This is a genomic window from Paraburkholderia sp. Clong3, assembly GCF_050436485.1.
GTDB classification, from domain to species: Bacteria; Pseudomonadota; Gammaproteobacteria; order Burkholderiales; family Burkholderiaceae; genus Paraburkholderia; species Paraburkholderia tuberum.
Window position 1 is genome coordinate 1 of the sequence record NZ_JBNDMH010000001.1, and the last position, 57,671, is coordinate 57,671.

The 57,671-nt window shown below is 62.1% G+C and carries 45 protein-coding genes and 10 pseudogenes (1 of these 55 running past the window's edge); 29 read left to right on the plus strand and 26 right to left on the minus strand.

What is annotated here, in order from left to right; translation table 11 throughout:
• Positions 1 to 352: pseudogene (locus OKW30_RS00005) on the plus strand (AAA family ATPase); the annotation flags it as partial.
• Between the two features lie 60 nt (positions 353 to 412).
• Here OKW30_RS00005 and OKW30_RS00010 read toward each other — a convergent pair.
• Positions 413 to 2,140 (minus strand): tannase/feruloyl esterase family alpha/beta hydrolase, encoded by a 1,728-nt coding sequence (locus OKW30_RS00010; RefSeq protein WP_429345664.1) that lies wholly within the window; start codon positions 2,138 to 2,140, stop codon positions 413 to 415.
• A gap of 12 nt (positions 2,141 to 2,152) precedes the next feature.
• Entirely contained in the window at positions 2,153 to 3,295 is a 1,143-nt protein-coding gene (locus OKW30_RS00015) for a porin (protein ID WP_184058736.1), read from the minus strand.
• 369 nt (positions 3,296 to 3,664) lie between these two features.
• Between OKW30_RS00015 and OKW30_RS00020 the strand changes: the two are divergent.
• From OKW30_RS00020 to nirD, 9 genes and pseudogenes are all read left to right on the plus strand, one after another.
• A pseudogene (locus OKW30_RS00020) lies at positions 3,665 to 4,085 on the plus strand (AraC family transcriptional regulator); the annotation flags it as partial.
• A gap of 898 nt (positions 4,086 to 4,983) precedes the next feature.
• Positions 4,984 to 5,487 carry an SUF system Fe-S cluster assembly regulator gene (locus OKW30_RS00025; RefSeq protein WP_187615791.1) on the plus strand — a complete coding sequence of 168 codons (504 nt, stop codon included), beginning with the start codon at positions 4,984 to 4,986 and terminating at the stop codon, positions 5,485 to 5,487.
• A complete protein-coding gene (gene sufB / locus OKW30_RS00030) occupies positions 5,484 to 6,932 on the plus strand; it encodes a Fe-S cluster assembly protein SufB (protein WP_429345665.1) in 1,449 nt (482 codons plus the stop codon). Before OKW30_RS00025 ends, sufB begins: the two co-directional genes overlap by 4 nt.
• A gap of 29 nt (positions 6,933 to 6,961) precedes the next feature.
• On the plus strand, positions 6,962 to 7,753 hold the full coding sequence (sufC, locus tag OKW30_RS00035; protein ID WP_184058733.1) for a Fe-S cluster assembly ATPase SufC: 792 nt from the start codon (positions 6,962 to 6,964) through the stop codon (positions 7,751 to 7,753).
• Positions 7,750 to 9,072 carry a Fe-S cluster assembly protein SufD gene (gene sufD, locus OKW30_RS00040; protein WP_429345666.1) on the plus strand — a complete coding sequence of 441 codons (1,323 nt, stop codon included), beginning with the start codon at positions 7,750 to 7,752 and terminating at the stop codon, positions 9,070 to 9,072. Before sufC ends, sufD begins: the two co-directional genes overlap by 4 nt.
• On the plus strand, positions 9,069 to 10,322 hold the full coding sequence (locus OKW30_RS00045) for a cysteine desulfurase (RefSeq protein ID WP_311540527.1): 1,254 nt from the start codon (positions 9,069 to 9,071) through the stop codon (positions 10,320 to 10,322). Before sufD ends, OKW30_RS00045 begins: the two co-directional genes overlap by 4 nt.
• Positions 10,319 to 10,774, plus strand: a complete 456-nt coding sequence (sufU, locus tag OKW30_RS00050; protein ID WP_184073242.1) for a Fe-S cluster assembly sulfur transfer protein SufU — start codon at positions 10,319 to 10,321, stop codon at positions 10,772 to 10,774. The genes OKW30_RS00045 and sufU overlap by 4 nt, the downstream gene beginning before the upstream one ends.
• A gap of 8 nt (positions 10,775 to 10,782) precedes the next feature.
• Complete coding sequence (locus tag OKW30_RS00055) at positions 10,783 to 11,151, plus strand: SUF system Fe-S cluster assembly protein (protein ID WP_090811480.1); 369 nt, start codon at positions 10,783 to 10,785, stop codon at positions 11,149 to 11,151.
• A 1-nt stretch (position 11,152) separates the two neighbouring features.
• Entirely contained in the window at positions 11,153 to 11,473 is a 321-nt protein-coding gene (gene nirD / locus OKW30_RS00060) for a nitrite reductase small subunit NirD (RefSeq protein ID WP_090811477.1), read from the plus strand.
• 60 nt (positions 11,474 to 11,533) lie between these two features.
• Here nirD and OKW30_RS00065 read toward each other — a convergent pair.
• The 7 genes and pseudogenes from OKW30_RS00065 to OKW30_RS00095 form a co-directional block, all read right to left on the minus strand.
• A pseudogene (locus OKW30_RS00065) lies at positions 11,534 to 11,747 on the minus strand (DDE-type integrase/transposase/recombinase); the annotation flags it as partial.
• 115 nt (positions 11,748 to 11,862) lie between these two features.
• The gene (locus OKW30_RS00070) at positions 11,863 to 12,204 is read right to left on the minus strand and encodes a hypothetical protein (RefSeq protein WP_429345667.1); all 342 of its coding nucleotides are present in this window, start codon (positions 12,202 to 12,204) and stop codon (positions 11,863 to 11,865) included.
• Between the two features lie 3 nt (positions 12,205 to 12,207).
• Positions 12,208 to 13,005, minus strand: coding sequence for an alpha/beta hydrolase (locus OKW30_RS00075; RefSeq protein WP_429346082.1), 798 nt, complete (start codon positions 13,003 to 13,005; stop codon positions 12,208 to 12,210).
• A gap of 728 nt (positions 13,006 to 13,733) precedes the next feature.
• A complete protein-coding gene (locus OKW30_RS00080; RefSeq protein ID WP_429345668.1) occupies positions 13,734 to 14,903 on the minus strand; it encodes an IS91 family transposase in 1,170 nt (389 codons plus the stop codon).
• 23 nt (positions 14,904 to 14,926) lie between these two features.
• Positions 14,927 to 15,802: a tyrosine-type recombinase/integrase gene (locus OKW30_RS00085; RefSeq protein WP_184062687.1), complete on the minus strand. Its 876-nt coding sequence runs from the start codon at positions 15,800 to 15,802 to the stop codon at positions 14,927 to 14,929.
• 507 nt (positions 15,803 to 16,309) lie between these two features.
• Positions 16,310 to 16,618 (minus strand): hypothetical protein, encoded by a 309-nt coding sequence (locus OKW30_RS00090; RefSeq protein ID WP_184073248.1) that lies wholly within the window; start codon positions 16,616 to 16,618, stop codon positions 16,310 to 16,312.
• Between the two features lie 196 nt (positions 16,619 to 16,814).
• Positions 16,815 to 17,033, minus strand: coding sequence for a hypothetical protein (locus OKW30_RS00095; RefSeq protein ID WP_090811471.1), 219 nt, complete (start codon positions 17,031 to 17,033; stop codon positions 16,815 to 16,817).
• Between the two features lie 407 nt (positions 17,034 to 17,440).
• Here OKW30_RS00095 and OKW30_RS00100 point away from each other — a divergent pair, with 407 nt between their 5' ends.
• Entirely contained in the window at positions 17,441 to 18,382 is a 942-nt protein-coding gene (locus tag OKW30_RS00100; protein WP_429345669.1) for a GNAT family N-acetyltransferase, read from the plus strand.
• A 413-nt stretch (positions 18,383 to 18,795) separates the two neighbouring features.
• Here OKW30_RS00100 and OKW30_RS00105 read toward each other — a convergent pair whose 3' ends face one another.
• The 5 genes and pseudogenes from OKW30_RS00105 to OKW30_RS00125 form a co-directional block, all read right to left on the minus strand.
• Positions 18,796 to 19,341, minus strand: a complete 546-nt coding sequence (locus OKW30_RS00105) for an SRPBCC family protein (RefSeq protein WP_184073252.1) — start codon at positions 19,339 to 19,341, stop codon at positions 18,796 to 18,798.
• A gap of 811 nt (positions 19,342 to 20,152) precedes the next feature.
• Complete coding sequence (locus OKW30_RS00110; protein WP_184072224.1) at positions 20,153 to 20,686, minus strand: DUF5943 domain-containing protein; 534 nt, start codon at positions 20,684 to 20,686, stop codon at positions 20,153 to 20,155.
• Positions 20,687 to 20,779: 93 nt separating this feature from the next.
• A complete protein-coding gene (locus tag OKW30_RS00115; protein WP_090807390.1) occupies positions 20,780 to 21,751 on the minus strand; it encodes a dipeptidase in 972 nt (323 codons plus the stop codon).
• A 70-nt stretch (positions 21,752 to 21,821) separates the two neighbouring features.
• Positions 21,822 to 21,989, minus strand: a pseudogene (gene glyA, locus OKW30_RS00120) (serine hydroxymethyltransferase); the annotation flags it as partial.
• Between the two features lie 30 nt (positions 21,990 to 22,019).
• Positions 22,020 to 23,375: an MFS transporter gene (locus OKW30_RS00125; protein WP_429345670.1), complete on the minus strand. Its 1,356-nt coding sequence runs from the start codon at positions 23,373 to 23,375 to the stop codon at positions 22,020 to 22,022.
• Positions 23,376 to 23,803: 428 nt separating this feature from the next.
• On the opposite strand from OKW30_RS00125, the gene OKW30_RS00130 reads away from it, so the two are divergent.
• Positions 23,804 to 23,995, plus strand: a complete 192-nt coding sequence (locus OKW30_RS00130) for a DAK2 domain-containing protein (RefSeq protein ID WP_429346083.1) — start codon at positions 23,804 to 23,806, stop codon at positions 23,993 to 23,995.
• Positions 23,996 to 24,012: 17 nt separating this feature from the next.
• Here the strand turns inward: OKW30_RS00130 and OKW30_RS00135 are convergent.
• Both OKW30_RS00135 and OKW30_RS00140 read right to left on the minus strand, forming a co-directional pair.
• Positions 24,013 to 24,559, minus strand: a pseudogene (locus OKW30_RS00135) (aldehyde dehydrogenase family protein); the annotation flags it as partial.
• A gap of 53 nt (positions 24,560 to 24,612) precedes the next feature.
• A complete protein-coding gene (locus OKW30_RS00140) occupies positions 24,613 to 25,554 on the minus strand; it encodes a LysR family transcriptional regulator (protein ID WP_184072228.1) in 942 nt (313 codons plus the stop codon).
• A 291-nt stretch (positions 25,555 to 25,845) separates the two neighbouring features.
• Here OKW30_RS00140 and OKW30_RS00145 point away from each other — a divergent pair, with 291 nt between their 5' ends.
• The 10 genes and pseudogenes from OKW30_RS00145 (at position 25,846) to OKW30_RS00190 (ending at position 38,518) form a co-directional block, all read left to right on the plus strand.
• Positions 25,846 to 27,339, plus strand: coding sequence for a UbiD family decarboxylase (locus tag OKW30_RS00145; RefSeq protein WP_184072229.1), 1,494 nt, complete (start codon positions 25,846 to 25,848; stop codon positions 27,337 to 27,339).
• A complete protein-coding gene (locus OKW30_RS00150) occupies positions 27,332 to 27,955 on the plus strand; it encodes a UbiX family flavin prenyltransferase (protein ID WP_090807398.1) in 624 nt (207 codons plus the stop codon). The genes OKW30_RS00145 and OKW30_RS00150 overlap by 8 nt, the downstream gene beginning before the upstream one ends.
• Positions 27,952 to 30,981 carry a xanthine dehydrogenase family protein molybdopterin-binding subunit gene (locus OKW30_RS00155; RefSeq protein WP_429345671.1) on the plus strand — a complete coding sequence of 1,010 codons (3,030 nt, stop codon included), beginning with the start codon at positions 27,952 to 27,954 and terminating at the stop codon, positions 30,979 to 30,981. The genes OKW30_RS00150 and OKW30_RS00155 overlap by 4 nt, the downstream gene beginning before the upstream one ends.
• Positions 30,978 to 31,799 carry an FAD binding domain-containing protein gene (locus tag OKW30_RS00160; protein ID WP_184072231.1) on the plus strand — a complete coding sequence of 274 codons (822 nt, stop codon included), beginning with the start codon at positions 30,978 to 30,980 and terminating at the stop codon, positions 31,797 to 31,799. The genes OKW30_RS00155 and OKW30_RS00160 overlap by 4 nt, the downstream gene beginning before the upstream one ends.
• Positions 31,772 to 32,338, plus strand: a complete 567-nt coding sequence (locus OKW30_RS00165) for a (2Fe-2S)-binding protein (RefSeq protein WP_184072232.1) — start codon at positions 31,772 to 31,774, stop codon at positions 32,336 to 32,338. The genes OKW30_RS00160 and OKW30_RS00165 overlap by 28 nt, the downstream gene beginning before the upstream one ends.
• Positions 32,331 to 33,887, plus strand: coding sequence for an AMP-binding protein (locus OKW30_RS00170; RefSeq protein ID WP_184072233.1), 1,557 nt, complete (start codon positions 32,331 to 32,333; stop codon positions 33,885 to 33,887). The genes OKW30_RS00165 and OKW30_RS00170 overlap by 8 nt, the downstream gene beginning before the upstream one ends.
• Positions 33,888 to 33,893: 6 nt before the next feature.
• A complete protein-coding gene (locus tag OKW30_RS00175; RefSeq protein WP_429345672.1) occupies positions 33,894 to 34,700 on the plus strand; it encodes an enoyl-CoA hydratase/isomerase family protein in 807 nt (268 codons plus the stop codon).
• 33 nt (positions 34,701 to 34,733) lie between these two features.
• A pseudogene (locus OKW30_RS00180) lies at positions 34,734 to 36,483 on the plus strand (GMC family oxidoreductase).
• A gap of 97 nt (positions 36,484 to 36,580) precedes the next feature.
• Positions 36,581 to 37,961: pseudogene (locus OKW30_RS00185) on the plus strand (MFS transporter).
• Positions 37,962 to 38,275: 314 nt separating this feature from the next.
• A complete protein-coding gene (locus tag OKW30_RS00190) occupies positions 38,276 to 38,518 on the plus strand; it encodes a hypothetical protein (RefSeq protein ID WP_244145037.1) in 243 nt (80 codons plus the stop codon).
• A gap of 7 nt (positions 38,519 to 38,525) precedes the next feature.
• Here OKW30_RS00190 and OKW30_RS00195 read toward each other — a convergent pair whose 3' ends face one another.
• On the minus strand, positions 38,526 to 39,434 hold the full coding sequence (locus OKW30_RS00195) for a LysR family transcriptional regulator (RefSeq protein ID WP_090807413.1): 909 nt from the start codon (positions 39,432 to 39,434) through the stop codon (positions 38,526 to 38,528).
• 331 nt (positions 39,435 to 39,765) lie between these two features.
• Here OKW30_RS00195 and OKW30_RS00200 point away from each other — a divergent pair, with 331 nt between their 5' ends.
• A complete protein-coding gene (locus OKW30_RS00200) occupies positions 39,766 to 40,092 on the plus strand; it encodes a hypothetical protein (RefSeq protein ID WP_187631267.1) in 327 nt (108 codons plus the stop codon).
• Positions 40,093 to 40,438: 346 nt separating this feature from the next.
• Here the strand turns inward: OKW30_RS00200 and OKW30_RS00205 are convergent, their stop codons facing one another.
• Positions 40,439 to 40,723: a DUF4142 domain-containing protein gene (locus OKW30_RS00205; RefSeq protein ID WP_260336617.1), complete on the minus strand. Its 285-nt coding sequence runs from the start codon at positions 40,721 to 40,723 to the stop codon at positions 40,439 to 40,441.
• 85 nt (positions 40,724 to 40,808) lie between these two features.
• Here OKW30_RS00205 and OKW30_RS00210 point away from each other — a divergent pair, with 85 nt between their 5' ends.
• Entirely contained in the window at positions 40,809 to 43,835 is a 3,027-nt protein-coding gene (locus tag OKW30_RS00210) for an ankyrin repeat domain-containing protein (RefSeq protein ID WP_429345673.1), read from the plus strand.
• A 185-nt stretch (positions 43,836 to 44,020) separates the two neighbouring features.
• Here OKW30_RS00210 and OKW30_RS00215 read toward each other — a convergent pair whose 3' ends face one another.
• Entirely contained in the window at positions 44,021 to 45,496 is a 1,476-nt protein-coding gene (locus tag OKW30_RS00215) for an ATP-binding protein (protein ID WP_429345674.1), read from the minus strand.
• A gap of 542 nt (positions 45,497 to 46,038) precedes the next feature.
• Here OKW30_RS00215 and OKW30_RS00220 point away from each other — a divergent pair.
• From OKW30_RS00220 to OKW30_RS00235, 4 genes and pseudogenes are all read left to right on the plus strand, one after another.
• A pseudogene (locus OKW30_RS00220) lies at positions 46,039 to 46,455 on the plus strand (LysR substrate-binding domain-containing protein); the annotation flags it as partial.
• Between the two features lie 306 nt (positions 46,456 to 46,761).
• A complete protein-coding gene (locus OKW30_RS00225) occupies positions 46,762 to 46,998 on the plus strand; it encodes a hypothetical protein (protein WP_184072245.1) in 237 nt (78 codons plus the stop codon).
• Positions 46,999 to 47,308: 310 nt separating this feature from the next.
• Positions 47,309 to 48,112 (plus strand): transglutaminase-like domain-containing protein, encoded by an 804-nt coding sequence (locus OKW30_RS00230; RefSeq protein ID WP_184072247.1) that lies wholly within the window; start codon positions 47,309 to 47,311, stop codon positions 48,110 to 48,112.
• A gap of 201 nt (positions 48,113 to 48,313) precedes the next feature.
• A complete protein-coding gene (locus tag OKW30_RS00235; RefSeq protein WP_429345675.1) occupies positions 48,314 to 48,541 on the plus strand; it encodes a hypothetical protein in 228 nt (75 codons plus the stop codon).
• 216 nt (positions 48,542 to 48,757) lie between these two features.
• Here the strand turns inward: OKW30_RS00235 and OKW30_RS00240 are convergent, their stop codons facing one another.
• The 4 genes and pseudogenes from OKW30_RS00240 to OKW30_RS00255 form a co-directional block, all read right to left on the minus strand.
• On the minus strand, positions 48,758 to 50,284 hold the full coding sequence (locus OKW30_RS00240) for a glycoside hydrolase family 15 protein (protein ID WP_429346084.1): 1,527 nt from the start codon (positions 50,282 to 50,284) through the stop codon (positions 48,758 to 48,760).
• A gap of 78 nt (positions 50,285 to 50,362) precedes the next feature.
• Positions 50,363 to 50,995: pseudogene (locus OKW30_RS00245) on the minus strand (glycoside hydrolase family 15 protein); the annotation flags it as partial.
• A 53-nt stretch (positions 50,996 to 51,048) separates the two neighbouring features.
• A pseudogene (locus OKW30_RS00250) lies at positions 51,049 to 52,625 on the minus strand (IS3 family transposase).
• Between the two features lie 48 nt (positions 52,626 to 52,673).
• Complete coding sequence (locus tag OKW30_RS00255) at positions 52,674 to 52,892, minus strand: hypothetical protein (RefSeq protein WP_429345676.1); 219 nt, start codon at positions 52,890 to 52,892, stop codon at positions 52,674 to 52,676.
• Between the two features lie 411 nt (positions 52,893 to 53,303).
• Between OKW30_RS00255 and OKW30_RS00260 the strand changes: the two genes are divergently transcribed.
• The gene (locus OKW30_RS00260) at positions 53,304 to 54,569 is read left to right on the plus strand and encodes an IS256 family transposase (protein WP_429345677.1); all 1,266 of its coding nucleotides are present in this window, start codon (positions 53,304 to 53,306) and stop codon (positions 54,567 to 54,569) included.
• A 776-nt stretch (positions 54,570 to 55,345) separates the two neighbouring features.
• Here OKW30_RS00260 and OKW30_RS00265 read toward each other — a convergent pair.
• The 3 genes in view from OKW30_RS00265 to istA are tightly spaced (each overlapping or abutting the next) and all read right to left on the minus strand, a layout consistent with a single transcriptional unit that may run on beyond the window.
• Positions 55,346 to 55,567: a hypothetical protein gene (locus tag OKW30_RS00265; protein ID WP_429345678.1), complete on the minus strand. Its 222-nt coding sequence runs from the start codon at positions 55,565 to 55,567 to the stop codon at positions 55,346 to 55,348.
• The gene (gene istB / locus OKW30_RS00270) at positions 55,564 to 56,328 is read right to left on the minus strand and encodes an IS21-like element helper ATPase IstB (protein ID WP_429345679.1); all 765 of its coding nucleotides are present in this window, start codon (positions 56,326 to 56,328) and stop codon (positions 55,564 to 55,566) included. The genes OKW30_RS00265 and istB overlap by 4 nt, the downstream gene beginning before the upstream one ends.
• On the minus strand, positions 56,315 to 57,671 hold the 3' portion of the coding sequence (gene istA, locus OKW30_RS00275) for an IS21 family transposase (RefSeq protein WP_429345680.1). The gene runs 146 nt beyond the window's last position; only the last 1,357 of its 1,503 coding nucleotides appear in the window; its start codon lies off the right edge, out of view; it ends in the stop codon at positions 56,315 to 56,317. The genes istB and istA overlap by 14 nt, the downstream gene beginning before the upstream one ends.

Genomic DNA, 57,671 nt, shown 5'->3' on the forward strand with positions numbered 1-57,671 from the left:
AGCGTGTCGACGACATCGCGCTGCTCGCGGATTCGATCCTGCAGCGCATTGCGTCGGCGCGCGCCGGATCGTCGCATAAAGCGTCGATTTCCACGGATGCGATGGCGCAGTTGCGCGCCTATGCGTGGCCCGGCAATATCCGCGAATTGCGCAACGTACTCGAGCGCGCCAACCTGCTCGCCGACGGTGGCGTGATCCGCGCCGAACACTTGCCGCAGGCGGTCCGCGACAGGGCTTCCGGCCGTGGTCAGGATTCGCTGGCGGTGGGCGTGAGCTCGCCGCGCAGCTGGGATTGAGCGAGCGCACGCTTTATCGGCGGCTCAAAGCGATCGCGGGCGGTGAGGGGGCCTAACGTTTCCTCGGCGTAGTGGGGGAGCGTTCACATCTTCGCCCCCCTTGCACGGTCAGTGGCTTAGCTGCAAGTGAAACTGCTTGCCGAGTTCACGTCTCCGCTGGTATAGCGGGCCACCTTCGGATACGCGCAGAGCGGACGCGTGCGCCCGGCACCCCAGCTAGTCGGCACCTCGCTATTCGGTATCGCGTTGGTCGTGTCGCGAGCCGTTGCGATGACCCGGTTCGGCGCTTGCCCTTGCTCGACCCATGCCACCATAGGCGTCAGCATGTCGAACTGATCGGCCGTCGGACCGCCGCTGCAGTGGTTCATCCCTGCTACCGTGAAGAGCCGGGCGAAATTGCTCGCGTCACCGCCACTAGCCGTGGACAAGCGCTGATACCAGTCGGTCGTATCGTTCGACGAGAACACTGGATCGCTCGTCCCGTGATAGACGATCAACTTCGCGCCCCGGCTCCTCAGACCGCTCAAATCAGTCTCGTTCGGCGGGGTCATGAATGACCACGAAGTTTCGGCATAGACACCGCTCGTTGCGAAGATCTTCGGCGCGTCACTGTCCATGTTGAAGTTCAGAGCGTAGGCGCCGATGGAGCTGAGCAGCGAAGCGCTCTGCGGCGGCGACGTAAATACGAAGGCCGCCGCGGCCGGGTCAAGGCTGATCGAATTGCCTTGCTTCCACGCGGCCCAGCCTGATCCGTTGACACCGACGTCATACGGAAAGCTCGCATAGAGCGCAGTGCCAGCGCTATTTTTCGCCCCAGAAAAAATATTTCCAACGGCTTGCTTTTGAGCCACCGTAAGACAGGTGCCGTCGCGCCCATTGCTCGAACATGTCGGTACGTCCGTGGCCAGGTCGAAGTTCGCCTGGCACGCTTTGATGTCTTGCACCATCCCGTCCGCTACACCATCCAGCGAATCGCACTTCGCGATGATCTTCGACGCGATGAGCTGCCTTTCAGCAGTCGTCAAGCCGGTGGTGATATCGGCAATTCCGGCCGACGTTTTGGCGGTCGCGACGGTAGCTAGCTGTTGTGCGCTCCACATCTGCCCGATCGCCGCCTTTGGCAAATGAAAGCCGGGGTCGCCGGCAATGATGCCGTCGTAATCCGCGAAAGACCTGGCTGCCGCCACCATCGCATGACGGCCGCCGTTCGAGCAACCTTCGAAGTAGCTGCGGTCGGGGCCCTTGCCATAGGCCAACTTGATCACCTGCCTGGCCATTGGCGTGAGCGTAGCAACGGCGTTATAGCCATAATCGAGGCGCGCCTGGGGATCGAGACCAAACAGCGGGTTTTGCGACCCGGAATGACCTGCATCCGAACTGATCACGGCGAAGCCCATGTTTAGCGCGTTGTTCAGCGGACCCCCGCCACTGAGCACCCCCGTCGCCGATGTCACATTACCGTCGAGACCACCGTTGGCCTGATAGAAAAAGCGACCATTCCACGCGAGGGGTAGCCGCATTTCAAAACCAATCGCATAAGTTTGGCCGTCAACGGCGCTCGTGCGTTGATTCATTTTCCCTTCGATCACGCAATGTTCGGGCACGGACTTTCCCGCCACCGTGAGCGTTCCGGCCGGCACGTCGGTAACGGACGTGAACGTCGTGGCCGCAAACGTCAACCTGGCGGCGAGCGCGCTGCAGTTTCCTGACAGCGTCGCGGGTTGTGCTGCGGAAAGCCGAGGCAATTGTGTCGCATTGGTGGAGAGCGAGTCGGAACCGCCGCCGCAGGCCGCCAGCATCGCGGACACTGCCGCTACGCACATAGCAATTGAAGTTCGTTTCATTCTCGCCCCCTATCAGAACATGTGTTTAATGCCGACCATCACGCCCGTTTGACCCATGCCCGCGCCTGGTGTGGTCCCACCGCCGCCACCGCTGACCGAATAGCGCGCCTTCGCGCTGTTCGCGAGATACGCAGCCTGCGCATAGACCGACGAACGCTTGCTCAGAAGATAGGTGGTGCGTAACGTTCCCATCGTGGCGCGGGTATCGTGGTCGCTATTGATGATCCGAAACACTTCGCCATCGAGGAGGAACGCAGGCGTGACCATGTACGAAGCGCCGAGGAAGAACAGATCCGAACGGATATTCGGTACTGTCGGCGACTGGGTCACTACGCGGCGTCCAATCCAACCTGCGCCGATCTTCGCGCCTGCGTACTGCGCATAGGCGCTCAGTTGGGTACGGGCGTCCTTGTCCGCGGCGTTGATGAGAGGTGTCGGCGCAATTCCGTCGAAGAAGTTGGCGGCTGCGGTCGCGCCGCCGCGTTGCTCCTCGTACGACGCAGCCGCGCCGAAATATTGAGAGTCGTACTTGAGCATTGCGGACCAGTCGCGGCATTCCGTGGCGTGGCCTGGAACCGAGCCGGTACAGGTTCCTTGTCCCGGCGAGTTGCCGGTACCCGCCGCGTCCCGTCCGAATGAATAGCCCGCGCCCAGCGTAAAGCCCTTGTACGAGCCAAGATAGGTGATGGAGTTGTCGGCGCGTGCGTTGGGCACATAGGCATCCAGGGAGCCCATGCCGTAAATGTCCGGACCGATGATGTCGGCGCCCTGAACCGCAAGATAGGTCATCGTGTACTGACGGCCGAACGCGAGCGTTCCATACGGGCTTTTCATGCCAACGAATGCCTGGCGTCCAAACAGCCTCCCGCCCTGTCCAGAACTGCCGTCGCGCACGTTAAAGCCGCTTTCGAGCGTGAAGACAGCGCTGTAGCCGCCGCCTAGATCTTCGTTGCCGCGCAGCCCCCAGCGTGATGGGAACTCTCCGGTAACGGATGGCATGCGAAAGACGCTGTCGCCCTTCGCGTTCGCGTGCGAGACATACTCGATCCCCGTGTCCACGATGCCATACAACGTGACGCTCGATTGCGCAAAGGCTCCAGTGCTCAGCGCGCATAGCGCACCGAACATGAGAACGTGAGTCGACTTCAATTGCATGGTGATGTCTCCAGACCAGTTGTATGTTTTTTTGTTGAACTGCGGTTGAGGGATCTTCGGTTTCAGGCGATTGCAGCGATGAGCATGACGGGGATGCTGGCGCCGATCACCGTTGATGCAATATCAGGCTGACTGATATAAAGAACAAAATAAAGCGCGTCCTGGAAGACGCGCCTGTCCGTCGCGATAGTTCCGTATTTGATATCAGGTATCCTGACAACGCAAGCATGAAATGTTCGGTAGATACCCTATGCAGCGGGATGGATGCGAGGCGAGCATTGATCGGTGACGGCCGCCCTTCCGACGAGCAGCGCAAACTGTACGAGTTCGCCTACGCGCAGGTCCACTTCAATATGGACGCTCGCCGGCTCGCTGGTGTCGCCCGCGCTGGCGCTGCGCATGCGGTGGGGCGAAGCTTGCCCGCAGGCCATCCTGCGTATCGAGCGCGATGTGCTCGAGCGTCATGCACAGCGTCATTTCGGCGACGCGGCGCGTGGGCAATCGAATTCGAGCCAGGATTCGCACTGACGTCGGCACAGGGGTGTGCCTGATGCAGTTGCTGCCGATGCTCGCGGAAATCATGAGTACGGAGGCGCATCCGCTGCGCAATCCACTCGCATTTGAGCAGTTCGAGTCGACACTACTGAACGTGCTTATCTACGGTCAGCCGAACAGCGTACGAAGCGGCATGACGCGCGAGCGCAGATCGCTTGCGCCGCTTTATGTACGACGGGTGGAGGAATACATCCGTGCGCATTTGCAGGAGCCGCTAACGATCGAGCGGCTCTCGCTGACGGAGTGTGGGCTGACGATGCATCCTGAAAAGTCAAAGATCGTGTATTGCAAGGACAGAAGTCGCACCCAAACCTACCCGAATGTGACCTTCTCGAGTTGACCCGCTTTCGTGGACACCTATCCTTTGGAACAGGAGGTGTCTATCATGGGTAAACGCCTACTTTGTAAAATACTTTTTCTGAAAATGAAATAATCAGAATTTGTCGGCGCAAAATTGTTAATTGCCTGTACACCTTGAAGATCAATCTCATGCAGGCACGGACGAAAGGGGCCGTCATCGTTAGCGCACGTAAACGTCCGTATCTTGACGGGGGATTATTCATCCGACAGCGACAACTGGCAACGGTGACCGTGGATTCCGGGCTTCCATGTATGCGCTGAACACGTAGGCCGAGGGCAATGGGCGCGTTCGACATTCAGTCCGCGCACCTGCTCAACACTCCACACAACCACAATCACCAGAAAGATCGGGCAGTAGCCCCACTGGGTCCGGATGCCACAACAGCCCAAAGTACTATGCGGCGGGCCTCTCCCGAGATAGGCGATGCACATCGCGCATCCTTCACGCGGATTCCGGCTTTTAAATCAGTTTTCGATATTCTGGATATCAAACAATTGATGTCTCGTCGGGCGAGTGGGTATTCGCAGTCGATGGAGCGTGGCTCACCAGAGCGGTCCGTCACGAAGACCAATACACTGACAAGGTTATATATACAGGTCTAGAATGGAATCGGCGTTGGGCCGTTCGCGAAATACTTCTCCCGAAACGGAAAGCGATTCGCGACGTCGCCAGGAATCCCCACACAGGACAGTGTCGCTCACTCCAAACGTGCGGTTTTCGTTTCGATGTAATCTGGACCAATAGGGTCCTGATTAAAACGGGAGATGTTCCGATGTTGCGCATGAGCAAACTTGCCGATTACGGCACGGTGATCATGACTGCGATGGCGCGCGATCCCGATGCCGTCCACAGCGCAAGCAGCATTGCTGCGGCGACCGGCGTCGCGGGGCCAACGGTGTCAAAGGTGCTGAAAGTCCTGACGCGCGGTGGTGTCGTGGAGTCGCTGCGCGGCACAAACGGCGGCTACCTGCTGCCGCGGCCGCCCGCGCGGATCACGCTGGCGGAGGTGATCGCCGTCGTCGACGGCCCGATCGGGATGACCGAATGCAGCACTACGCCAGGCCTGTGTATCCAGGAGGCGGCGTGCGCGGTGCGCGCCAACTGGCAGAAGGTCAATCGCCTGATTTACGAAGCGTTGCAGCAGGTCACGCTGGCGGACATGGCGGGCCCCACCTTGCGCGCAGTCGATATCAGCGCGATCCGCGCGCGTAGTATCTCCACCCACCGCGCGGGCGCGACGCCTGCGCGCAAGTCGATTGACCGAGGCCACACATGAGCGCATCCGCAACCGGTTTCGATGAACTGATCAGACGCGAATACCAGCACGGTTTCGTGACTGATCTGCAGGCCGATGCGCTTCCGCGCGGGCTGAGCGAGGATGTGGTCCGGCTCATTTCGGTGAAGAAAGACGAGCCGGCGTTCATGCTCGAATGGCGACTCGCGGCCTATCGCCACTGGCTCACGATGACCGAGCCGCATTGGGCGACGGTCGAACACCCGGCGATCGATTACCAGAACATAATCTATTATTCCGCGCCGATGACGCAGAAGAATCGTCCGAAGAGTCTCGATGAAGTCGATCCGGAACTGCTGCGTACCTACGAAAAGCTGGGTGTGCCGCTGAGGGAGCGCGAACTGCTGGCGGGCGTAGCGGTGGATGCGGTATTCGACAGCGTGTCGGTAGCGACTACGTTCCGCGAAAAGCTGGCGGAACTCGGCATTGTGTTCTGTTCGTTCTCGGATGCCGTACAGCATCATCCTGAACTGGTGCGAAAGTATCTCGGCTCGGTCGTGCCGCACACCGACAATTTCTTCGCTGCGCTCAATTCCGCCGTGTTCAGCGATGGGTCGTTCTGCTACATCCCGCCGGACGTGCGCTGCCCGATGGAACTATCGACCTACTTTCGTATCAACGCCCAGAACACCGGGCAGTTCGAGCGCACGCTGATCGTCGCGGACAAAGGCGCGTACGTGAGCTATCTGGAAGGCTGCACCGCGCCGATGCGCGACGAAAACCAACTGCATGCCGCTGTGGTCGAACTGGTCGCGCTGGAAGGTGCACAGATCCGCTATTCGACCGTGCAGAACTGGTATCCGGGCGATGCGTCGGGCAAGGGCGGCATCTACAACTTCGTGACCAAACGTGGCGACTGCCGCGAGGCCAATTCGAAGATTTCATGGACTCAGGTGGAAACCGGTTCGGCGATTACGTGGAAGTATCCGAGCGTGATCCTGCAGGGCGATAACTCGGTCGGTGAATTCTATTCGGTGGCACTGACCAACCACTATCAACAGGCCGATACCGGGACGAAGATGGTTCACGTCGGCCGCAATACGCGCAGCACGATTCTGTCGAAAGGCATTTCGGCGGGCCGCGGAAAGAACGCGTATCGCGGCCTCGTGAAGGTCGGCCGTGCGGCGGAAGGCGCGCGCAACTACACGCAGTGCGATTCGCTTTTGCTCGGAAACCGTTGCAGCGCTCACACATTCCCCTACATCGAGGTCAAGAACCCGACCGCGAAGGTCGAACACGAAGCATCGACATCGCGCATCGGCGAAGACCAGTTGTTCTATTGCCGGCAGCGTGGGTTGTCGCCGGAAGATGCGGTGTCGATGATCGTGAACGGCTTCTGCAAGGAGGTCTTCAAGGAACTGCCGATGGAGTTTGCAGTCGAGGCACAAAAGCTGCTCGGCGTCAGCCTGGAAGGCGCCGTGGGATAACCCACAGCGATTCGCGAGGGATTCGGATCATGCTTGAAATCAGCAATCTGCAGGTCGAAGTCGACGGCAAGAAAATTCTGCGTGGCATCGATCTGGATGTACGGGCCGGCGAGGTGCACGCGATCATGGGTCCGAACGGCTCGGGCAAGAGCACGCTTGCCCAGGTGCTGGCCGGGCGCGAGGACTTTGCTGTCACGGGCGGCGAGGTCTCGTATCTCGGCCGCGACCTGCTGGCGCTCGCACCCGAGGAGCGCGCACACCAAGGACTGTTTCTCGCGTTCCAGTATCCCGTCGAGATACCCGGCGTGAGCAACGTTTATCTGCTGAAGGCGGCGCTGAATGCGCAGCGGCGGTATCGTGGCGAGCCGGAGTTCGATGCGATGGAGTTTCTGCAACGGGTCAAGGAGAGGATGACGCTGATGCGGATGGACGAGAGTCTGCTGTATCGCGCCGTGAACGAAGGGTTTTCCGGCGGAGAGAAGAAACGCAACGAGATTCTGCAGATGGTCGTGCTGGAGCCCCGGCTCGCCATTCTCGACGAAACGGATTCCGGACTCGACATCGACGCATTGCAGATTGTCGCGCAGGGCGTCAACAGCATGCGCAGTCCAGAACGGGCGATCGTGCTCGTGACGCACTATCAGCGGCTATTGGACTACGTCGTGCCGGATCGCGTGCATGTGCTGGCGAATGGCCGGATCGTGAAGTCGGGGTCCCGTGAACTGGCGCTGGAGCTGGAGCGTAAAGGCTATGGTTGGATCGACGATGAAGCGGTGCAACCAGAAAATACAGCAAGCCAGGAAAGTGCGGGGCATCCATGAAAAACGAATCTCTCGACTATTTCCATCAGTTTGGGCAACTCGCGAAGACGTTGCCCGGCGCTGAGTTTCCATGGCTGCGTGCCGCGCGCCGAAGCGCGTTCGACCAGTTCGACGCGCTGGGTTTGCCGACCACGCGGCACGAGGACTGGAAATACACGAACGTGTCGGCGATTGGCAAGCGTCCCTGGCATTTCAAGGCACAACGCACGGACGATAGCGACGTGCGGCGCGTCATCGATGAACTCAAGCTGGACCCTGCCGCGCATCGACTGGTCTTTGTCAACGGTCGGCACGTGCCGGGGCCGTCGAAACTGAATGGTTTGCCACACGGGGTATTTGTGGGCTCGCTCACCCGGGCGTTGAGAGAAATGCCACAACAACTGGAATCGGCATTCGCCTCGCAGGCGTATTCAGATGGCTTTGCCGCGCTAAATACGGCGTTTATGACGGATGGGTTTGCCATCGTGCTGCCGCCTGGCGAGGTCATCGATCAACCGCTGCAGATCCTGTTCCTGACCGACGAAGCGGGTCTTGCGGTGCAGCCGTTCAACGTCGTGCTTGCAGGAGCACGCTCGGGCTGCACGATCGTCGAGCATTTTGTAGGGCTGAGCGGCGACGCGTACTGGACCAATGCGGTTACCCGCATCGTCGCAGACGAGCAGGCGGACGTGCAGCACTACCGGTTGCAGCAAGAGGGCCCGAAGGCTTTTCATATCGCGTCGGTCGCCGCTGCGCAGCAACGGGGCAGCTGTTTTACCTCACATGCGTTCGCGTTCGGCGCCGCGCTGTCGCGCACTGGTATCGGCACAAGCCTGAACGCCGCGAACGCGCAAGCGACGTTGAACGGTCTCTATTTCGTCGGGGGCCGGCAGCACGTCGATCACCACACGCGCATCGATCACACAGAGCCGCATGGCACGAGTCGCGAACATTACCGCGGGGTGCTCGACGGCGCAGCGCGCGGCGTGTTCAACGGGCGCGTCATCGTGCATCGCGATGCACAGCAAACGGACACGCATCAGGCGAATCACAACCTGCTGCTGTCACGCGATGCGGAAATCGACACGAAGCCGCAACTCGAGATCTACGCCGACGACGTGAAATGCACACACGGCGCGACGGTCGGTCAACTGGACGACAACCAGCTGTTCTATTTACGTGCACGAGGTGTCGAAGAGCGCATGGCACGGGCGCTACTGACATACGCATTTGCGCGCGACATAGTCGAAGGTGTGCGCATCGATTCGCTGCGTGGCCGGCTCGAAAACCTGCTGTTCGCGCGCACCCCGGAAGGCGAGCGCATCAGGGAGCTGCTATGAAGCCGATCGAACAGATGCAGACGCCCGATCCGCGCAATGTCGAGCACTGGCGAGCCGATTTTCCGATTCTGGGCGAGCGCGTGCATGGCCGGCCATTGGTCTATCTCGACAATGGCGCCACGACGCAAAAGCCTGCCTCGGTCATCTACGCGGAAAACGCTTACTACCGGCATAGCAACGCGAATGTGCACCGCGGCGTGCATCTGCTGTCGCAGCGCGCGACCGATTCATTCGAGGCCGCACGCGCGAAGATTGCACGCTTCATCAATGCGCAGCGTCCGGAGGAGATCGTGTTCGTGCGTGGCACGACCGAAGCGATCAATCTCGTCGCCCAGAGTTATGCTCGGCCGCAGATCAAGCCCGGCGACGAAATCCTGATTAGCGCGATGGAGCACCATTCGAACATTGTGCCGTGGCAGCTCGTCTGCGAGCAGACGGGCGCGGCGCTGAAAGTCGTGCCGATCGACGATATGGGCGCGCTCGATGCCGACGCGTACGAGCGTTTGTTGAGTGAACGTACGCGGCTGGTCGCGATGACTCATCTGGCCAACGCGCTCGGCAGCATCAATCCGGTGGAGCGCATCGTTGCAGCGGCACACGCGCGGGGCGTGCCGGTGCTGCTGGATGGTGCACAGGCAATCACGCATCTGCCGGTCGACGTCCGCGCGATAGATTGCGATTTCTACGCGTTGTCCGGGCATAAGGTGTACGGGCCGACTGGCATTGGCGTGCTATACGCCAAGGCCGCACTGCTTGAAGCGATGCCGCCATGGCAGGGCGGCGGCGACATGATCCGATCGGTAACGTTCGAGAAAACGGAATACAACGCGATTCCGTGGAAGTTCGAAGCGGGTACGCCGAACATTGCCGGCGCGATTGCGCTGGGCGCGGCGCTCGACTATGTCGACAGCATCGGCATGGAAGTCATCGCCGCGCACGAGAACGAACTGCTCGCCTATGCGACGGGCGCCCTGCGGGTGATACCGGGCTTGCGTTTTATCGGTAGCGCACGCGACAAGGCAGGCATTCTGTCGTTCGTGCTCGACGGCGTGCATGCCCATGATGTCGGCACGATTCTCGATCATCACGGCATCGCGGTGCGTGCGGGCCATCATTGCGCGATGCCGGTGATGCAGCGCTTCGGCGTACCGGCGACCGTACGCGCGTCGCTCGCCCTCTACAACACGCACCAGGATATCGACGCGCTGATCGAAGGTCTCGGAAAGGTCAGGGAGATATTCGGAAAATGAGCGATCTGCGCGATCTGTATCAGGAAGTCATCTTCGACCACTACCGGCGGCCGCGTAACTGTCATGGACTGTCCGGCGCCAATCACACGGCTGAGGGCTTTAACCCGCTGTGCGGCGACCGGATTACGCTTTATCTGCGAATCGAGGACGGCATCGTCAAAGAAGCGAGTTTCGAAGGCGCGGGCTGTGCAATTGCGACGGCATCAGCGTCGCTGATGACCGAGGCGCTGAAAGGCAAAACGGAAGCAGAGGCCGAAGCGCTGTTCGGGCGCTTTCACGACATGGTGACAACACCCGCTGCAGGGCAGGCGACAGCCGCGCCGGAGATGGGCAAGCTGGCGGTGCTGTCCGGTGTACGTGAATTTCCCGAGCGTGTGAAGTGCGCGACGCTGGCCTGGCATACGCTCCACGCCGCGCTGCACGACGCGCATCGCCCCGTTTCGACAGAGTGAGGCAGACGATGAGCACATTCGACTGGCTGAAGCGCGCCGAGGCCGCACAACCCGGGAGTGGCACGACAACAGAAGGTCTTGAAGAACGCGTGATCGATGCACTGCGCACCGTGTTCGACCCGGAGATTCCGGTCAACATCTACGATTTGGGGCTTGTTTATGGTCTTGACGTGGATGAAGCCGAAGGCCGCGTTGGGATCCGCATGACGCTGACCGCGCCCGGCTGTCCGGTCGCGCAGACCTTCCCGGCGACGGTGGAGGATGCGGTGTTCTCGGCGAGCGGAGTGAACGACGTGCACGTTGAACTGGTGTGGGATCCGCCGTGGTCGAGAGACCGGATGTCGGATGCGGCGCGCCTGCAATTGGGGATGCTTTGACATGTCCGACTGGGTCGATGTCGCTGCGATCGGGGATTTTCCGGCCGGGTCTGTTCGCAGCGTCGAGGTCGATGGCGCGCAGGTTGCTGTGTTCAACGTCGACGGCACCTGTTATGCAATCGAGGATGTCTGCCCGCACGACGGCGGCATCCTGACTGGCGGTGTGGTGGAAGGCGACGTGGTCGTCTGTCCGCGCCACGGTGCACGATTTTGCATCAGGACCGGAAAGGTGCTGGCGCCGCCGGCATATGAGGACGTGGTGGCGTTTCCGGTGCGGATCGAGGCGGGCGTCGTTCAGGTGCGTGACGAGCGGTGGGATTGAGGTGCGCTGTCGACCGGCTCTCGTTCTCAGTAAGCGGCTCAGCTGGGCGGTTCGTCCGTTCGCGCGCGTGTGAGGCGGCATAGCCATCCAGCGAGATGGTCTTCGGCGGCTTGCCCTGATGTTTGAGAGCTTTCCTGAAAAAGGCTTTGGCCGCCTTCACGTCGCGCTTTGCACGTAGCATGAAGTCAACTGTCTGGCCGGCCCGATCCACCGCCCGGCAGAGCTACACCCACCTGCCGCGGATCTTCAGCTACGTTTCATCGACACGCCACGACGGCTCTCTATTCGTTCAGCAGGACACTCTAACCGATTCGCTTGCGCCGTTTGCACCAGATCCATCTGGCGACTTCCTGGGGCTATGGCTCCGCAGAATCGTCGTGCTGTGATGGTCACCGCTCTGTCATTATCCTGAGGATTTTCTGCACGATGCGCTCATGCTGCTCCAGCGCCTCATCGAGCGTACGTGCTCCGTAGCTCCTGTTGTCTTGCGCCTGCATTCCGGCGACGCGCGTCACGAACAGCAAGGCCTCCCCGGTTTTCGGTTTGGACACACCACGGAAGCGGGTCGTGACCGTTACACCGTAGTCGTCCAGCAGTGTGCGGCGGAAGACCAGTTCGTTTTCCGTCATCCAGCGCGACCACGCGCCGTGGTCGAACACCTCGACAGGCCTGTTCTTCGCATCGAGAACATAGATGCGCTCCGAGCTAAACGAGACCGGTGGCGTCTTCATATTTCAATGCGAAGGCGTGAGAAGGAAGTCGGTCGCCTCCCGCCACCAGGTTTCGTCGACGTGGCCAATCCAGTCGTTATGGTCAGCCGCCTTCACCACCATCAGTTGTCTCGGTTCGGCCAGCGAGTTGTAGAGCGCTTCGCCGAAGCGCGGGGGGACTATGCTGTCGCGTTCAGCAACCACGACGAGAACCGGGCGGCCGAACGACGCCAGATGGGTCACGCTGTCGTATTGGTCGCGCAGCAGCCACTTCACGGGCAGCCACGGATAGTGGTAAGCGGCGACGTGCTCGAGCCGATCCCATGGCGTGATCAGCATTAAACCGGCGATCTTGTCGCGTTCACGCGAGCCGGCCGCGGCCACCACGCCGCCCCCGAGCGATTCGCCGATGAGCAGCAGCGGCGCTCCATAGAGGCGATGTGCGAGCGCGATGGTTTGTTGAGAATCGTCGACCAGACTCGCTTCGCCTAATGCACCGGTGCGCGGCCCGTAGCCTGGATATTCGGCGAGAATCACGCGCAGCCCGAGCCGGGTGAGCGCTGCGGCATAGAATGAGCGGTGTCCGGCATGCCCCGCGTTGCCATGAAAGACGATGACCGTGGCGCGCGCGGAGCCGGCCGGCTCCGCCACGAGGCCCCTGAACGCCTCAGGTGTCGGCCAGGCGCGCAGTCCATCGGAGGTGACCTCCTCGATTGCGGCCTTCTGAGGGAAGTAGAGAAAACGATCCTGCAAGATGGCGACTCCGGCTAACACGGTCAGGTACGCGACGGCGAGGCCGACCATCATTCGGGTGAATTTCATCGTCTTGCGCTCGACCCACCGAACTTTTCGATAGCACACACCCAGTTTAGCGCGCGGTCGCCACCGCTCATATTCAGGCGTGTCGTCAGGATGGGGGCGTCTAAGTTATGGTACGGAGAGTATCTCCCTGCCTTGTACCCTCGATATTTTCCGAGCGATGCGACGAGGCGCGGGGTTGGTCCGTATGAAGCAGCCCAGAACAGACTGAAATCGAGCGCGACCGACGCTAGCCGTGCGAAACAATGCTGCGTCCCGGCTCGTGCGCCCCGCTTTTTGGCGCACCTCTCATCGGGTGAATCCGGCCCCTTATACTCAAAGCCGTCATCCGCATGGCTGGTTCTCCAGAAGACCTGCCTGATAACCGTCGCGTACACTTCTTGAGGTTTGTTCGATGCCTGCCCATGTCCGTGGACTCGGGGTGCGCGCCGGCGCGTGCGGGCAGGCGTTGAATAAACCTGAAGGGAGGAAACCGCGGAGTGCTCTGATGCAATGGAGTCTTCGGGGCTATGGCGATTGATTGCCCGGGATGGCGAGCGGTGTTGCGGGATGCGTGGTCAGGCGGGAGGCCGGTTGAGGGCTGAGGTTGTGCCGAAGCGGTGCAGTGGCGCCATCGTGATGGCGGAACGGACGTGCAAGGGCCTGTGCGAAGCGACAGACGCAAAGGTCTGCTCGTGGGCCGCGTTGCCGCAAAGCCGAGGGTCGGGTTGTTCGTCCTGGAACAGTGGCGCTCATATCTCGCCCCGGCGCGTGGGTGGTGCGCGGATCGGTGCAATGCGCGCAAGGATATCGATGACGATCATCGGCGCGCCGCAGTGCCGGCAGATGAAGGCGGGGCGCGTTTCGATGACGGTTTCGTGAGCTGATGTGTTGACGTCGGTCGCGACGTGCAGCAGTTCGCGGACCTTCGCGAGACTGGCGCGGCGCACCGGGTTGGCGAGCAGTCCGTAGTGACGGATACGATGGAAGCCACCGGGCAGCACATGGAGCAGGAAGCGGCGCATGAACTCGCCGGCTTCGAGGGTCATGGTCTTGTAGCGGGTGTGCCCCTTCGCACGGTAGTCCTTCCAGCGGAAGGTCACGCCGCGTTCATCGAATGCAAGCAGGCGCTGGCTGGAGATCGCGACGCGGTGCGTATAGCGCGACAGGTACGCGAGCACTGCTTCGGGTCCTGCAAAGGGACGCTTTGCGTAGACGACCCATTCGCAGGCACGCAGCGGCGCAAGCCACACGTCAAAGACAGCTGGGTCGGCAAGTTCAGCGTACTGGCCGAAGAACTGCAGGTGGCCGTGCCGGTGCGCGTCCGTGAGCGCTTCGAGCAAGCGCCTGCGGAACAGGCGCGATAGCACACGTACCGGCAGGAAGAAGCCGGGCCGGCATCCGATCCACCGCTGACCATCGGGCGACAGCCCACCACCGGGGACGATACCGTGTACGTGCGGATGATGCGTGAGTGCCGAGCCCCAGGTGTGCAGCACGAGCGTCGCGCCGATCTGGGCGCCGAGGTGCTTCGGATCAGCGGCAATGGTGCGTAGCGTTTCGGCGGCGATATCGAACAGCAGCCCGTAGATGACGGCCTTGTTGTACCAGGCGATGGCACTGATGGGCGCGGGCAGCGTGAAGACGACATGGTAGTACCCGACCGGAAGCAGATCGGCCTGGCGTGCCTGGAGCCAGCGATGCGCAGCACTGCCCTGGCACTTGGGGCAATGACGGTTGCGGCAGGAGTTGTAGGCAACCTCGATGCGGTCGCAGCCGGCGCAGCGCAGCACATGCCCCCCGAGTGCCGCACTGCGGCACTGTTCGATGGCCGACATGACCTTCAGCTGCCCCAGGCTCAGCGCTACCGTGCGCCGCCACGCCGGCCCGCAGGCGCGGAAGATATCCGCGACCTCCAGCACGGGGTGCTCCGCGTGCGGCCGGGCTAGCCGGCGGGCAGGCGGTCCAGCGGACTGACCACCTTGCGCAGGAGGTCAGTGGCAACCTGGGTATAGAGCGTGGTGGTCTCGATCTGCCTGTGTCCAAGGAGCACCTGGATCACGCGGATATCCTCCTTCTGTTCCAGCAGGTGCGTGGCAAAGGAATGCCTCAGCGTGTGCATGGATACGCGCTTGTCGATGTTTGCGGTCTCGGCGGCCGCATGGATGGCGCGGGTCAGTTGCCGCGTGCTGAGCGGGTCGATCGGATCGAGGCCCGGAAAGAGCCACCCGCCATCGAGCATGCAGCCCTGGGCACGGGCAACGCGCCACCAGACGCGCAGACGTTCGAGCAGGACCGGCGAGAGCATCGCGTAGCGGTCACGGCGGCCCTTGCCCTGCTCGATGCGCAGGGTCATGCGCTGGCTGTCGATGTCGCTGACCCTGAGGGCGACCACTTCGCTCGCACGCAGCCCGGCGCCATAGGCGACCGACAGCGCGGTCTGATGCTTGAGGTTTCCGGCTGCCGCGATGAGCCGGCGCACCTCCTCGGGGCTGAGCACAACCGGGAGCGTGCGAGGCACGCGTACCGGCTGCATCCGCGCCATCAGCTCAGGCCGGCCGAGCGTGACTTCGAAGAAGAACTTCAGACCGCTGATCGCGGCGTTCAGCGACACCGGCGACGCGCCGTGATCGACCAGATGCAGCTGGTAGTCCCGGAGGTCCTCGACAGTGGCGGTATCGGGTAAACGCCCGAGGTATCGGGCGAACTGACGTACGGCACGTAGGTAGGCGGCCTGGGTCTTGGGTGCGAACTTGCGCATGCGCAAGTCCTCAAGCATACGGCGGCGCAGCGGGCTGATGCCCGGATCGGAGGAGGTCATGATGGGGCTCCTGCTGGAGGACGAGGCGGATTGCCTCAACCACCAACATAAGCGCCGGCGCCACTGGCCTCCCATTCGCCGCCAGAGACGGGCCGCAGCCCCCTACCGCGCGAGCGGTTTAGTCCATTCGGCCATAGCGGTCGGTTGCCGATCGGGCAGCGTGCGGCGGCAGCAGGTCGCTTTGCTGACCTTCGCAACCCGGTGCCGGTGAATGTCAGCTAAGTCATGGATGGATGAGTCTTGCCGACCCAGAGCCGACTTCCGGCATGTCGAAGCATCAATGGCTCTTTGAAGAGTGAAGCGGACTTTCGTCGCGGAAAGGCTACCGGTGGGTCATCGGCCTGAGCCGACGTTCGCCGATCAAATTGGTGCGGCTGTCGCGTATCGCTTTGCTGACTTTTACAAACTGGCGTCGGCGAATGTCAGCTGTCTCTGTCCATCAACGAGTCTTACCGACCCGTCCAGACCTTTCACAGTCCGATCGCCGACGGCCTCAAAGGTATGCCGTCAAAGGTGCGGCAAATCGTCAATGCATTTTTCGACATGATCGCCAGGGGCATCCGTGTCGATCCCGGCGTGTCCGTCGGTGTGAGAGACAGACACAATTTTTGGCCCGAGATACCGTGTGCCACCAAGCGTAAAAAGGGACCAAACAACATCGCCCCGACGGATCGCGGCGACGACTTCGGCCACCTCCACAATCGCAGGGGGGGACAGCCATTCACGCGTCGACGGATCGACGGGAGCCCAACGCACATGGGTAAACCTGTCGTTCGTCGGGTTGATGCGAACAGCGTCGATAGCAAAAGTTGTCACATCTACCTCCATCGTCCTGACAAAGGGATGTGTGCATTATGCGCCGCTTCTTTTGCCGGGGTTCAGCAGGACCAGTCGTGAGGGCCGTTGTCAGCCCTTGCTGCACGTATCGCTCTCGCCTGACGCGTGCCCCCGAACTGGATGTCTGGTGGGTGCGGCGAATACTCCGGGACAGCCTGGACCTGGATAGTGAAGCCTAAGCGGAGTTCTCGTCGCACCACTGAATCGCCCAACGCTGCGCCGCCTCAATAGCATCCGCGTCGGAGGGGTAATCGCCGAGGTCGCCCGAATACTTTACCTCGACGGCATCGCCACTCGCCGAGGCGCGCCGGTAGATCTTTGCGCGAGCGTAATAGCGGCCGCCTTCATCAAGAGGTGACGCGTCGATGTGGAATTGTTGGTAGTCGAAATGCATGGCTGTCTCCAAACGATTGCCCTAATCGTCGTCGCGTTGGACGAGGTGGACCTCGTTGCCACCGCCAAGGTCGCTCTGTCACTCTGCCAAGATGAATTGGGGCTGCGACTCTTCGGCCCAAAACGCTTTAAGAACGATATGTACATCGTAGGCAGTAACAGCAAAGCTCGCTGACCAGCGAGAGCAGGACAGCAACGAGAATTCGCATGGGAACGCTCCATCCGAATACGGGTGCGCATCGATTGCCAACGTTCCGGACGTCGATGTCGACCGACCGCTCTTGGGCCAACCTCGGCCTGACGGGGCCGCCCGTAAACCTCAACAGACCTCCGCCCCGCCTATTCGCGAGGACCCGACCGTATGCTACGATCGTTGCAGGTTATGGCCGAGGACGGGGGATTGCCAACATGCTCAACGTTCGTCCACTTGAAGAGCGCGACCTGCCGGAGGGGCAGCGCATCGTGCGGCGCGCCTTCGGTACCTTCTTCGGCGTCGCCGATCCCGATAGTTTCTGGACCGATTTCGACTACGTCTATGGCCGCTTCGGATGCGAGCATACTGCCGCCTTCGCTGCCGACCACGACGGCACGCTCGCCGGCGTCAACTTCGCCACCAACTGGGGCAGTGTCGGCTTTTTCGGCCCACTCTCGGTTCGCCCTGATCTGTGGGACAAGGGCATCGCCCAGCCGCTGGTCGCAGCGGTCTCGGAACAATTCGCGGACTGGGGCACGCGCCATGCCGGCCTGTGCACGTTCGCCCAAAGCACGAAACACATTTGGCTCTATCAGAAGTTCGGCTTCTATCCGCGCTTTCTCACCGCGATCATGGCGGCGCCGGCGGCGGCGTCCGGCCCGCTGCCGCAGGACGCGCGCTATACGGCGCTCGCGGCCGGCGAGCGGCGGGCGGCGGAAGAAGCGAGCCGCGCGCTCAGCGACGAGATCCTCGACGGCCTCGATCTCTCCGCTGAGATCCGCACCGTCGCCGCGCGCGGCCTCGGCGACGCCCTGCTGTTATGGGAGCGTTCGGGCCAGCTGGGCGGCTTCGCGGTTTGCCATTGGGGACCGGCGAGCGAGGCCGGTGCCGATTGTCTCTTCATCAAATTCGGCGCGGTGCGCCCCGGCCCGGGTGCCTCCGATCGGTTCGGCGTGCTGCTCGACGCCGCCGGCGCGCTCGCCATCGCATTGGGGATGGCGAGGGTCCTGGTTGGGGTCAATACCGGGCGCGAGCAAGCCTATCGCCAGATGATGGCACGCGGTTTCCGCAGCCAAATGCAGGTGGTGACCATGCATCGGCCTAACGAGCCTGCCTACAGCCGCCCTAACGACTTCGTCCTCGACGATTGGCGCTAGGAAGTTCTGCTCACCGCCTGCCCCCACCGATCTCGGCGACATGTGGCCGTCAATGCTTCCCACTATGGAAGACGAGGCGGATTTCCCCGCCCGTCGACATGAAGACAGAGTCGGTTTCCTCTCCATTGCGCCACCGTCTATCGGAGCCCCTGCCGCGCGAGCGGTCTAGGCCCGCGATCCGAAGCGGACTTTCCAATGAATAGCGGATTCAACCGGTGTGAACGGACACTCAAATGTCCAAATCGTGGCAATGGCGAACGACCTCATGGCCGCGCGCTGACTCTGACCCGGTTCCGCATATGGCACCCTCTTGCGCTTCGATTGCCCTCACGAATGGCCGCTAGCAGACTTGTACCCAAGGATTCAGTCTGGTCGTGAAAACGCCAAGTCACAACGCCAGCCGAGCGACGTTGCTAATGCTGCGGTGACGCTTCCACAAGGCTCTTAAGTCGCAAGACTGCCGTATCCGATTCAGATTGAATCCGCGCGCGCAGCACGGACCAGTTCAATATCGCGAACCACAACGACGGCGCGCGATAGGTGAATTCACGTTCGAAACGGGTTCCGCTCACAGTCGATGTCAGCGAATAAGTGACGGTGCCGGCCGATCTGCCGTCAATCTTTCCTGCTATCACCCACTTGCTCGGACGCACACGTGCCGCGACTGTCCACACAACTCGGCCACGCCTGCCCGCCACCCTGAATTCCTCCGTTACCTGCTCGCCCACATCGAGCGAATGTTCCACCGAACCGCTGACCGCGAGCGACGACGGATGCCAGATTGGCCAGTGAGCCGGCGTCGTGACATAGTCGAACACGACCGTGGGAGGGCGTTGTATCGACGCAACCGAAATGATGCGCGTGTCGAGCCCAATTCGCTGCGGCAACGGGATAAAGAGCACCGCGATGGCGACGAGCACCGCCAATATTGCGGTGACGAACCGCGTACGGATTTTCATAGCGCCTTGTACTCTCCGCTGTCACAGGCGAAGCTATTTTACGGCGGAGTGGAAAGGACGGCGATCGGCGGCACCCGACCCACAACAGCCGGTCGTCTGGGCACGGCCTCAATGGCCGCTTCCAGGTGCAACGGCCATTCGCTCGGTCAGATTGGCCAGCACGTTGTCGGCCTAAGCGGTCAGTCCCCAGGGTGCTCAGTAGCGACGACCTGAGCGTCCGCTTTCGCAGTATCCGGATCATAATCCGCCTCCGAATGGACAACCTCGGTTCGAATCCGACATGGCCCACCAAGTCTCGCTTGGGTTCGCCGGATATCTGCTTTGAATTCGGACCGCTCCATAGGGGGGCGAATTGCGGGGGCCGGATTTCGTTCCGTGACCCTGTCGGCCCTACTTGCACAGCGGATTTTATATGTCACGCTATGACAATTTTGCGGGGGAGTCGCTAATGGTACGTAACCCCGGCGCTTATGATAGGAAATCGCGCCTACCGGGACCCCCCTAATAGACTTAATAGAGCCGTAAGACTTCCTTGATCTGACGCATGGATAACCTGTTGTTCGGCATTCGCACTCCCGACGCAAAAACGTCGAGGGTGCCATGGGTTACCCGCGTGGTTACCTCACATTCCAGCGCTCGACTTCACGTGAAATTCATGCTCGGGCAGTCGTGGAATCCGCGCTCGACCTGCCGTCGAATACGCACTTGTACGTCGCGTCAGGGACACGATGTCCGTTCTCGCGTACTGCAATGGCCTACGCTTTGGCGCCGTCTCTCAGCATCTCAGGTCAGCTTATTGCGAGAAAACGGTTTATTGCGCGACTGGCGACACTTCGAACACGCAGTGGTCGTGGCCTTCCGCTGCGCATTGCACTTCCTTCGACTGCGAGCGCGGAGCGCCCTCGCCAGCTTCAGTAGTGTCGTTCACCCAGTCCATAGCGCCGGCGAACCAGCCCGAGAACATGTAGCAAAGCTTGCCGTGCTTGCCCGGTTGCGCCAGCACGAAGGATGAGTGACGGAGTTCGACGCGCGCACGCGCGCTCACCGGATCGACTTCGACGATCGTGAAGATGCCCCATCCTCGTTGCGAAAGACGCTTCACGTAATGCTCGAATACGGCTATGCCACTGATGCCGTGCTGCTTTGCTTCCTTGTCGCACCAGTGATAGGCCGACTTGTAACCCGCCTTGTAGAGGATCTCCGCGTAGGCATCACGCCCGAGCGCCTCTTCGACAGCCTTGTGATTGTTCGTGAAGAAATGGCGCGGGACGTACAGCATCGGCAGTGCGTCAGAGGTCCAGACGCCAGTGTTCGGATCGACGTCGATCGGCAGTTGCGGTTGCATCGCGAGGGTGCTCCGAGGGGTGAGTTTCGGTTCGCGCGGGCGCTCGTCACGGCGCCCGTCGCGTTTCGATGAATGAGGATCGGGCTTCGGTGCTTATGCGCCCCAGACATCGCGGAACACGCGCACCCAGTTTTCGCCCATGATCTTGCGGATGCGCGTCTCGCTCCAGCCTGCGCGCTGCATGGCCGCGGTGAGGTTCGGGAACTCGCCGATCGTGCGGATGCCTTCCGGGTTCACGACCTTGCCGAAGTTCGTCAGACGGCGATAGCGGCCCTTGTCGTGCGTGAGCCAGTCGAAGAAGTCGACGCTGTAGCCCTGCGTGAAATCGGTGCCGATGCCCACCGTATCTTCGCCGGCCAGGTTGACGACATAGTCGATGGCTTCGATGTAGTCCTCGACCGTCGCATCGATTCCGCGCTTGAGGAACGGCGCGAACATCGTCACGCCGATGAAGCCGCCGGCCTCGGCGATTTCCTTCAGTTGTTCATCGGACTTGTTGCGCGGGTGCTCCTTGAGACCCGACGGCAGGCAATGCGAATAGCAGACCGGCTTCTTCGAGAACGCAATGGCCTCCGACGACGTATTGCCACCAACGTGCGACAGATCGACCATGATCCCGACGCGGTTCATTTCGGTAATCACTTCGCGGCCGAAATCCGACAGCCCACCGTCGCGCTCATAGCAACCGGTGCCGACCAGGTTCTGCGTGTTGTAGCAAAGCTGCACGACGCGCACGCCCATGTCGGCGAAGGCTTCGATATAGCCGAGGTTGTCCTCGAACGCGTGCGCGTTCTGGAAGCCCAGGATCACCCCAGTGCGGTTTTCCTTCTTCGCACGCGCGATGTCTTCGGTGGTGCGCACGAGCGTCAGCAACTCACTGTTTGCGCGGATCTGCTGCTTCATCAACGAGATGTTGTCGACGGTCTTCGTAAAGCTCTCCCACACCGACACCGTACAGTTGGCCGCGGTGATGCCGCCCTTCCTCATGTCCTCGAACACCGAGCGGTCGAATTTCGAAATGTTCAGGCCGTCGATGATGATGCTGTTCTCATGCAGATTGCTCATTCGATGCTCCGTATAGGCTTCTGGCGTGTGGGGTCGCTATGGCTGTGCGCAAGCTTGGCGATTCGGCGAATCAGTAAATCGGAAAGCGTTCGCACAGCGCGAAAATCTCACGGCGTACGCGCTGTTCAGTGGCCGCATCCCCATCCGGATGGTGGCCCAGCGCATCGAACACTTCGAGGATCAGGCGGCCAACCTCGCGGAATTCGCCGACGCCAAAGCCGCGCGTCGTGCCGGCCGGCAGTCTCGGGAAAGCTTCGAACGATCCGGGCTACCTGAGCGGTCGCTGCGCTCCGAGCATCTCGCCTATAGCTGGGTCGTTGTCAGTGCCCACATCTTGCAAGGACATTCGTGAAGTTTCTGGAAGCATCATCCCGCCGATCAGGCCCATGAAAGATACGGCGATCAGATACAAAGCGGGCGACAGATTGTTTCCGGTCGTGCCGATCAACCAGGTAGCGACCAACGGCGCGGTGCCCCCGAAGATCGTGTAGGCGAGGTTATAGGTAATGGCCGACCCGGTATAGCGCATCCTGGTTGGGAACACTTCCGACAACAACGCAGCCGTAACCACGCCCGACAACACCGCGCCTGTCGCGAGCATTGCCACGCCGATCAGTGCTGACAGAAATTGTCCCGAGCCCGCGAGCGAGAACGAGGGATAGACGACTACAATCAACAGCGCGCACGTGGTGAATAATGTCATGCGGCGCCCGGCGAAATCAGAATACAGGCCGGCCAGCGGACAAATGGCCGCAGCAAACAAAAGTGCCACAACGGTGATCAGCAGCGAAGTTGCGCGACTCATGTGTCCTACGACCTGCAGATATGTCGCGAAATAGGTAGTAAAGGTGTAGAAGGACAATGCTGTCACTGAAATAAATGCACCGAGCTTCAGAATGCCGCCCGCCTGCGTACGGAACGTTTCGCGCAACGGCGCATGCGCCACCCGGTGCTCGCCTTCAAGAGCGCGGAAGGCGGGTGTTTCATTGAGACTGATGCGCAGGTACAGCCCGATGAGCCCGATGGGTGCGGACGCGAGGAACGGCACGCGCCATCCCCACGCGCTCATTGCATCAGCCGAAAGCGTTGCATCAAGCGCATAAGCGACGACGGCCGCGATCGCAAATGAAGAAAAAGTCGACACGGGAATAAAGCTGCCGTACCAGCCGCGTTTGTTTTGCGGCGCGTGCTCCATTACGTAGGCACAGGCGCCAGCATACTCACCACCGGCCGAAAAGCCCTGCACGCAGCGAATCACGGTTAGCAACAACGGCGCGAGAGCACCGATGGCGGCGTAGTTCGGCAGCAGGCCGATCAGTGTGGTCGCCCCGGCCATCATCAAGATGGTCAGCGCCAGCGTGCGTTTGCGCCCAATCCTATCTCCAATTAAGCCGAACACTATGCCACCGACCGGACGAAATGCGAAAGCCACTGCAAACACCGCGAAAGTCTTCAGGAGGCCCGCGGATGGATCGCTGCTCGGAAAAAACTCGCTCGTGAGGATAGTTGCGAGGAAACCATACGCTGCGAAATCGAACCATTCAACAAAGTTACCAATCGAGGCAGCCATGATGACTTTGCGCAGTGTTCTAATATCGACTTCAGGGGACGGTGCCTTAGACATTCGATACTCCCGTAGTTGCTGTGAGCGTGCCGTGAAAGCATCACCCACATGCGTAATCGATCGCGCTTCAAAAAGTGAGGATCGGTAGTGAGTAGAAGGGACCAAAAGTCGGCGTCATAGAACATTCCCGCCATTACGTTGTAACGAGAGCGCCAGGTTTTCAGCGCGCTGATTCGACTTCCGGTATTTTGAGCGAGGCGGAGGGTCGGCCGGGATTCGCAAAAAATCCGCCGTATCCCGCATCTCCAATCTCGACCTAAGCCACTGATTTTAATGCGAAATCGATCGTCGGATCGAGCGGAGGCACGGGTCGCCGGAGATCGGGCAGATAGTCACCGAGCGCGTCGTCCAGGCTGAAGAAGCGCTGATTGCGTAGGCGGGCGATGACCCATCTCTGCGCCAGAAGGAGCGACCACTCCTTTCGGCTTATCGCGGGGTTTTTTACTCCGGGCTGGAATGCGGCCTCGACGGCTAAGGGCGCGGACGAAACCGCGAGCATGGCGCGACGCGCCGGACGCGCGAGCTATCTCGGCGCGCGTGCGGTGGGTTGGCCCGATGGCGGCGCGGTGGCGGTCGCGATCTGGCTTGCCGCGTTGATGCCGCATAGCGGCGGACGCTAGCACGCGCCTTTGGCGCATCAACGAAGCGGAGCCACGTCTTCCACGATGCCCGCCGGCATGCAGATGTGCTTGATCTCGGTGAAGTCGGCGAGCGCGTCGTAACCGTGCAGACGCCCGAGCCCGCTTTGCCGGTAGCCGCCCGTTTCCGCTTCCGCGAACAGCTTGTTGTGATCGTTGATCCACACTGTCCCGTTGCGCAGCGCCCGCGCGGTGCGCAACGCGCGCGCGCCGTCGTGCGTCCACACGCTGGCCGACAGGCCGAAGACCGTATCGTTGGCCTTCTCAAGTGCTTCCTGCTCGCTTTCAAAAACTTCGAGCGTGACGAACAGCCCGAAAGTCTCGTCCTGACAGAAGAACGCCTTCGGATCGCCACGCTCGACGAGCGTCGGCGACAGAAACGCATGGCCGGAGCCCGCGCCGAGCAGCACGACGTGGGCGCAGACGTGCATCCTGCGCCCACGCCGTGCGATCGAACACATGGCGCGCGGCGGCGATGGCGGCATCGGCTTCATCCGCGCCGCCGTCGGCGAACTGGCCGATGGCCTCGCCCGTGGCGGGATCGATGCTGTCGAGCGTAGGCGTGCCGGTCCATTCGCCGGCAATCCAGCGTGATGCGTTCATGCGGAGCGTTCCTTCAAAGAAGGGGATGGTTCGTTACACGAAATATTCGAGGCTTGATGCAGCTCGTTGCCGATGATCGCGATCAGCGCTTCGGCCGCCGCGCTCAACGGCCTTCGCGGATGGCTCACGCAGATGACATGCCGCACGATGCGCGGCGCGAGAATCGGGCACGCGCGCAAGGTGCCATGCCGCGCCGCGCGCTCGACCACGATGCGCGGCAGGATCGTCGCAAAGCGCGTGTTTTCGACGAGCTTGAGGATGGTCGAGAGCACGTCGATTTCGAAGCGCGGCGCGAGCAGCACGTCTTCATGCTGCGCGGCGCTGTCGAGCACGCCGCGCAGGCCGTGGCGCTTGGTCGGCAGCACGAGTTCCAGTTCGGGCAGCTGCGCGAGTTCAATGGCGTGCGGCAGATCGGGGCCGTGCGCGGCGCTGGTTGCGAGCACCATCTCTTCGTCGAGCAGCGCGCGGGAGTCGAGCGACAGACGCGCGCGCGGCTTGTTGATGATCGCGGCATCCAGCTGACCGCCCGCCACCCAGTCGATGAAAGTCGCGCTGTAGCCGTCGGCGACCGTGACTTCGACATCCGGATATTGCGCGTGAAAGCGCGAGAGCGAATCCGCGAGCACGCTCTCTGTGACGGACGCAATCAGCCCGATGCCGACGTGTCCCGTCACGACTTCATCGCGCTGAACGATCTGCTGCCGCGCGTGTGCGAGGTCGCGCATGATCGGCAGAAACAGGCGATACATCAGCCGCCCCGCCGCGGTCGGCGCCATGCCGTGCGCGCCGCGCTCGAAGAGTTGCTGATGCAGTTCGTCCTCGAGCTTCGCGATCTGCATGCTGAGCGCGGGCTGCACGATATTCAGGCGCTTGGCCGCCCGCGTAACCGAGCCGTCCTCGAACAGCGCGATGAAGTACTGAATTTGCTTGAGGTCCATCTCATCCCTTCGTGCATCAGCGATGCTAATAGCCGCCACCTGCATTATCACGTCGAACGGTGCTTGCCTGCCGCTCGCCGTTGCCGCCCACGCCCGCCAGTGCGGGTTGCGGGACGGGTCTATTGATACGTAACTGTAAGAAGGCTGTCATCGGGGCTAACACTGATATAAGAGGCAATGATTCAGCGCATCAGAAAACACTATTAGAAGTTATGGTGCGATATCGCTACGCTTGACCCCATCGCTCGCTGCGGCATCACTTTGCCGGGCACAGCACAGATGGAGACGCTGATGAACATACGCGATGCCGAAAAGAACGGCATTTCCTCATTCTCGTGGGCCCCGGAAGGCTCGGAGGCGGGCTCGCTCTCGCTGCGCGACTGGCTCGCGCATCTCGCGAAGACGGGACGCCTCGCGACCATCGACAAGCCGGTTGCGCTCGAACACGAACTCGCCGCTGTCGCCAAACGCCTCGACGGCACGCAAGCGGCGTTTTTCACGCGCCCCGGCGGCCATGCGGTTCCGGTCGTGAGCGGATTCATGTCGAAGCGGGCGTGGATTGCCGAAGCAATGGGCGTCGATGAAGCCGGTTTGCTCGCACGTTTTTCCGCCGCTGCCGCCGAGCCGCTCGCGTCGAAAGTCATTGCGCGTGAGGACGCGCCGTGCCAGCAAGTGGTGCATACGAGCGGAATCGATCTGCACGCGCTTCTGCCTATTCCCACGCATAGCGAGCATGACAACGGCCCGTACATCACCGCGGGTCTCGTGATTGCGCGCAATCCGCGCACCGGCGTGCAGAACGTGTCGATCAACCGCATTCAGGTGCATGGCCGCGATCGCATGGCGATTCTGCTGCTGCCGCGCCATCTCTACGCGTTCCAGCGCGCCGCCGAGGAAGCGGGCGATGCGCTCGACGTGGCCGTCGCCATTGGCGTCGATCCGCTGACGATGCTCGCTTCGCAAGCGATCACGCCCATCGATAACGACGAACTCGAAATCGCTGGCGCGCTGCACGGCGCGCCGCTGCCGGTCGCGCAATGCGTGACGAGCGGTGTGCAGGTGCCCGCGTTCGCGGAGATCGTCATAGAAGGACGCATTCTGCCGAACGTGCGCGAGCCGGAAGGCCCATTCGGCGAGTTCCCAAAGTACTACAGCGCGAAGGAAGCGCGCGAAGTCATTGAAGTGACGGCGGTGACGCATCGGCGCGACCCGATTTTTCATACGATCGTGCCGGCCGAAATGGAGCATCTGCTGCTCGGCGCGATTCCGCGCGAAGCGACGCTCCTCGCGCACCTTCAGCGCAGCCATCCGGCGGTGAAGGACGTGCATCTGTCGGTAGGCGGTGTGTGCCGCTATCACCTGTGGGTGCAGTTCGACAAGAAACGCGAAGGCGAAGCGAAGAACGTGCTTCTCTGCGCGTTCGGCGCGCATTACGACATCAAGCTGGTCGTCGTCGTGGATACGGACGTGAACGTGCACGATCCCGCAGAAATCGAATGGGCGATTGCGACGCGCTTTCAGGCCGACCGCGATCTCGTCGTCATCGCGGGCGCGCAAGGCTCGCCGCTCGATCCCTCGACGACGGTCGGCCAGCCCGACGACGCCCCCGCGCATCTGCAAGGCATCAGCGCGAAGATGGGACTCGACGCGACGCGCCCGGTCGTCTATCCGGCGCATGTCTTCACACGCGTGCGCATCCCGGGTCAGGACACCGCGGATCTGACCGCGCTCGTCGCCGCCGACAACAGCGCGCTCGACGCCTACCTCGCGCGCGATCATGGCTGAGCGGAAGAAGCGCATCGTCGTGGGCATCTCGGGCGCGAGCGGCGCGGTCATCGGCGTGCGGCTGCTCGCTGCGCTGCGGCGCCTCGGCACGCACGAGACGCATCTGATCGTGTCGGCGTCGGGTGCAGTGACGGCGGCGCAGGAACTCGGCCTCACGCGCGGCGACGTCGACCAACTCGCGGACGTCGTGCATAACGTGCGCGATATCGGCGCGGCCGTGGCGAGCGGTTCGTTCCTCAGCGAAGGCATGGTGATTGCACCGTGTTCGATGAAAACGCTCGCGGGTGTCGCGAACGGCTTCGCGGACAATCTGCTGACCCGCGCCGCCGACGTGATGCTCAAGGAGCGCCGCCGCCTCGTGCTGGTCGCGCGCGAGACGCCGCTCAATCTCGCGCATCTGCGCAACATGACGCTCGCGACCGAAATGGGCGCCATCGTAATGCCGCCGGTGCCGGCGTTCTATGCGCATCCGAAGACCATCGACGATGTCGTCGATCACACGGTCGGGCGCATTCTGGATCTGCTCGGCATCGAGCACGGCGAGATTGCGCGCCGCTGGAGCGGTCTCGCCGATGAATTCGGCAGCCGCGGCGAAGATGACGGAGTGACGCCATGAATCAGCGCGAAACCGGATTTGCCGATATCAACGCGCGCGTGGCCGACAGCGATGCCGCGAAGCCGCAGCGCCACGTCGGCCAGCCGATGCAGCGCTTCGAAGACCCCGCGATTCTCACGGGTCGCGGCCGCTACGGCGACGATATCGCCGTGAAGCCCGGCACGCTGCACGCAGCGATTCTGCGCTCGCCGCACGCGCATGCGGAACTCGTTTCCATCAATACCGAAGCCGCATCGAAGCTGCACGGCGTGCGCGCCGTGCTCACGCGCGACGATCTGCGTCCGTGGTCGCGACCCTTCGTCGTCGGCGTGAAGTCGCCGATGGAGCAGTGGGCGCTCGCGATGGACCGCGTGCGCTACGTCGGCGAGCCGGTGGCGGTGGTGATGGCGGAATCCCGCGCGCTAGCGGAAGACGCGCTCGACCTCATCAAGGTCGACTACGCGATGCTCGATCCGGTCACGTCCATCGAACAATCGGTGCGGGGCGATGCGCCGGTGCTGCACGAGCGGGTCGGCAGCAACGTGATCAGCGACCGGCGTTTCCGCTATGGCGAACCGGAAGCCGCGTTCGAAAACGCGCCGCATCGCGTGAAGCTCGTCGCGCACTATCCGCGCAACACGTGCGCGCCGATCGAATGCGGCGTGGTCATCGCCGAGTATCTGTCGGGCGGCGAAGGCTATGACGTCACATCCAATTTCATGGGACCGTTTTCGCTGCACGCCGTCATGGCGATGGCGCTCAACGTTCCCGCGAACCGTCTGCGTCATAAGGCCCCGCGCGATTCCGGCGGCAGCTTCGGCGTCAAGCAGGCGGTGTTTCCGTATGTCGTGCTGATGTGCCTTGCCTCGCGCAAGGCCGGCGCGCCGGTGAAATGGGTCGAGGACCGGCTCGAACACCTGAGCGCGGCGACTTCCGCGACCGCGCGCCTTTCGACCATCGAAGCGGCCGTTGAAAGCGATGGCCGCATCGTCGCGCTTTCCTACGATCAACTGGAAGATATCGGCGGCTACGTGCGCGCGCCCGAACCCGCGACCTTCTACCGGATGCACGGCTGCCTGACGGGCGCATATGCCATTCCGAATCTCGTCGTGCGCAACCGCGTCGTGCTCACGAACAAGACGCCGACCGGCCTCGTGCGCGGCTTCGGCGGACCGCAGGTCTACTTCGCGCTGGAGCGGCTCATTCAGCGTATCGCCGTCGAACTGAGGCTCGATGTGCTCGATGTGTACCGCCGCAACTTCGTTCCCGCCGATGCCTTTCCGTATCGCGCGACGGCGGGCGCGCTGCTCGACTCCGGCAACTATCAGGAAGCGCTGCGCCGCTCGATGACCGAAGGCGGCTACGACGAACTCGTCGCGCGACGCGACGCGGCGCGCAAAGTTGGGCGTCTTTATGGCATCGGCTTCGCGGCGATCGTGGAGCCGTCGGTATCGAACATGGGATACATCACGACTGTGATGCCGCCCGACGCCCGCAAGAAAGCCGGGCCGAAGAACGGCGCGATCGCCAGCGCGACGGTGAGCGTCGATCTGCTCGGCGGCGTGGTCGTCACCATCGCGTCGACGCCAGCGGGCCAGGGCCACATGACGGTGTGCGCGCAAGTCGTCGCGGATGTGCTCGGGCTCGACCCGAAGGACATCGTCGTGAACGTCGAATTCGATACGCACAAGGACGCGTGGTCCGTCGCGGCGGGCAATTATTCGAGCCGATTCGCGGGCGCGGTGGCCGGCACGGTGCATCTGGCCGCGACCCGCGTGCGCGAAAAGCTCGCGCGCATTCTTGCAAAGCAGTTCGGCTGCGCGCCCGGCGACGTGCGCTTCGAAGGCGCGCGCGTCTTTCCGAACGGTGCCGAAGAGCGCGCGTTGCCGTTCGCGCGCGCCGCAAGCAATGCGCCGCACTGGGCGCCCGCGCTGTTACCGGAAGGCGAGGAGCCGGGTCTGCGCGAGAGCGTCTTCTGGTCGCCGCCGCACATGGACGCGCCCGACGAGCAGGATCGCATCAACACGTCGGCGGCGTATGGCTTCGCGTTCGACATGTGCGGCGTGGAAGTAGACAGCGTGACGGGGCGCGTGCGCATCGACCGTTATGTGACGACGCACGACGCCGGCACGCTACTCAATCCCGCACTCGCCGATGGCCAGATTCGCGGCGCGTTCGTGCAAGGCGTCGGCGCGGCGCTGATGGAAGAGTTCCGCTACGGCGCGGACGGCAGTTTCCAGTCCGGCACGCTCGCCGACTATCTGATGCCGACGACCTGCGAAGTGCCCGACCCGGTGATCGTACATCTGGAGACGCCGTCGCCCTTCACGCCGCTCGGCGCGAAGGGGCTCGGCGAAGGCAACAACATGAGCACGCCGCCGTGCATCGCGAATGCGGTGGCCGATGCCCTCGGCGTCGACGATATCCGCCTGCCGCTCACGCCGCCCAAAGTGATGGCGCTGATCGGCATCGACGATCCCGAACCGTCGCGGCCCGAACTGCGCGAAGCACCGGCTGCGAAGCCCGCGACGCCGGGCGGCAAGGCGTTGACGGCGCGCGGCACGGTCGATTTGCCCGCGACGCCCGAAGCCGTGTTCGGCGTGCTGCTCGACCCGAAGGCGCTCGCGAAGGTTATTCCCGGCTGCCATGCGCTCGACGAGACCGCGCCGAATCAATATCGCGCGGACGTGACGGTGGGCGTCGGCATGATCAAGGCGCGCTTCGAGGCGCGCATCGGCTTGTCGGAGATCGACGCGCCGCACCGGCTGCGGCTCGCGGGCGCGGGCATCTCGCCGCTCGGCAGCGCGCGCGGCAACGGTCTCGTCGAACTGACGCCGCAGGGAACCGGCACGCGCCTCACTTATGACTATGAAGCGCAGGTGTCGGGCAAGGTGGCGGCGGTCGGCGGACGCATGCTCGAAGGCGCGGCGAAGGTCGTGCTCAAGCAATTGTTCGAATCGCTCGGACGGCAGGCGGCGGGCCAGCCCGTCGAGCAGCGCAAGTCGTGGATTGCGCGGATTTTGGCCCGCTTCAGGAGGCACGTATGAAGCCCGCGCCGTTCGATTATCTGCGCGCCATGACGACGCAAGACGCGCTCGACGCCCTCGCGCAAACCGGCGACGACGCGCGCGTGCTGGCGGGCGGTCAATCGCTGATGGCCGTGCTCAACATGCGGCTCGCGCAGCCGCGCGTGCTGGTCGATATCTCGCGCACCGCCGAACTCGACGCCGTGCGCGTGGATGACAAAGCAGGCCATCTCGTCGTGAGCGCGGCGGCGACGCAAGGCAGCGTCGAATGGCGTCCCACGCTGCGCGACGAAGTGCCGATGCTCGCGATGGCGTTCCCGCATATCTCGCATTTTCAGATTCGCAATCGCGGGACGGTGTGCGGCTCCGTCGCGCATGCGGACCCGAGCGCAGAACTGCCGCTCGTGCTGGCCGCGCTCGGCGGCGACGTGATGCTGCGCTCGAAAAAGAAGCGCCGCACGCTCGCCGCGCAGGACTTTTTTCAGGGAATGCTGATGACCGCGCGCGAGCCAAACGAACTCGTGGAAGCCGTGCGCTTTCCGCTCAGGAAGCCCGGCGAACGCTATGCGTTCAGCGAGTTCTCGGCGCGGCACGGCGATTTCGCGATCGTCGCGTGCGCGGCGGTGGTGACGGACGATTCGATCCGTATCGCGGTCGGCGGCGTCGCGGACCGGCCGGTGGCGGAAAGCTGGCCGCGTCTGACAGGCGACGACCTGCGCGGCGCATTGAACGACCTGAGCTGGAAACTGAACGCGCAGGACGACGCGCACATCAGCGCGAAATATCGACGCAATCTCGTCCGGCAACTGGGATGGCGCGTGATCGAGGAGGCTACGTGAGCAGCAACACATCGGACAACATCATGCGGCAAGGGGAGCAGCGGCGCATCACGCTGACGCTCAATGGCCGCGAACGCAGCGGCCATTGCGAGCCGCGCGAACTGCTGTCGGATTTCATCCGCCACCAACTGGGCGCGACCGGCACGCATGTCGGCTGCGAGCATGGCGTGTGCGGCGCATGCACGGTGCACGTGGATGGCGTCGCGGCGCGCTCGTGCCTGATGCTCGCGGTGCAGGCCGATGCGCGGCGCATCGACACAGTCGAAGGTCTTGCGCCCGACCAGACGCTCGGCGATTTGCAGCAGGCGTTCCAGCGCCATCACGCGCTGCAATGTGGCTTCTGCACGGCGGGCATTCTGATGTCATGTGCGGACTATCTGCAGCGCGTGCCGAATCCGACCGAGGATCAGGTGCGCGACATGCTCTCGGGCCATATCTGCCGCTGTACCGGCTATACGCCGATCGTCGCGGCCGTGCTCGATGTGGCAGCGCGTCGTCAGGTCGAGGCGCGCGGCAAGAAGGAGGCCGAACATGCTTGATCTCGGCCGCACGTTTCTGCAAAGCGTCGAGCGCAGCCCGAACGCGCTCGCGCTCGTCGATGGCGACATGCAACTGACCTATGCGCAGTGGCATCGCAAGATTCTGAATGTCGCCGATGCCCTGCGCGAACTCGGGCTGCAACGCGGCGACCGGTTGCTCGTCGTGCTGCAAAACCGCTGGGAAATGGCGACGCTGCACTGGGCGGGGCAATTCTCGGGCATCGTGATCGTGCCGCTCAACTGGCGCGCGAAGCCGGAGGAAGTCGAGTACTGCGTGACGGATGCCGGCGTGAAGGCGATCGTCTACGAACCCGTTTGCGCCGATGCCGTCGTGGAAAGCGCCGCCGCGCAGCACGTGCCGCGCATCGGTCTGGACGACGCCCCCGGCCGCACGATTGCCTTCGACGCGCTGCTCGCGGAACGCACGCGCACCGGCGAGACGACGCACGCCACCGCCGACGATATCTCGCTGATCCTCTACACGTCCGGCACGACCGGCAAGCCGAAGGGTGTCCCGCGCCGTCATCGGCATGAACGCGCGGGCGCGCTCGCGCACGTCGCGCAGAACCTGTACCGGCGCGGCGAACGCACGCTCGGCGTGATGCCGCTTTATCACACGATGGGCGTGCGCTCGCTGCTTTCGATGGCGCTCGTCGATGGCGTCTTCGTCTGCGTGCGTCGCTGGAACGCGAAGCTCGCGCTCGAATCCATCGCGAAGTACGCGCTCACGTGCCTCTATCTCGTGCCGACGCTTTATCACGATCTGCTCGCGGACAGCGCGTTCGCCAGCACCGATACGTCGTCGGTCAGAAAGCTAGGCTTCGCGGGTGCGCCGATGAACGATGGTTTGCTCAAGCGCCTGTCGGCTGCGTTCGAGCCGGAGATCTTCGTCAATCACTACGGTTCGTCCGAGGTCTACACGGTCAGCATCGATCAGGACGCGACGCGCAAGCCGGGCAGCGCCGGGCGCGCGGGCGTGAACACGCGGCTGCGCGTCGTGAAGCTCGACGCCGTGTCGCCCGATGAGATCGCACAGGCCGGCGAGGAAGGCCAGATCATCGCGGACCTGCTCGGCGACGAAGCATTCGAAGGCTACTGGAACCGCCCGGACGCGAACGCGAAGTCGCTGCGCGAGGGCTGGTATTTCACCGGCGACACCGGCTATTTCGACCGCGACGGCGATTTGTACGTGACCGGCCGCGTCGATGACATGATCATCAGCGGCGGCGAAAACATCTCGCCGGTGGATATCGAATCGGTGCTCTCGCTGCATCCGGCCGTCGATGAAGTCGCGGTCGCGGGCGTCAAGGACGAGCGCTGGGGCCAGCGCGTGGTCGCGTTCATCAAGCGCCGCGAATACGTCGATGCCGAGGCGCTCGACGCCTGGTGCCGCCAGTCCGACCTCGTCAACTTCAAGCGCCCGCGCGACTACGTGTTCGTCGACGATATTCCGAAGTCGCCGGTCGGCAAGATTCTGCGCCGCAAGCTCTCGGCGGGCGAATACGCATCCGACGGCAACGTTCACCCTACACAGACCACAAAGGAGTAACCCGATATGAGCGATTTGAACCATCGCGGCCAGACGCTGCTGCAAGGACTCGACGGCTTCTCGGTCGAGATCGACGCCGAACGCGAGCGCGCCGACATCATCCTGCATCGGCCGCCGTTGAATGTCATTTCGATGCACGCGCGCGACCAGTTGCGCACCGTCATCGAGGCGCTGGACGACGACGAGCGCGTGCGCGTGATCGTCGTGCGCGCGACGGGCGAGCACTTTTCGAGCGGCGGTGACATCAAGGGTTTTCTGGAAGCGTCGCCGGAACACGTGTCGAAGCTCGCGTGGAATATCGCGGCGCCCGCCCGTTGCTCAAAGCCGGTGATCGCGGCCAATCGCGGCTTCTGCTTCGGCGTGGGGTTCGAGCTGTCGCTGGCTTGCGATTTCCGCATCGTCACCGAAACGACCTTCTATGCGCTGCCGGAGCAAAAGCTGGGGCAAATTCCGGGCTCGGGCGGCTCGGCTCGTCTTCAGGCGATGGTCGGCATCGGCCGGACGAAGGACATCGTGATGCGCTCGCGCCGCATTCCGGGGAAGCAGGCTTACGAGTGGGGCATTGCGGTGGACTGCGTGGCCGACACGGAACTGGAAACCGCCACCGATGCGCTCGTCGACGAACTGCGCGCGTTCTCACCGCTCGCTCAGCGCACCGCGAAGAAGCTGCTGAACGATTCGGAAGATGCGCCGCTTTCCATTGCTATTGAACTTGAAGGGCATTGCTATAGCCGGCTGCGCACATCGGACGATTTCCGCGAGGGCGTCGAGGCGTTCCATGGCAAGCGCAAGCCGGTGTTTCGCGGAAGTTGATAAGCAGCGTCACAGAAGAACAGGAGACAGAGGATGGAACGCTTCGATTACGTAATCGTGGGCGGCGGCTCTGCGGGATGCGTGTTGGCGCATCGGCTGTCGGCCGTGCCGTCGCTGCGCGTCGCGCTGATCGAAGCAGGCGCCGATACGCCGCCGGGCGCGGTGCCCGCCGCCATCCTCGACAGCTATCCGATGCCCGTCTTCTGTGGCGAGACCTACATCTGGCCGGACCTGAAGGCGAAAGCCACCAAGGACGCCGCGCCGCGCGTCTACGAGCAGGGCCGCGTGATGGGCGGCGGGTCGAGCATCAACGTGCAATCGGCCAATCGCGGCCTGCCGCGCGACTACGACGAGTGGGCTGCGAACGGCGCCGATGGCTGGGCGTGGCGTGACGTGCTGCCGTACTTTCGCAAGCTGGAACGCGACGTCAACTTTCCGGGCGGCGAACTGCACGGCAGCGACGGCCCCGTGCCGATTCGCCGCATCATGCCGAAAGACTGGCCGCCCTTCTGCGATGCGTTCGCCAAGGGCTTGCGCGCGAATGGCGTCGCGCAATTGCAGGATCAGAATGGCGAATTTGGCGACGGCTTTTTCCCCGGCGCGTTCTCGAACATCGACGACAAGCGCGTGTCCACGGCCATCGCCTATCTCGACGAAACCACGCGCAAGCGCCCGAATCTCACGGTGTATTCGAACCTTCGCGTCGAGCACATCGTGATGGAAGGTGCGGCGGCGCGCGGCGTGATCGCGCTGGCGCAAAGCGGCGAGCGCGTGCGTTTCGAGGCGGGCGAAGTCGTGCTGAGCGCGGGCGCGCTGCAGTCGCCTGCGCTGCTGATGCGCGCGGGTATCGGCGATGCCCGCGAACTCGCGGCGCTCGGCATCGCGTGTGCAGTGGATCGGCCGGGCGTCGGGCGCAATCTGCAGGATCATCCGTCGCTCACGTTCTGTCATTTTCTCGAACCGCGCTTTCGCATGCCGCTCGCGCGACGCCGCGCCAGCATGATGGCCGCGCGCATGAGCTCCGGCGTCGCGGGCTGCGACGAGTCGGACCTGTATCTGTCGAGCGCGACACGCGCGGCATGGCACGAGCTGGGCAACCGGCTGGGCCTTTTCTTCCTGTGGTGCAACCGGCCGTACTCGCGCGGCCGCGTGCAGCTCGTATCCGCCGATACCGCCGCCGCTGCGCGCGTCGACCTGAATCTGCTCGACGACGAACGCGATCTGCAACGGCTCGCTACCGGCGTGCGGATGCTCGCGAGCGTGGTCGAGGCGTCGGGGCTCGGACGCGATCCGCGCGACTTTCTTTCCAGCGGCGTTTTCTCCGCGCGTCAAGGCGTTGAGCCAGGTCGGCGAGCGCAACGCGCTTTTGACTTCGATGCTCGGCACGCTGCTCGATACGCCCGCGCCGCTGCGTCGTTTTCTGATCGAACGCTTCTTCACGCGCGGGCTGGACATGGCCGCGCTCCTGGCCGACGACCGCGCGCTTGCCGACTTCATCCGCGCGAACGTGTTCGGCGTGTGGCATGCGAGCGGCACATGCCGCATGGGCGGCGCGCAGGATCGCGACGCCGTCACGGATAGCGAAGGGCGCGTGCACGGCGCGCAGGGACTGCGCGTGGTCGATGCATCGCTGATGCCGAGACTGCCTTCGGCCAACACCAACATACCGACCATCATGATCGCCGAGAAGATCGCCCACGCGATGGTCACACAGCGACGCGCGAGCTTGGCATCGGGCGCATCCAGCGACTCCGCTGCGCCGCCGCTGGCCGCCGCGCACTGACGATTTTTTAACCTCGACAAGAGCACGCCAAAAGACAAACGTGCCTGCGACACGGGGGCGATCGAAAGACGGCCCAGTGACATACAAGGAGATGCAAATGTCCGTAGTAGCGCAAGAAGGTGCCGCCGCGCTTCACGTCAATCAGCGCCAGGTCATGGGCGCAGTCGTGGCCTCGTGCATGGGTTGGGCGCTCGATCTGTTCGACCTGTTCGTGTTGTTGTACGTGGCGCCGGTGGTCGGGCGTCTGTTCTTCCCATCCGAGCACGCGATGCTCTCGCTCGCGGCGGTCTATGCGTCGTTCGCGGTGACGCTGCTGATGCGCCCGCTCGGTTCCGCGCTTTTCGGCTCCTACGCGGACCGTCATGGCCGCAAGGGGGCGATGATCGTCGCGGTCGTTGGCGTTGGCCTCTCGACGGCGGCCTTCGGCATGCTGCCGACGGTCGCGCAGGTGGGCCTCGTCGCGCCGGTCCTGTTTATGCTGCTGCGCCTCGTGCAGGGCGTGTTTGTCGGCGGCGTGGTGGCTTCGACGCATACCATCGGCACGGAATCCGTCGCGCCGAAGTATCGCGGCGCGGTTTCGGGGCTGATCGGCGGCGGTGGCGCGGGCCTTGGCGCACTGCTCGCGTCGCTCACGTATCTCGCGATGTCGTCGCTTTTTCCCGGCGATCTCTTCGACGTCTGGGGCTGGCGCTGCATGTTCTTTACCGGCATCCTGAGTTCGCTGCTCGGCCTCTTCGTATTCAATAGCCTGGAAGAATCGCCGCTCTGGAAGAAGCTCGCCGCCGAGAAGGCCGCCAAGGCCGCCGCGCAGGTCAAGAGCGGGCAGGCGGAAGTGGTGCGCTCGCCGGTTCGCACGCTGTTCTCGCGGGACTATCGCAAGGTGCTGTTCGTGAACCTGCTGCTGACCATCGGTGGCGGCAGCGGCTATTACCTCACGTCGGGCTATCTGCCGACCTTCCTCAAGGTCGTGAGCCACGTGCCGAACGGCGCGGCCGCCGCGATCCTGATGATCTGCAGCGGGCGTGGCGGTGGTCGTCGCCTCCGTTGCGGCGGGGCATCTGAGCACGTTCATCGGGCGCAAGAGCGCGTTCGTGTGGCTCGGCCTCATCCGGCTGGTCGCGCTGCCTGCGCTCTTCGTGCTGCTGCCGACCGCGCAGAACATCACGATGATCGGCGTGTACGCGGTGCTGCTCTCCGCGCTCGGCAGCGCGGGCTATGCGCCGATCCTGATCTTCCTGAACGAGCGCTTTCCGACTGCGATCCGCGCGACCGGGACGGGTCTTTCATGGAATATCGGCTTCGCGATCGGCGGGATGATGCCGACCTTCGTCTCGCTCGTCGCGAAGGATGCGAGCCAGTTGCCGTCGACGCTCGCGATCTTCGTCGGCGCGATCAGCGTGATCTTCCTGATCGGCGCGTTCGTCGTGCCCGAGACGCTCGGCAAGCTCGAAAACGGGGCGGCGCGCAATCCGTCCTGAAGCATGCAAGCATCGGCGGGCGCGCCGAAGAGCGCGCCCGCGCATCGTCCGATAGAAAAAGGAGACGCTCATCATGAAGTATGACGACGACATTCGCGCGCGATCCTACAAGTTTCGCGACGAATATGTGCAGGCGACGCCGTGGTGGTATCGCGGAGAGATGCATCTCGGTTTCACGCTCATTTTCACGACGGCGGTGATCGTCTATTGCGCCGCGCAGCTTCATGCGCCGACGTTCGCGGAATGGCTCGCGGTCGTGCCGCTCTTTCTGTTCGGCAACTGGGCGGAATGGGCCGCGCACCGCTATGTGCTGCATGGCCGCGTACTATCTGATGTACGAAGGGCTGCACACGCTTTCGCATGTGACGGACAGCCCGTTTCTCGACCGCGTGCCGCTCATCAACACAGTCCGGCGCCTGCACGTCACGCATCACGATCCCGAACTTATGGCGACGCAGAACTTCAACCTCACGTTCCCGATCTGCGACACGCTGTTCGGCACGCGCAGCGATGCGTCGCGCAGCGCGCGTGAGCCGATGAGCCCGAGCGGCGGTTGAGTTTTCACTAAGCCCGCGCGCCAGTGGTCACGCGCCGGATCTCCTCGGTGATGATCGCAATGAGCGCCTGCGCGGCCGGCCCGATCGGCCGCTTCGGGTGAGTGACCTGAATGATGTGACGCACGATCGGCGGCGAGTCGATCGTGCGCGCCCGCAGCAGGCCTTCGTCCACCTTCGCCTGCACCACGACGCGCGGCAGGATCGTCGCGATGCTGCTCTGCTCGACGAACTGCACGATGGTGCTGAGCAGATCGATCTCGAACTTCGGCTGAATGACGACGTCGGCGGCCATCAAGGCGGCGTCGAGCGCGCCGCGCAGTCCGTTGCGGCGCGTGGGGAGCACAAATTCGATACCGGACTGCGTGACCAGATGCATCGTCTCCGGCAGATCCGGCCCGTGCGCCGCGCTCGTCACCAGCACCATTTCTTCCACCAGCAGCGGCTCCACGTCGAGCGTGAGCCGCCCGCGCGGCTTGTTGATGATCGCGGCATCGAGTCGGCCCGCTTCGACGGCGTCGATGAGTTGCGCGCTGAAGCCGTCCGCGACGGACACTTCGACTTGCGGAAAAAGGGCGTCGAACCGTGCGAGCGATTCGGGCAGCACGCTTTGCGCCTCCGACGACACCATCCCGAGCGACACGCGTCCCGTCACGATGACATCGCGCCGGCTCAGATGCTCGCGGGCATGTTTGATGTCGCGCATGATCGGCGTGTAGAGGCGGTACATGAGCCGCGCCGCTTCGGTCGGAGCCATGCCATGCGGGCCGCGCGCGAAAAGTGTCTGCCGCACTTCGGCTTCGAGCTTCGAAATCTGCATGCTGAGCGCGGGCTGCGCGATGTTCAGCCGCTTGGCCGCGCGGGTCACGGTGCCCTCCTCGAAGAGAGCGATGAAATACTGGATCTGCTTCAGTTCCATGGGGCGGCGGTCGGGCGGAAGGAATCGGCTGTCGGTTGAACGCAGATATCGTAACGCCGCGCGGGATTTGCGTCGCCCTTAAGACATTGGGCCGCTCGCCGTTAACCCGTCGTTTTTCTGCTGCGGATAACCCGGGGATCATACGGGCGACGGCGACTGCGGCGACGCATAGCTGCCACCAAAGCGGTAGTCGCCAGATAACGCACCCGAGTTCGCAGCCGCCGACGGGGATGTTTGCGTCGCAACCTTGCATTGCAGCGGTGCGTAAGCCAACAGCCTCGGCGTATCGAGCTTGGCGTAGTCTTGATAGCCTCGGATAGGGACGGACGCCGTGAGTATTCTTTGTCGAATCAAGATCGCCGTGACGGCCTGCTCGGTTGCCGCCGGATGCGTGTCGCAGCCCATAGGGCCGGCGGTAGCCGTGAAGCCGGGGCGCGACAAGCCATTCACCGTTTTTCTGCGGGACGATGCGCAGTGCAAACAGTATGCGAGGGAGCAACTGGCGAGCGGTGTCGACACGCGCGCCGCGAGCGACGCCCACGTGCCGCGGGCACAACTGAACGTGCAGCAAAGATACGATCTCGCGTACCTGGAGTGCATGCACGCGAAGGGGAATGATGTGTCGGAGCGTACGGAGCCAACGACGGAGCCTGAATAAGGGACCTTTCGCAGGACGACTACATACAGCTGCCGGACGGCGGCGCCGACAGCGCGGCAGGCGTAGGCACGTAACGTATCGCCGCTCCGCGTGTGCTGTCTCATTCAACCGATAGAAGGCGCTGACACGCGCTTGCGTTTCTGAGGCAGTTACAGATTGCTTTCCGGACATTCGCACCTCGGCAGCCGCGAATGACAGGTTTCGCCGTTTGCAGATGCGAGTTTTCGACTATCGGCATTCGACGCAGCCTCCCCCTTGAAATCAACACCCGCGATCACAAAATCCTGCAGGCCGGACTATCAGATGTCATTGGCCCCCAGCACCACGTATCTCGCGCACCCCGCGGTCAAGGCGCCGGCGCATCGCGCCATCCGCGAATGTAGTCTCCGTCGAACGCGTACTCATCGGCCGCATTCAACCTGGCGAGGTTGTCATCCCCTTCGTTCCGAAACGCCTCGCTCTTCCTACTATTTTCGGGGTAGAGCATCAGCCTCTGCGTCAATTCGACGGCTGATTGATACAAGTCGCTGTGTTCCGCGATCATTTTTCCCGCGAAATTCTGGATGCTTCTTCTCTGGCTTCGGCTTAGCGCTAGGTTGCCCGCCTCGATTTCGGCTCGATTCGCCACCATGAATGACCGGAAAACTTGCTATAGAGGTTGGCAGGCCAGGCGGCCATGAGAGAATTCTTGTTCGTGCACTTGTCCTCATCGCCTCATGAAGATTCTCGAATACACAGGCCTCGACACTTCACGCGTCAAGGCCAGCTACGACAAGGTGTCCGCGGCCATCGCCCGCCACGACTTCCGGGCTGCCCAAGTCAAGAAGCTCGCCAATCTGAGCCACGGCAAGTTCTACCGGGCGAAGCTGGATGACGCCGACCGGCTGTTGTTCTCGCTGGTGGGCCACGGGGATGAAGTCTGCGCACTGATGCTGGAAGTGATCGCCAATCACGCCTACGATAAGTCACGTTTCCTGCGCGGCGCGGCGATTGACGAGAGCAAAATTCCCGACATCAGCGCTGATGACGCCATCAGGGAGGCGCAAGCTCTACGCTACCTTCATCCCGAGCGTACCGGCATTCACCTGCTCGACAAACCGATCTCGTTTGATGACACGCAGGAGACCATTTACCGACAGCCACCTCCCTTGGTTGTCGTCGGCAGTGCTGGCAGCGGCAAGACCGCACTGACGCTTGAAAAGCTCAAGCATGCCGAAGGTGAGGTCCTCTACGTCACTCACTCCGCCTTCCTGGCGCAGAGCGCCCGCGACCTTTATTACGCCAACGGTTTCGAGCATGGCGCTCAGGATGCCGTATTTCTGTCCTACCGGGAGTTTGTCGAGTCGATCCGCGTTCCGGCAGGACGCGAGGCTAGCTGGCGCGACTTTGCGGGCTGGTACTCGCGTATACGGCAGAACTTCAAGGATGTCGATGCCCACCAGGCTTTCGAGGAGATTCGCGGCGTGATTGCCGCCGGGTCGGGCGGTGTCCTGTCGCGCGACGAGTATCAAGCACTGGGGGTGCGTCAATCGATCTTTCCCGTAGAACGGCGCGACCAACTCTACAATCTGTTTGAGAAGTATCGCGCCTGGCTGGTCGAGGCAAAGCTCTACGACCTGAATCTGGTCGCCCAGGACTGGCAAGCGCTGGCTGCGCCGCGCTACGACTTCGTGGTTATTGACGAGGTGCAGGACATCACCACCGTGCAACTCGCGCTCGTGCTGAAAACCATCAAGAAGCCTGGCCATTTCATGCTCTGCGGGGATTCCAACCAGATTGTCCATCCCAATTTCTTTTCCTGGAGCCAAGTCAAGAGCCTGTTCTGGAAGGACCCGAAACTGGCCGAGCGGCAGGAATTACGCGTGCTAATGGCCAACTTTCGCAACGGCCTGGAGGCCACTCGCGTCGCCAATCAGTTGCTCAAGATCAAGCAGCGGCGCTTCGGCTCCATCGACCGGGAGAGCAACTTCCTGGTCCAGGCCGTCGGCGGCGAGACCGGCCAGGTTACGCTGATACCCGACAAGGACGCCACCAAGCGCGAACTGGACCAGAAGATTCGCCAATCCGCCCAGTTCGCCGTCCTGGTAATGCGCGATGAGGACAAGGCCGACGCCCGCAAGCACTTTGCCACGCCGCTGTTGTTCTCGATCCACGAAGCCAAGGGTCTCGAATACGAGAACATCGTGCTCTACCGTTTCATCTCGGATCACCGGGGCGAGTTCAACGACATTGTCGAGGGCATCGCCAAGACCGATCTGGCGGTCGAGACACTGGATTACAAACGCGCTAAAGACAAGAGTGACAAGTCGCTCGAAGTCTATAAATTCTTCGTCAATGCCCTGTATGTAGCGCTGACCCGCGCCATCAAGAACATCTACATGATCGAGTCGGACACAGGGCATGATCTGTTCGGGTTGCTGGATCTGATCGTCGGCCAGACCAGGATCGAGGCCCGGCAATCCACGCTCGAAGACTGGCAGAAGGAAGCACGCAAACTTGAACTGCAGGGCAAGCAGGAGCAGGCGGAGGCCATCCGCCGCACCATCTTGAAGCAGGTCCCGGTGCCGTGGCCGGTGTTCGATGAGGCCAAGGTCAGGGAACTGCTGATCAAGGTCTTCCGCGAGCAGTCTCCGGGCAACAAGGGCAAGCAGCAACTCTTTGACTATGCCACCTGCTTCGATGAACCGCAGCTCGCCGAGTGGCTGGCAGTCGAGGCGAAATTCGAGCAGGCACGAACCTTTGATCAGCAGCGCGCGGTTTTCGCCCGCAAGAGCTACGTCCCTTTCTTCGCCAACCGCTTCAAGGACATCCTCAGGCAGTGTGACCAGCATGGCGTCGATCATCGTCTGCCAATGAACCAGACGCCGCTGATGGCCGCAGCTGCTGCAGGAAATGTGGCGCTGGTGGAAGCCCTGCTGGAGCGCGGTGCCGACCGCGATGCCGTCGATCACTATGGTCACAATGCCCTGCACTGGGCTTTGCGTCAGGCATTTGGCGATGCAAAGTTTGCTGCTGGCCCGCTGGCGGCAATCTATGAATGCCTGGCTCCGCCCTGCATTGATGTCAGAGCGGGCGATCGTTTGGTCCGCATCGACCGGCATCTGTCTGAATACTTTCTGTTCCAGACCCTGTGGGTATTGTTCAAGGCACGATTCAGCAAGATACGAGGCAATACAGACAGCGCGTTCCAGACCCAAATCATCCTCGATGCCTGGCAACACTTACCCGCTAACATCGCGCGGCCTGAGCGCAACAAGCGCCAGCATCTTTCTGGCGTGCTGGCGAGGAACGAAATCGACAGAGACTATGCCTACAATAGATCCCTGTTCCTGCGCGTATCCACCGGGCGGTACCAGTTCAATCCCAAACTCGCTGTGCGTCGCCGCCAGGGCGAAGAAGAAAACTGGGTCCCGATCTACACGGCACTCAACCTCCCGTTGATTAGCGAGTTTGCCTACAACGACGGCTGGATCAGCACCTGGGACAATATCGACAAGCTTGTGGTCCTTGCTGGACTACCTGAACGAACCACACCCATCGCGGCTGAACGCTTCGCCGAACGGCAAGCGGCCCAAATGAGGGAGCTGGACGAACGCAGAGCCAATCAACTTGCTGCCAAAGCACGCATTCGTGCAGCCGCCGAAGCCACCCAGAACAGAGCGCCACGATGGGGAACAAAGGAAGCTAAACGGCTTGAAATCGAACGTGTGAAACAAGAAATCGAAAGACGAAAGAAGGGTTGACTTGCCGATATTTCTTTTGGGGCGGCTTTCGGCCCATCAACTGTCGTTCGCTCAGCGATCCGGGCGGACATTCGAAGATCCGCTTCGCTCAGTTAAGGGACGTTTCGTCCAACATTTGGTTGGACCCATCATCGGCCATAGCGGTCGGTTGCCGATCGGGCAGCGTGCGGCGGCAGCAGGTCGCTTTATTCCCCCGATCCGCTATCGCCGATCACGGGAATAGTGAACTGAAAAGTCGCGCCGTATCCGGCATTGTTCTCTGCCCAAACCCGCCCACCATGGGCATCGATAATCGAACGGCAAATAGAAAGCCCCACACCCATACCTTCGGGCTTCGTAGTGAAGAACGGTTCGAATAGCCGATCGGCGTGCCGCAGGTCAATTCCTGTCCCGGAATCTTGCACCGAGACGATCACATAGCCGTCGTCGCTGCGCCACGACTTGATCGTCAGTTCGCGCGGCCGGTCTTCGATCGTGCTCATTGCCTGGATACCGTTTGTAATCAGATTCGTGATGACTTGTGCCAGTTGGATCCGATCGCCAAGCACCGCCGGCAGTCCCGGAACAAGCATCGTCCGCAACGTGATGTTGTACTTCAAGACCTCGCGCTGGAGCAGTACCATGACGTCACTGATCAGCTCGTTGATTTCCAGTCGCGTCATCTCAGGGGCAATCCGCTTGGCGAGCATGCGGACGCGCCTGACGATCTCGGTCGCGCGTTGTACATCAGTAAGTATGCGTTGCACGGAGGCTCGCACTTTTTCAAGGTCGGGTACGTCCCGGTCAATCCATCGCAGGCACGCGGCACCATGGGTGGCGACCGCTGCGAGAGGCTGGGCGATTTCGTGGGCCACCGACGCGCCCAATTCGCCGATCGACGTCAAACGAGACACCTGTTGCAGCGCCTCTTCGACCCGCTTGCGCTCGGTGATGTCGGTGCCCGTTTCGAGGGTCGCGATCGGTCGCCCCTGTTCGTCTCGCACCAGGGCCCAACGGCTGGCCACTGCGGCTTCCGACCCGTCGCGCCGGGTATTGACGATCTCGCCTTCCCAACGGCCCGTTTCAATCAAAGTTTTTTTGATGTCCTCGAGTGCTGCAGGAAAACGCGTGTGAAGCAGACGGTCGGCAACGTGGCCGAGCGCCTCGTGTTTCTTCCACCCATAAAGCGCTTCCGCGCCGCTGTTCCAGTAGGTAATTACATCGTTCATATCGAGAGCTACCACGCTGTCGTGGGTAAGGTCGAGAAGCTGTGCCTGCTCACGATGGACCGCTGCCAGTTGGCGAGTCCTATGCACGAGAAAGGTGACGACGAACGATGTCACAAAAAAGGCGGTCAACACTACGATGTCCTGCTGGGCATCTACCCGGAAGGTAAATAGTGGCTGTGTAAAGAAAAAGTTGAGGCAACCAACAGCGATCACCGAGATAGCTACCGATGAAACGAGGCTGCCCATCAGTGACACCAGCAAGACCTCGATCAGGTAGACGAACCCAACTACCGCGACGCCGGCTCCCAGGCGAAAGCATACCCAGGTCGCGATCGCTATGCTGATAGCGCCGGCGAACAGGATCGCGGCAACGGAGCGCGATTGAACGATCCCGTTGGTCGTTCTGGTTGCGTGCATCCCCCGCCAGCCATCGTTCGCAAGGAGATTCTTCATTCGGTTTTTCCCCTTTGAACGGCAAGTCGAAGCGCTGACTCGCCCTCTCGGTCAAGGGACACGGCAAACCATGTGCTCGTCGGACGCGGTACTCGCAAAGTCTGGGAAGCGCATGAACAAGGTTCCCGGCCCCACGATGTGCAGCAGACAGGCATGAAGTTCGAGCGAAGTCAGGGGAGCGGTCCGCTCGCCGGCGGACAGCCCTGATGATAGATCAGGATTGACAGGACGGTCCTCCCCAATGAAAGTAGGGCTAGGGTGAACGCCGAGGTGTTGCCAAGCGCCAGCACAGGCCAGAATGTCCGGGCGACGTCGTCAATTGCGAACGCATACTTTTCTACAATCCATTATTGGGGCGCCCTTTCGAATGGGAGTTCCATCGAGGCAAGGAAGTCGTCAGCATTCCGGTTTCCGGTCGGCTGCTTGTGTCGGATGTTGGCACGATGCTCAACGCTTGCGTAGCGGGCGCAGGAATCGCCCAGGTCATGTCGATCGGGACAGATTCTGCTTGCACAGCGAGACCTTGTCGATCTGTTTCCGGACTGGTCGTCGTGGCTAACCCGGGCTTGGCGCGACCGGCGGACGGGTCGAGTGTTCCGGCTGTCCTTCGCGGAGGGCATGATCGGATTGCTTCGTGGGATGTCACAGGCCTGAAGGGAAAATCGCGCATATCGATCAAGCCGGTTGCTTACCTGTCGTCGTTGATCATGGTCCGCGATACGGTCCGTCTCGGCGTGGGTGCCGCGAGCCTGCCGCTGTCGCTTGTGAGCCATGACATCGCAGCCGGCAGGCTCACGCATTGGGGTGATCTGGATGGCCCTGACATCGCACTATGGGCGCTTTATCCTTCGCGGCGCTTGCTAAGCCCTCGCGTTTCCGCCTTTCTCGATCACATTAAGGAAGCATTCCCCCTGGGAAAACGCGAGGAATTGGCTGGATTTATAGGATCGGAACCGTGAGACCGGTGCGGACCACAGGTCTCTCTTACGTTGAGTGCTAACGGCTGCGCGCCACCGCGTATGACCATCTCGTGTCAGCCGGAAAGAACGCATCTCGCGGCACCCGGTCCCTTCCCGACGCTTGGCACGTCTGTCAGGACCATCAGTACTCGGGGCGCAGTTCGACCAATAGGTAATTGCCGTCCGAACGCCTCTGCAAGCAGAATTACGACGCCGGTTACCGACCTCGTACGGGTTCAGCGCCTGTAGCCGTATGAACCATGCAACGTTCGCGTGTTAGTCTCCGATAACGACATGGAGCCTTTCATGCAACGAATGATCACCTATCGTGGCTTCGAGATTCACGTCGAGTTGACTCCGGCTGCGGAGGACACGTTCAACGTGACTGTCCAGATCAAAGGCGGTACCAACCTCGAAGTGCTCGGCGCGCGGGGGGGCCGGATCGCGCTGCGCAACGGCCCTTTTACTGAACGATGGGCCTACCTGGTTGGGGAAGTCGCCGGTCAAGCCGCAATCGACCTGCTGCTTGGCCCGACTGGCTGATTCCATTCCTGTTTCGCCGCCTCGACACACTCACTCGTCCCGCCGAGTACGGTCACTAGCTGCGTTCGACGTCGCACGCACGACGGTCGTCGCCGTTGAGAGCATTGGCGTCAGGCCCAATCTCTCACCGGGAGACGGCGTTCATTTCATTTCAACAGACCATAGGGCCGCTCAGGCCAGGTAGCGGCGATTGTTTTTGAATGCGAGCGTGACGCCCGGCGTCGTGGGATCATCTGTTGTGGCTGTCTCGGGCCGCACGCCTTTGAGTTGTCAGCCCCAACCTCCGGGATCAGACGAACAGGATAAATATATGAAGCTTCGCGTCGGATACGAACTGTCGTACGAGTGCTCACAACCGACGCCGATGATGCTGATGCTGAACACGCACTTTTCGCATGCAAAGGATATTGTCGAGGCAGATCTGCTCGTTACCGATCCGCCGGTGGCGACGAGGCAGTACCGCGACTTGTTCGGCAACCTGTGCACGCGGATAGTCGCGCCCGCCGGGCGTGTTGGCTTGAGCACGACCGCGCTTCTGAATGTGCCAAATGCGATGGAAACGCGTCCGAAAGACGGTTGGGGCCATCCAGTCGAGCAGTTGCCCGACGATACGCTCGTTTTCCTATTGGGTAGCCGCTATTGTGAAACCGATTTGATGGTCGACGTCGCGTGGAAGGTTTTTGGACAGTGCGCGCCGGGCCGCGAGACTGTTCTCGCAATCTGCGACTTCGTGCACCGGCATATCGCATTTGATTACCTGCACGCGCGGCCGACCAAAACCGCAGCGGACGTTTACCGCGAACGAAGGGGCGTCTGCCGGGACTTCGCCCATCTGGGCATCACGCTATGCCGCGCCATGAATATTCCGGCTCGCTACTGCACCGGTTATATCAGCGATGTCGGTTTGCCCCCCGTCGCTGCGCCGATGGATTTCGCGGCGTGGTTTGAGGCCTACGTAGGGGGTAGCTGGCAAACCTTCGATCCGCGTAACAACGCACCGCGCATCGGGCGCGTTTTGATGGCATACGGTCGGGACGCCGCCGATGTTGCGATAAGCAATGCGTTTGGGGCCGCCGTGCTAACGCACTTCAAGGTGCATTGCGATCAGGAATAACCGCGCACAATTGGCCATTGCTGAGCCGACGGGGAATTTTTGGATCCGCTCCCGGTAACGTGAGCATTTGGACCGCGCTGGCCTAATTGATTGCGCGCCTGAGCGTCACCGCGTCGTTCACCCGTTCCACGCGTCAGTCGTTCGGTGGGCTATGGGCGACCGGATGCGCGGCGGAGTATGTCCGGCAAAGTTACTCGGCGAATGAGCGCTGTGCTCCTGGACGGAGACCACATCGGCGCGTTCTATCTGGGCCTCGACACCACCGAGCCCTCTTGGGGCCCGCTGCTCGTCAAAGGGAATATCAAACAGTTCGATGACCCGCGTACCTACGTGCGGTTCTCCAGCGTCATGGAGTTCATGGACGGCTTCCCAGGATGCCGGGAATCGATGCAGGCGCATCTCGTCGCCCTGTTCGAAGCCGCAAAATGATCGCACTTTCGTAACCTCCCCGCCGGGCCCCACGGGGTGCTCCACTATCCTCCGTACGAGGCGATGTATCGCTGACAAAAGCGTGTGAAGCGAGCAAGCGGAAAGCTTTGAACCTGAAAAACATCACCTTGAGCGACGCGGCGCCCATCGCAAGCCAGATGAAGTCGTGTGTTTCACCATGACAGAAGCAATTGTCCGCCGTTGGCGACGCATCGCTTAGGATTGGAGGGCGACGGAAAAATTCTGCCCTTGCCACGTCTGACTCGAGGTCCAGAAAAAGGTGAATGCAAGCGATGAACCGGCCTGGGCTGCTTGCGTGACCAGATCGACGTAGTAGATGCCGAGCGCCGTTGCGGTGGCTTCGCTGTCCTCCGACGTGGCCCAGTCGTCGATCGTCCAGCGCAGGCGGAAAGGCGCAGCCAAAGGGATCCGAATTGTCGTGGCGGCCGGAATCGACGGCAGCGGGCGGTTGAAGTTCCAGATTTCGATATTGCTGCGAGCGCGCGGCGCCTGGCCGGGCTGAGACTGATAACGATCGGCGACGACTTTCAGGTGGTTAAAGACCTGACCGTCCGAAGCGGAGCGAACGAGCTTGATGTATTCGGCGTGGGCCCACGCGAGCGGCATGGCAGAGCCAGTCGGCCCGCCAGTGACGAAGGGCGGGTCTGCCAGATCGGGCAGATCCCACACTTGCTCGGGAAGCAGACCGCGCGTTCCGGCGAACGCCTCGAGAGCGCGGATGTAGGATGTGGCGTCGCCACCAGCGGCCAATTCGTAATGACCGCGTTCGCCAGTGAGCAGCGGCCACGGTCGACCAACGCCGAAGGTAGCGCCGTCGTACCAGTCCTCGCCGAGATTGCCTTGACCATAACCGTCGTGGTTGTATCGGTAAAAGGCAGGCCCCTGCGGCAGAATTTTTCTGATTACTGCATCGACTACCTTGACCGAGTTGACGATGATCGGATCGTTCGCGGCGCGAATGCCATAGCGCACCAGTTCGAGAAAACCCGCGTCCACGATGGTGTTTGCGTTGTAGTCTTTCTTCCAGACGGTTACTTGGGCGGTATCTGGATTTTCTGGAAAATTGAAGACGCCATTGACGTGCGTCGGCAAGATTCGAATGTAGTGCTGCGTCACGCCCGGAACCGGTGAGCCTTCCGCAGCGACGCACCATGTCTCTAGATGCGATTCCAGAAAATCCGCGTATTCGAGCAGGAACTGGGCGGTGCTGGCGTCCGCCCATTTAGTAGCCGCACAGACTAGCGCCGCGATGTTCGATGCCAGTGTCGAAGGGGAGTATCCTTCGAGTTCTTCCCATCGTTCCTGCTGAGTCATGGGGCCGTTTTTGATCAATGCGCCTGCTGCGGCCAGCACCATGCCGGTGGGATCGAACTGACGCAGCAGACCGGCTTCGCTCAAGTGATAGGCCAGAATGATTGGAAAGGAATATTCGTCGAGCTGCGAGGCATTGTCCCGCCAAGGCTCGCCGTCAATGAAAAACTTTTGCGGAAAGCTACCATCCGCCAATTGCGACGCAGCGAGAAACATCAGCCCGCGTAGGGGCGCATCCTGCGCGCCCGCGGCCAGCAGCGCGAGTGCGCTTTGGCACATGTCACGCGGCCAGACCATGTGGTAGCCGGCAGCGAGGTCCCGCATCGTCTGTCCCCACGGGATGCTCAATGAAGCCACCAGTGCGCCGTCGGCCGTCTTGTCCTCATGCGCGAGCAACACGTTGCGGCTCATGTTGAAAAGCGTATTGCCATCGCCCGTAATGTTCGCCTTGGGCTCGAACGGGTCGCGAACAGCGTCGTTCCAGCCCTGGATGAACGCTTGCTTGTGGCTGTATGGGTCGGCGGGTCCGTCGAAGGGGTAGGCCAGCGCCTCGGATACGGCGGTCAGCGCCTTGTTGGGCGTGCTCTGCGTAATCGGAGTCGGTTCGTCGACGCAAAACGCCAGTGCCAGAACGAATTGATTCTGCCCTGCGCGGTTGATCTCTGCCGTCACGGCGACGTATCCGTCCTTTGCTGCGTCGTAGTTCCAGGCCGGCAAGCGCTTGTTTGCGATGATGTCGGTCCAGCCATCGTTCACTCCCACGAAGCCGCAACCCGTCGTGCCGAAGCCGCAGTCGGCGCCCAGCGCGAGCCAGTAATGGTCACGCGTCGCGACCAGGCGATCGCCATTTGCGGTGCTGACGCGATGCGCGGTGTTGCCAGCGCCGTATCCCGCCATGTGAGGCGTCAACAAGGCATAGACGTGCAGTTTGTTAAGGAAATCCTGGTCCCCCTGCAGGGTCGTGCGAACCAGCACGCAGGCCGAACCCTTCTCGGCGATCACGTCCTGCACGACGGTGTAGGGTTGCCCTTTCGCCTGGGATGTGAGCCGGCAGGATAAGGCGGGCGGCTCCGGCCATTCGCATCGATGGTCGAAGTCCTTCTGCGCGTCGTGATAGAAGGTCGACCCGTCGGTACGGAAATTTTCAAGCTAGTTGTCGCCTCAACGAATAAATTTCAGGCGGCCTTTCGCTCCAGATTGCGGCGTTGTTGATGGATGCCCTGGTCATCGATGCGATCAGGGTTCAGATGCACAGCATCGACGCGCTGCCAGTTGCGCGTGCGGCCCTTCCATCGAAGCGGATTGCGCTGCCGAGCACTCGCGTAAAGCGCCGTGCGTCGTTCCAGAATATCCTGATCGAGGTTGGCATGACGCTGCGCGGGCGTCACAAACCGGATTGCGCTGTGACGATGCTCATCGTTGTACCAGCGCACCAGTGCGCCGACCCAGGTACGTGCGGCCAGCAGGGTATCGAACGCTTTGAGCGGGTAAGCGGGCCGGTACTTCAGGGTCTTGAACAGCGACTCGGAATAAGGGTTGTCGTTGCTCACGCCCGGGCGACTCAACGACGGCATGACGCCCAGCGCCTGGAGGGTGGCGAGCATCGTCGCGCCTTTCATCGGGCCGCCGTTATCCGAATGCAGAATCACCTGGTTGGGCCGTATCGCTTCGCGCGCGCAGAGGTCCCTGAGGACTTCGCTGGCCAGTACGCTGCTTTCCTCGGCATAGACCTGCCAGCCGACGATCTTGCGACTGAAGACATCCAGAAACAGGTAGAGATAAAAATACTGTCCACGGATCGTCGTCGGCAAATACGTGATGTCCCAGGAATACAGCTGGTTCGGCGCGTCGGCGCAAACTGAACGGGGTTTGCTGCGAGCGTGGGCCGGCCGTTCGCTGCGCCGGTGGGCGAGTTGCTTCTCGGCCTTCAGTACCCGGTAGAACGTCGATTCGGAGGCAATATAGCGTTGCTGGTCTGCCAGTCGCGGCACGATCTGGCTTGGCGGCAGATGACCGAATTCGGCCGAGTTCGCGACTGCCAGAAGCTCGGCGCGTTCCTCGGCAGAGAGCTTGTGGCGCGGCTCGTGGTGCCGTAACGAGCGCCCGTCCATCGCGTCAGGCTCGCCCCGCTGCCAGCGCTGAACTGTGCGCGCGCTGAGCCCCAGAATCTCGCACGCGTGCGCCTGCCGAGCCCCGGCCAGGGTCGCCTCGTTGATGAGGCCGATCAATGCCTTGCGCTCTTCAGGGGCCGTCATTCGGCCTCGTCCCCGAGGAGCGCGCGGTACTTTTTTTGCAGCACCAGTAGCGCCGCAGCTTCGGCCAGCGCCTGCTCCTTGCGCTTCAGTTCGCGCCGCAGTTGAACATTGGCCTGCTTCAGATCCCGTACTTCCTGGGCGCTCTCACGTCGGCTACCGGCTGCGCCAACGGCGCAAAAATCCGCTCGCCACTGCGCGAGATGATGCAAAAACAGGCCGCGCTCCCGACACCAGCCGTTCAATGCTTCGTCCGCCAGGCCGTGGCTCTCCTGCAAGGCAATCAGGCGTTCTTCCAGCGACCAGTCTTCCGGACGCCTTGTGTGCCCAGAACTCGAGCTCCGGTTCGCGGCGGCGGTGCCTCTCATCCAATTCCTTAATGTCAGTACGTTCACGTTCAATTCGTCAGCCACGGCGCCAACCGTTCGGCTCCCGCGCTGCAGAACCTTCGACAGCGCCTGCTCCTTGAACTCAACAGAATACGTTTGTTTCGTCTTCAACTTGTACCTCTGACTCTTCTTGATAAGAAAGTTCAGAGGCGACAACTACTATGACGCCGGGGGGGTAATGATCAGCTGGAAGTCTCGTACCTGAGGGGTGTCGACATCCGGGAAGTAGATTTCCGTGAGGATGCCGCCTGCTGTCGTGTACCAGACCTGGCTCGACAGCGAGTACGCCGTGCCGACGGCGTCTTTGTCCGCGCGGCTCCAGTTCAGCGGATTGCCAGGTGCGCCCGGAGCCGGATTCGATTCAAGCAGATTTGCCATCGCATCTCACTCCATATCTTTGCTTAGATCGATCAGAAATCCACGTGATGAGCAGAAGAGCGGGCATGCTACGCATTGTAGCTATCGAGGATAGCGCTTTTGACGTGCATAGAGAGGCACACGTGGGGCCGCTCAATCAGCGACACTTCGGAGGGACGCGTGCCGGGCGCGCCCTCCATCACAAGCATGTAGAAGTCGTTTCTAAGTGCGGCGTGTGATCGTGATTGCGCCGGCTACGGATCCGCCGCGTCGTTCAGCGGCCTGGGGGGAGTCGGGGCATCGGCCACGAGGGGGGAGCTAAGCTCGATTCTGGTGTACGGGGAGTTGAGGCGGGAGATTGAAGGCGGTGGAGGTTTTAGCTGAGAATCTGATTGTCGAAGTCGGAACCCAGCAAACAACAAACCATCCACCATGAAGAAGTTTACGGAAAAAGCGGTTGTAGGTCTATCGGAAGTCGGTCTGGGACTGGACGAGTTGGTGCGCCATGGAGCGCGGCAGGTGATCCAGCAGGCGATCGAAGCGGAGCTCGCGGCGCTGCTGGAGCGGTTCGAGAACGTCAAGACCCTGCATGGGCAGCGCGCCGTGGTGCGCAACGGCTATTTGCCGGAGCGCGAGGTGTTGACGGCGGCCGGCCCGATTGCCGTGAAGGTGCCGAAGGTTCGCGATCGGTCAGGATCAGGTGTGAAGTTCAATTCGTCGATTGTGCCGCCGTATGTGAGGAAGTCGCCGCGCGTGAGCGCCGCGCTGCCGTGGCTTTATCTGAAAGGCATCTCCACGGGCGACATGAGCGAGGCACTGAGCGTGTTGCTCGGTGACGACGCCAAAGGCCTGTCGGCCAATGTGGTGAGCCGTCTGAAGGCGCAGTGGGCCGACGAACATGCCAGCTGGAGCCGACGCGATCTGTCGAAATCGCGCTACGTGTATTGGTGGGTCGACGGCATTCACACCGGGCTGCGCAGCGAGAACTCGGACGGTCAATGTCTGCTGGTGATCATCGGCGTGAGGCCGGATGGACGCAAGGAGCGTGTGGCGATCGGTGACGGGTATCGCGAGTCGAAGGCGTCATGGCAGGAGTTGCTGCTCGACCTGAAATCGAGAGGCCTGCAGGCTGGGCCGCTGCTTGCCGTCGGCGATGGCGCGATGGGCTTCTGGGCCGCACTGGAGGAAGTGTTTCCTGCAACGCGCGGCCAGCGCTGCTGGTTCCACAAGATGGGCAACGTTCTGAACGCGCTGCCGAAGTCGCAGCAAGGCAGAGCTAAAGCAGATCTGCAGGCGATCTGGATGGCCGCCACGCGCGCCGACGCGTATGCCGCGTTTGATCGTTTCGTGACGGTCTACGCGGCGAAATATCCGAAGGCAACGGAAACGTTGAAGAAGGACCGGGAAAGCCTGCTGGCGTTTTACGACTTCCCGGCTGAGCACTGGCAGCATTTGCGGACCACGAATGCGATTGAGTCGACGTTCGCGACGGTGCGACACCGTACGACGCGCACGCGCAACTGTGTGTCGCGACCAACCTTCCTTGGTCTGGCATTCAAGCTGATCGAGGAAGCCGAGAAAACCTGGCGCCGCGTCAACGGGCCCGAAAAGATCAAGCTGTTGCTGGAAGGCATCGCCTTCAGGGATGGCGAACCGGTGAAAGACGATCAACCGGTTCAGCAGAAACTCGCCGCCTGAAGTCCCTGCTCATCAAGTTGCCTATACACCAGTCTTGACGCTAGCTCCCCGAGGGGGACGCGAAGCTGTAAACTTCGCCTAATAAGCGTCTACGGCGAATAAGCCTCTACGGCGGACGACAGCAGGGTGGAATAAAGAGGGAACTGGCGAAGTCGCGTACTTCCGGGTTCGGCCAAGAGGCGTCATTCGACCCGACCGGTAACCGGCCACATAGCAGTGGCATCCGCCCCGCTAAGCGGCCACTCAACCGCCGGAGACGCACCTTGCTTTCTCTGCATACCGGCACCGTGTTTGACGCGACTTAGGACAACGGCGTCATGGGTTAGGTCGTCCCGCAACAACTTCGCGGATGTATCGCATCTGCGGCGGGAGAGGGTAGCGGTTGTCGCCCCCTGGCAATTGTTCCCGCGTTTTCTTTCGCGGGAACATTCGATCTCGAACTGCCGCGACCGACTCAGAAGCTTGCGCCGTCAGACCTGTACTGACCGTCGTAAGGGCCGGCCGGCAAGCCCTGTCCGGCTTTGTTGACCGAGATCGCGTTTGCCTGCTGAGCCAAAGGAACGTTTGTTACCTGCGTTCGCGGCTTGCGGCGAGTAGACCATGGTTTGTCTGTGGGTCCACAGAGTTTCTGCGGTGGTGCCACTCTTCAGCGCATAGCTGAGTTCGCCTGTTGTTGACGGCGGCGTAAATCCGCACATAAATGGCGGCACAAGGTTCACCAGGACCGTCAACAATGAAGCGCCGTTGACGGCCTCGGTCGGGGTGGCCGGTCCCAATCAGAATGGATCGCCGATGTCGTTGAGATTGGGATCCTCGGGAGGGGAATGCTGTTCGTGCAGCAGGTCATGCAGGGCGAGGTCATAGTGCATGCAGATCCGGGCACGCAGATCCCCGATGAGTTCGACGACGGCGAGCGCCTGTTCCGGCGACCAGTTGTCCGGTATCAGGAAGTCGAGCCCACGGGTGATGCCCGAAGGCAGGTGTGCCAGGCGCTTCATGATTTCTTCTCCGCACGCGCGCTACTGCGTCTGCTGGCGCGTTGCTCGGCCCTCTCGCGCGCTTCCTTGACCCGGTAGGACTCGCCCTCGATGGCAATGACTTCGGCGCGATGGACCAGCCGGTCAACGAGCGAGACGACACAGGCGGCGTTCGGGAACACCTCGTGCCATTCGGAGAACGGTCTGTTGGTTGTGACCACGGTACTTGCCGATCCGTACCTGCGGCTGACCAGTTCGAACAGCAGATCGGCGTGGCGGTTTGAGTACGAGAGGTAACCGACCTCATCAATCACCAGGACGTCAGGGGATGCATAGCGGCGCAGGCGTCGACGCAGCGCCGAATCGCTGTCCAGTGCGGCCAGTTCGCCGAGCATCTGACCGGCGGTAGTGAACAGCGCGGTGTGACCGTGCACGAGCGCCTGATAGGCGAGATTGAGCGCGAGGGTTGACTTGCCGACACCATTCGGGCCGATCAACACGACGTTGGCGGTATCCCTGACGAACCCGAGCGACATCAACTCTTCAACGGCAAGCCGGTCGCAGCGCGTGGGCCAGCTCCAGTCGAAGTCGCACAGCGGCTTGAAGTTGCCCAGGCGGGCATCGCGGATACGTCGCTCCAGTGATCGGCGGGCGCGCTCATCCTCTTCCCACTGCAACAGCGGCGCGACCCACTGTTCGGCGGCCACATCGGTCCAATGCGCGAGCAGTCCGTACAGACGCAGGGCGTTCGCGCGCCCATGAAGGTTCTCAGGCGTGTTCATCGGCGCCTCCCGCAAGCTGGTCGTAGATGTCGAGCCGGTGTGGTGTCACCAGCGTGTCCTTGTTGCGCACGTGTTCGGGCAGGATGAGGGTGACTGGCGGCGGGGCCTGCCGTGCCTCGCGCCGGCGCTCAAGCGCCAGACGTACCGGATTGGGATGAGGCGCCGCGTCGCTGGCAAGGGTTTCCTCGATCGCGGCCTGCAGTTCGGCCGGGCCATAGCGGTCGAGCAGTCGCAGCAGGTGCGTGGTGATATTGCCCAGATTGCCGCCACGCTCAGCGGCGTGCAGCATCAGGGTCCGGCTGGCCGGCGCAGCCCGGGCCAGATGATCAAGACCGCGATGGTGACGGGCCTCGTGCTTCCTTGCGACGAGCGCATCGATGTGTGCGGCAATCTCGATCTGCGCGCCGCGATCGTAACTGCGTTCATGGGTGGCGAGCAGATCGGCGCCGTCGAGAATGCGTACGCGCCGGGGATCAGCTCGTACCGTGAGCGTGCGTCGCACATGGGTATACGGGATCGTATAGTCGTTCAGGTCGAAGCGCACGTAGGGCGTCTTGCCGACCTTCACGGCGAGAAGCAGCTCACACGGGTACGGATTCTCCGGCAACGTGAGCAGGCTGGGCTGTTCGCGCCCGAAGGCCTCGCGCACGGTGATCATGGGTTCTTCGCGGCAGGGCCGCTCAGCAGCGGGTCCCGCGCACCAGATTGCCGCCTGGGCGTTGAGATCGTCGAGGTCCGTGAATCTGCGAGCGGCAAAGAAGCTCTCGCGTACAAAGCGGATTGCCCGTTCAACGCGCCCCTTCTCGTTGCCCCGTGCGACAGCCACCGGACGAGGCTCATAACGATGATGCGCGGCGAACGCGAGCAATGTCGGGTGGAAGCGGATCGCATCGCCCTGACGCTCAAGCACGGCGCTACGCAGGTTATCGTAAAGCAGAACCCTGGGGACCCCGGACCATGCTTCGAAGGCGCCGGCATGTCCTGCCAGGAAACTGTCCATACGGGCATCGAGGAAGAAGCGCAGATAGATCTGCCGTGACCACGACAGCACCATCACGAAGGCCATCAGCGGTCGTCGTGCCCGACCGATCTGCAGGTGACCGAAGCTGGCCCAATCGACCTGCGCCTGTTCCCCGGGCAGCGTGCGCAGGCGCAGGTAAGCCTCAGGTACCGGGCGTGGCCGGTGCAGCGAGATCAGGTGCCGGAAGTGGTGGTGACTGCCCCGGTAGCCGCGCTCATACACCATCGCATACAGGCGACTGGCCGTGAGCGAGGGAAACTTCTTTAGCGTCTCGTGGATGAACGGCAGGTAAGCATCGATCTGTGAGGCTCGCTGCACGGCG

Coding starts and splice junctions, on each gene's coding strand:
- OKW30_RS00240 (WP_429346084.1), bottom strand. CDS start 50,284: ATGAGCCGCAACGTGTTGCTCGCGCATGAGGACAAGACGGCCGACGGC.
- OKW30_RS00260 (WP_429345677.1), top strand. CDS start 53,304: ATGAAGAAGTTTACGGAAAAAGCGGTTGTAGGTCTATCGGAAGTCGGT.
- OKW30_RS00230 (WP_184072247.1), top strand. CDS start 47,309: ATGAAGCTTCGCGTCGGATACGAACTGTCGTACGAGTGCTCACAACCG.
- OKW30_RS00155 (WP_429345671.1), top strand. CDS start 27,952: ATGAATCAGCGCGAAACCGGATTTGCCGATATCAACGCGCGCGTGGCC.
- OKW30_RS00140 (WP_184072228.1), bottom strand. CDS start 25,554: ATGGACCTCAAGCAAATTCAGTACTTCATCGCGCTGTTCGAGGACGGC.
- OKW30_RS00205 (WP_260336617.1), bottom strand. CDS start 40,723: ATGGTGGCGAATCGAGCCGAAATCGAGGCGGGCAACCTAGCGCTAAGC.
- OKW30_RS00115 (WP_090807390.1), bottom strand. CDS start 21,751: ATGAGCAATCTGCATGAGAACAGCATCATCATCGACGGCCTGAACATT.
- OKW30_RS00190 (WP_244145037.1), top strand. CDS start 38,276: ATGGCCGCGTACTATCTGATGTACGAAGGGCTGCACACGCTTTCGCAT.
- OKW30_RS00170 (WP_184072233.1), top strand. CDS start 32,331: ATGCTTGATCTCGGCCGCACGTTTCTGCAAAGCGTCGAGCGCAGCCCG.
- OKW30_RS00160 (WP_184072231.1), top strand. CDS start 30,978: ATGAAGCCCGCGCCGTTCGATTATCTGCGCGCCATGACGACGCAAGAC.
- OKW30_RS00045 (WP_311540527.1), top strand. CDS start 9,069: ATGAAGCCGATCGAACAGATGCAGACGCCCGATCCGCGCAATGTCGAG.
- OKW30_RS00145 (WP_184072229.1), top strand. CDS start 25,846: ATGAACATACGCGATGCCGAAAAGAACGGCATTTCCTCATTCTCGTGG.
- OKW30_RS00195 (WP_090807413.1), bottom strand. CDS start 39,434: ATGGAACTGAAGCAGATCCAGTATTTCATCGCTCTCTTCGAGGAGGGC.
- OKW30_RS00105 (WP_184073252.1), bottom strand. CDS start 19,341: ATGAAAATCCGTACGCGGTTCGTCACCGCAATATTGGCGGTGCTCGTC.
- OKW30_RS00255 (WP_429345676.1), bottom strand. CDS start 52,892: ATGGCAAATCTGCTTGAATCGAATCCGGCTCCGGGCGCACCTGGCAAT.
- OKW30_RS00070 (WP_429345667.1), bottom strand. CDS start 12,204: ATGAAGACGCCACCGGTCTCGTTTAGCTCGGAGCGCATCTATGTTCTC.
- OKW30_RS00215 (WP_429345674.1), bottom strand. CDS start 45,496: ATGAAGAATCTCCTTGCGAACGATGGCTGGCGGGGGATGCACGCAACC.
- OKW30_RS00210 (WP_429345673.1), top strand. CDS start 40,809: ATGAAGATTCTCGAATACACAGGCCTCGACACTTCACGCGTCAAGGCC.
- sufC (WP_184058733.1), top strand. CDS start 6,962: ATGCTTGAAATCAGCAATCTGCAGGTCGAAGTCGACGGCAAGAAAATT.
- OKW30_RS00110 (WP_184072224.1), bottom strand. CDS start 20,686: ATGCAACCGCAACTGCCGATCGACGTCGATCCGAACACTGGCGTCTGG.
- OKW30_RS00075 (WP_429346082.1), bottom strand. CDS start 13,005: ATGAAATTCACCCGAATGATGGTCGGCCTCGCCGTCGCGTACCTGACC.
- sufU (WP_184073242.1), top strand. CDS start 10,319: ATGAGCGATCTGCGCGATCTGTATCAGGAAGTCATCTTCGACCACTAC.
- OKW30_RS00225 (WP_184072245.1), top strand. CDS start 46,762: ATGCAACGAATGATCACCTATCGTGGCTTCGAGATTCACGTCGAGTTG.
- OKW30_RS00010 (WP_429345664.1), bottom strand. CDS start 2,140: ATGAAACGAACTTCAATTGCTATGTGCGTAGCGGCAGTGTCCGCGATG.
- OKW30_RS00150 (WP_090807398.1), top strand. CDS start 27,332: ATGGCTGAGCGGAAGAAGCGCATCGTCGTGGGCATCTCGGGCGCGAGC.
- sufB (WP_429345665.1), top strand. CDS start 5,484: ATGAGCGCATCCGCAACCGGTTTCGATGAACTGATCAGACGCGAATAC.
- OKW30_RS00100 (WP_429345669.1), top strand. CDS start 17,441: ATGCTCAACGTTCGTCCACTTGAAGAGCGCGACCTGCCGGAGGGGCAG.
- OKW30_RS00175 (WP_429345672.1), top strand. CDS start 33,894: ATGAGCGATTTGAACCATCGCGGCCAGACGCTGCTGCAAGGACTCGAC.
- sufD (WP_429345666.1), top strand. CDS start 7,750: ATGAAAAACGAATCTCTCGACTATTTCCATCAGTTTGGGCAACTCGCG.
- nirD (WP_090811477.1), top strand. CDS start 11,153: ATGTCCGACTGGGTCGATGTCGCTGCGATCGGGGATTTTCCGGCCGGG.
- OKW30_RS00235 (WP_429345675.1), top strand. CDS start 48,314: ATGAGCGCTGTGCTCCTGGACGGAGACCACATCGGCGCGTTCTATCTG.
- OKW30_RS00085 (WP_184062687.1), bottom strand. CDS start 15,802: ATGACCTCCTCCGATCCGGGCATCAGCCCGCTGCGCCGCCGTATGCTT.
- OKW30_RS00125 (WP_429345670.1), bottom strand. CDS start 23,375: ATGTCTAAGGCACCGTCCCCTGAAGTCGATATTAGAACACTGCGCAAA.
- OKW30_RS00015 (WP_184058736.1), bottom strand. CDS start 3,295: ATGCAATTGAAGTCGACTCACGTTCTCATGTTCGGTGCGCTATGCGCG.
- OKW30_RS00055 (WP_090811480.1), top strand. CDS start 10,783: ATGAGCACATTCGACTGGCTGAAGCGCGCCGAGGCCGCACAACCCGGG.
- OKW30_RS00095 (WP_090811471.1), bottom strand. CDS start 17,033: ATGCATTTCGACTACCAACAATTCCACATCGACGCGTCACCTCTTGAT.
- OKW30_RS00265 (WP_429345678.1), bottom strand. CDS start 55,567: ATGAAGCGCCTGGCACACCTGCCTTCGGGCATCACCCGTGGGCTCGAC.
- OKW30_RS00165 (WP_184072232.1), top strand. CDS start 31,772: ATGGCGCGTGATCGAGGAGGCTACGTGAGCAGCAACACATCGGACAAC.
- OKW30_RS00025 (WP_187615791.1), top strand. CDS start 4,984: ATGTTGCGCATGAGCAAACTTGCCGATTACGGCACGGTGATCATGACT.
- istB (WP_429345679.1), bottom strand. CDS start 56,328: ATGAACACGCCTGAGAACCTTCATGGGCGCGCGAACGCCCTGCGTCTG.